Annotated in this window: 51 protein-coding genes and 1 pseudogene (2 of these 52 running past the window's edge); 25 read left to right on the forward strand and 27 right to left on the reverse strand. The window is 68.6% G+C overall.

The genetic code is table 11. The features are described from left to right. The 7 genes from ACFQ91_RS12020 to ACFQ91_RS12050 form a co-directional block, all read right to left on the reverse strand. Nucleotides 1-37, reverse strand: the 5' end (the start) of a protein-coding gene (locus tag ACFQ91_RS12020; RefSeq protein ID WP_211978519.1) for a peptidoglycan-binding protein. Its footprint begins 1100 nt before the window's first position; 37 of the gene's 1137 nt are visible here — the first part of the coding sequence; its start codon is at nt 35-37; the stop codon falls past the left edge of the window. Nucleotides 38-130: 93 nt separating this feature from the next. Next, nucleotides 131-448 carry a thioredoxin gene (gene trxA, locus ACFQ91_RS12025; protein ID WP_198500082.1) on the reverse strand — a complete coding sequence of 106 codons (318 nt, stop codon included), beginning with the start codon at nt 446-448 and terminating at the stop codon, nt 131-133. 165 nt (nt 449-613) lie between these two features. Next, nucleotides 614-1603, reverse strand: a complete 990-nt coding sequence (gene trxB / locus ACFQ91_RS12030; RefSeq protein WP_211978520.1) for a thioredoxin-disulfide reductase — start codon at nt 1601-1603, stop codon at nt 614-616. 161 nt (nt 1604-1764) lie between these two features. After that, on the reverse strand, nt 1765-4194 hold the full coding sequence (locus ACFQ91_RS12035) for a virulence factor MviN (RefSeq protein WP_249120967.1): 2430 nt from the start codon (nt 4192-4194) through the stop codon (nt 1765-1767). Nucleotides 4195-4248: 54 nt separating this feature from the next. Beyond that, nucleotides 4249-5862, reverse strand: a complete 1614-nt coding sequence (gene murJ / locus ACFQ91_RS12040; RefSeq protein WP_211978521.1) for a murein biosynthesis integral membrane protein MurJ — start codon at nt 5860-5862, stop codon at nt 4249-4251. Further along, on the reverse strand, nt 5863-8172 hold the full coding sequence (locus ACFQ91_RS12045; RefSeq protein ID WP_211978522.1) for a DUF6049 family protein: 2310 nt from the start codon (nt 8170-8172) through the stop codon (nt 5863-5865). It lies immediately after the preceding gene. 42 nt (nt 8173-8214) lie between these two features. After that, entirely contained in the window at nt 8215-8703 is a 489-nt protein-coding gene (locus ACFQ91_RS12050) for an NUDIX domain-containing protein (protein ID WP_198500078.1), read from the reverse strand. 105 nt (nt 8704-8808) lie between these two features. On the opposite strand from ACFQ91_RS12050, the gene ACFQ91_RS12055 reads away from it, so the two are divergent. The 9 genes from ACFQ91_RS12055 (at nt 8809) to ACFQ91_RS12095 (ending at nt 19028) form a co-directional block, all read left to right on the forward strand. Then, nucleotides 8809-10290: a CCA tRNA nucleotidyltransferase gene (locus ACFQ91_RS12055; protein ID WP_211978523.1), complete on the forward strand. Its 1482-nt coding sequence runs from the start codon at nt 8809-8811 to the stop codon at nt 10288-10290. A gap of 119 nt (nt 10291-10409) precedes the next feature. Beyond that, complete coding sequence (locus tag ACFQ91_RS12060; RefSeq protein ID WP_282959866.1) at nt 10410-12116, forward strand: AMP-binding protein; 1707 nt, start codon at nt 10410-10412, stop codon at nt 12114-12116. Between the two features lie 305 nt (nt 12117-12421). After that, nucleotides 12422-14863 (forward strand): transglycosylase domain-containing protein, encoded by a 2442-nt coding sequence (locus ACFQ91_RS12065; RefSeq protein WP_249120968.1) that lies wholly within the window; start codon nt 12422-12424, stop codon nt 14861-14863. Nucleotides 14864-14900: 37 nt separating this feature from the next. Then, a complete protein-coding gene (locus ACFQ91_RS12070; RefSeq protein WP_211978525.1) occupies nt 14901-16280 on the forward strand; it encodes a hypothetical protein in 1380 nt (459 codons plus the stop codon). A gap of 137 nt (nt 16281-16417) precedes the next feature. Beyond that, nucleotides 16418-16708 carry a 30S ribosomal protein S6 gene (rpsF, locus tag ACFQ91_RS12075; protein ID WP_137825555.1) on the forward strand — a complete coding sequence of 97 codons (291 nt, stop codon included), beginning with the start codon at nt 16418-16420 and terminating at the stop codon, nt 16706-16708. Nucleotides 16709-16740: 32 nt separating this feature from the next. Further along, nucleotides 16741-17361 carry a single-stranded DNA-binding protein gene (locus ACFQ91_RS12080; protein ID WP_137825554.1) on the forward strand — a complete coding sequence of 207 codons (621 nt, stop codon included), beginning with the start codon at nt 16741-16743 and terminating at the stop codon, nt 17359-17361. A gap of 35 nt (nt 17362-17396) precedes the next feature. Further along, on the forward strand, nt 17397-17636 hold the full coding sequence (rpsR, locus tag ACFQ91_RS12085) for a 30S ribosomal protein S18 (RefSeq protein ID WP_009376853.1): 240 nt from the start codon (nt 17397-17399) through the stop codon (nt 17634-17636). A gap of 16 nt (nt 17637-17652) precedes the next feature. After that, nucleotides 17653-18111 carry a 50S ribosomal protein L9 gene (gene rplI / locus ACFQ91_RS12090; protein ID WP_137825553.1) on the forward strand — a complete coding sequence of 153 codons (459 nt, stop codon included), beginning with the start codon at nt 17653-17655 and terminating at the stop codon, nt 18109-18111. A 233-nt stretch (nt 18112-18344) separates the two neighbouring features. Next, complete coding sequence (locus ACFQ91_RS12095; protein ID WP_211978526.1) at nt 18345-19028, forward strand: hydrolase; 684 nt, start codon at nt 18345-18347, stop codon at nt 19026-19028. 164 nt (nt 19029-19192) lie between these two features. On the opposite strand, the gene ACFQ91_RS12100 is transcribed toward ACFQ91_RS12095, so the two are convergent. Continuing rightward, the gene (locus tag ACFQ91_RS12100; protein ID WP_198500072.1) at nt 19193-19528 is read right to left on the reverse strand and encodes a helix-turn-helix domain-containing protein; all 336 of its coding nucleotides are present in this window, start codon (nt 19526-19528) and stop codon (nt 19193-19195) included. Nucleotides 19529-19740: 212 nt separating this feature from the next. Here ACFQ91_RS12100 and ACFQ91_RS12105 point away from each other — a divergent pair, with 212 nt between their 5' ends. Beyond that, on the forward strand, nt 19741-20376 hold the full coding sequence (locus ACFQ91_RS12105; RefSeq protein WP_211978527.1) for a DUF1345 domain-containing protein: 636 nt from the start codon (nt 19741-19743) through the stop codon (nt 20374-20376). Nucleotides 20377-20625: 249 nt separating this feature from the next. Here ACFQ91_RS12105 and ACFQ91_RS12110 read toward each other — a convergent pair whose 3' ends face one another. The 4 genes from ACFQ91_RS12110 to ACFQ91_RS12125 all read right to left on the reverse strand — a co-directional run bounded on the left by ACFQ91_RS12110 (nt 20626) and on the right by ACFQ91_RS12125 (nt 22578). After that, nucleotides 20626-21387 (reverse strand): bifunctional 2-polyprenyl-6-hydroxyphenol methylase/3-demethylubiquinol 3-O-methyltransferase UbiG, encoded by a 762-nt coding sequence (locus ACFQ91_RS12110; protein WP_211978528.1) that lies wholly within the window; start codon nt 21385-21387, stop codon nt 20626-20628. Between the two features lie 170 nt (nt 21388-21557). Further along, entirely contained in the window at nt 21558-22205 is a 648-nt protein-coding gene (locus ACFQ91_RS12115; protein WP_211978529.1) for a DUF488 family protein, read from the reverse strand. Beyond that, nucleotides 22202-22420, reverse strand: coding sequence for a DUF2945 domain-containing protein (locus ACFQ91_RS12120; RefSeq protein WP_211978530.1), 219 nt, complete (start codon nt 22418-22420; stop codon nt 22202-22204). Before ACFQ91_RS12120 ends, ACFQ91_RS12115 begins: the two co-directional genes overlap by 4 nt. Before the next feature lie 11 nt (nt 22421-22431). Then, nucleotides 22432-22578 carry a hypothetical protein gene (locus ACFQ91_RS12125; protein ID WP_211978531.1) on the reverse strand — a complete coding sequence of 49 codons (147 nt, stop codon included), beginning with the start codon at nt 22576-22578 and terminating at the stop codon, nt 22432-22434. Nucleotides 22579-22712: 134 nt separating this feature from the next. Here ACFQ91_RS12125 and ACFQ91_RS12130 point away from each other — a divergent pair, with 134 nt between their 5' ends. Then, nucleotides 22713-24011, forward strand: a complete 1299-nt coding sequence (locus ACFQ91_RS12130; protein WP_211978532.1) for a DUF445 domain-containing protein — start codon at nt 22713-22715, stop codon at nt 24009-24011. A gap of 9 nt (nt 24012-24020) precedes the next feature. Here ACFQ91_RS12130 and ACFQ91_RS12135 read toward each other — a convergent pair whose 3' ends face one another. The 3 genes from ACFQ91_RS12135 to ACFQ91_RS12145 form a co-directional block, all read right to left on the reverse strand. Further along, nucleotides 24021-25082: an FUSC family protein gene (locus tag ACFQ91_RS12135; RefSeq protein WP_211978533.1), complete on the reverse strand. Its 1062-nt coding sequence runs from the start codon at nt 25080-25082 to the stop codon at nt 24021-24023. A gap of 74 nt (nt 25083-25156) precedes the next feature. After that, nucleotides 25157-25546, reverse strand: a complete 390-nt coding sequence (locus tag ACFQ91_RS12140) for a VOC family protein (RefSeq protein ID WP_211978534.1) — start codon at nt 25544-25546, stop codon at nt 25157-25159. Between the two features lie 12 nt (nt 25547-25558). Further along, complete coding sequence (locus ACFQ91_RS12145) at nt 25559-25888, reverse strand: helix-turn-helix transcriptional regulator (protein WP_211978535.1); 330 nt, start codon at nt 25886-25888, stop codon at nt 25559-25561. 149 nt (nt 25889-26037) lie between these two features. On the opposite strand from ACFQ91_RS12145, the gene ACFQ91_RS12150 reads away from it, so the two are divergent. The 5 genes from ACFQ91_RS12150 to ACFQ91_RS12170 all read left to right on the forward strand — a co-directional run bounded on the left by ACFQ91_RS12150 (nt 26038) and on the right by ACFQ91_RS12170 (nt 31995). Beyond that, a complete protein-coding gene (locus ACFQ91_RS12150) occupies nt 26038-26766 on the forward strand; it encodes an ABC transporter ATP-binding protein (protein WP_211978536.1) in 729 nt (242 codons plus the stop codon). Nucleotides 26767-26774: 8 nt separating this feature from the next. Continuing rightward, on the forward strand, nt 26775-28130 hold the full coding sequence (locus ACFQ91_RS12155) for an FtsX-like permease family protein (RefSeq protein WP_249120969.1): 1356 nt from the start codon (nt 26775-26777) through the stop codon (nt 28128-28130). A 26-nt stretch (nt 28131-28156) separates the two neighbouring features. Next, nucleotides 28157-29539, forward strand: a complete 1383-nt coding sequence (locus ACFQ91_RS12160; RefSeq protein ID WP_211978538.1) for an FtsX-like permease family protein — start codon at nt 28157-28159, stop codon at nt 29537-29539. Nucleotides 29540-29679: 140 nt separating this feature from the next. Next, the gene (dnaB, locus tag ACFQ91_RS12165) at nt 29680-31023 is read left to right on the forward strand and encodes a replicative DNA helicase (RefSeq protein WP_376870099.1); all 1344 of its coding nucleotides are present in this window, start codon (nt 29680-29682) and stop codon (nt 31021-31023) included. A gap of 66 nt (nt 31024-31089) precedes the next feature. Continuing rightward, complete coding sequence (locus tag ACFQ91_RS12170) at nt 31090-31995, forward strand: LysR family transcriptional regulator (RefSeq protein ID WP_198500059.1); 906 nt, start codon at nt 31090-31092, stop codon at nt 31993-31995. Between the two features lie 46 nt (nt 31996-32041). On the opposite strand, the gene ACFQ91_RS12175 is transcribed toward ACFQ91_RS12170, so the two are convergent. The 4 genes from ACFQ91_RS12175 to ACFQ91_RS12190 all read right to left on the reverse strand — a co-directional run bounded on the left by ACFQ91_RS12175 (nt 32042) and on the right by ACFQ91_RS12190 (nt 36270). After that, nucleotides 32042-32962 (reverse strand): NAD-dependent epimerase/dehydratase family protein, encoded by a 921-nt coding sequence (locus ACFQ91_RS12175; RefSeq protein ID WP_198500058.1) that lies wholly within the window; start codon nt 32960-32962, stop codon nt 32042-32044. A gap of 26 nt (nt 32963-32988) precedes the next feature. Next, nucleotides 32989-34569: a succinic semialdehyde dehydrogenase gene (locus tag ACFQ91_RS12180; protein WP_198500057.1), complete on the reverse strand. Its 1581-nt coding sequence runs from the start codon at nt 34567-34569 to the stop codon at nt 32989-32991. A 77-nt stretch (nt 34570-34646) separates the two neighbouring features. Next, a complete protein-coding gene (locus ACFQ91_RS12185) occupies nt 34647-35558 on the reverse strand; it encodes an acetoacetate decarboxylase family protein (RefSeq protein ID WP_198500056.1) in 912 nt (303 codons plus the stop codon). A 136-nt stretch (nt 35559-35694) separates the two neighbouring features. Next, a complete protein-coding gene (locus tag ACFQ91_RS12190; protein ID WP_232623778.1) occupies nt 35695-36270 on the reverse strand; it encodes a TetR/AcrR family transcriptional regulator in 576 nt (191 codons plus the stop codon). A gap of 101 nt (nt 36271-36371) precedes the next feature. Here ACFQ91_RS12190 and ACFQ91_RS12195 point away from each other — a divergent pair, with 101 nt between their 5' ends. From ACFQ91_RS12195 to ACFQ91_RS12205, 3 genes are read left to right on the forward strand one after another with little or no spacing between them, the layout of a single operon-like run. After that, nucleotides 36372-37100, forward strand: coding sequence for a type 1 glutamine amidotransferase domain-containing protein (locus tag ACFQ91_RS12195; protein ID WP_198500055.1), 729 nt, complete (start codon nt 36372-36374; stop codon nt 37098-37100). Next, entirely contained in the window at nt 37097-37876 is a 780-nt protein-coding gene (locus ACFQ91_RS12200; RefSeq protein ID WP_198500054.1) for an SDR family oxidoreductase, read from the forward strand. The genes ACFQ91_RS12195 and ACFQ91_RS12200 overlap by 4 nt, the downstream gene beginning before the upstream one ends. 28 nt (nt 37877-37904) lie before the next feature. Then, a complete protein-coding gene (locus ACFQ91_RS12205; RefSeq protein ID WP_198500053.1) occupies nt 37905-38339 on the forward strand; it encodes a hypothetical protein in 435 nt (144 codons plus the stop codon). A gap of 9 nt (nt 38340-38348) precedes the next feature. On the opposite strand, the gene ACFQ91_RS12210 is transcribed toward ACFQ91_RS12205, so the two are convergent. The 6 genes from ACFQ91_RS12210 to ACFQ91_RS12235 form a co-directional block, all read right to left on the reverse strand. Further along, entirely contained in the window at nt 38349-39023 is a 675-nt protein-coding gene (locus ACFQ91_RS12210) for an HAD family phosphatase (RefSeq protein ID WP_198500052.1), read from the reverse strand. 47 nt (nt 39024-39070) lie between these two features. Then, nucleotides 39071-39757 (reverse strand): NTP transferase domain-containing protein, encoded by a 687-nt coding sequence (locus ACFQ91_RS12215; RefSeq protein WP_198500051.1) that lies wholly within the window; start codon nt 39755-39757, stop codon nt 39071-39073. After that, nucleotides 39754-42624 carry a molybdopterin cofactor-binding domain-containing protein gene (locus ACFQ91_RS12220; protein ID WP_198500050.1) on the reverse strand — a complete coding sequence of 957 codons (2871 nt, stop codon included), beginning with the start codon at nt 42622-42624 and terminating at the stop codon, nt 39754-39756. The genes ACFQ91_RS12215 and ACFQ91_RS12220 overlap by 4 nt, the downstream gene beginning before the upstream one ends. After that, nucleotides 42621-43562, reverse strand: a complete 942-nt coding sequence (locus ACFQ91_RS12225; RefSeq protein ID WP_211978539.1) for an FAD binding domain-containing protein — start codon at nt 43560-43562, stop codon at nt 42621-42623. Before ACFQ91_RS12225 ends, ACFQ91_RS12220 begins: the two co-directional genes overlap by 4 nt. Continuing rightward, complete coding sequence (locus tag ACFQ91_RS12230; protein ID WP_249120970.1) at nt 43553-44890, reverse strand: XdhC family protein; 1338 nt, start codon at nt 44888-44890, stop codon at nt 43553-43555. The genes ACFQ91_RS12225 and ACFQ91_RS12230 overlap by 10 nt, the downstream gene beginning before the upstream one ends. Before the next feature lie 272 nt (nt 44891-45162). Beyond that, a complete protein-coding gene (locus ACFQ91_RS12235) occupies nt 45163-45366 on the reverse strand; it encodes a cold-shock protein (RefSeq protein ID WP_137825906.1) in 204 nt (67 codons plus the stop codon). A gap of 347 nt (nt 45367-45713) precedes the next feature. Here ACFQ91_RS12235 and ACFQ91_RS12240 point away from each other — a divergent pair, with 347 nt between their 5' ends. The 6 genes and pseudogenes from ACFQ91_RS12240 (at nt 45714) to nrfD (ending at nt 53891) form a co-directional block, all read left to right on the forward strand. Beyond that, the gene (locus ACFQ91_RS12240; RefSeq protein WP_198500047.1) at nt 45714-46463 is read left to right on the forward strand and encodes an ABC transporter permease; all 750 of its coding nucleotides are present in this window, start codon (nt 45714-45716) and stop codon (nt 46461-46463) included. A gap of 97 nt (nt 46464-46560) precedes the next feature. Next, complete coding sequence (gene trxA, locus ACFQ91_RS12245) at nt 46561-46971, forward strand: thioredoxin (RefSeq protein ID WP_198500046.1); 411 nt, start codon at nt 46561-46563, stop codon at nt 46969-46971. Further along, nucleotides 46968-47762, forward strand: a complete 795-nt coding sequence (locus tag ACFQ91_RS12250; protein WP_232623776.1) for a bifunctional 2-polyprenyl-6-hydroxyphenol methylase/3-demethylubiquinol 3-O-methyltransferase UbiG — start codon at nt 46968-46970, stop codon at nt 47760-47762. The genes trxA (ACFQ91_RS12245) and ACFQ91_RS12250 overlap by 4 nt, the downstream gene beginning before the upstream one ends. Nucleotides 47763-47809: 47 nt before the next feature. Beyond that, nucleotides 47810-50980 (forward strand): annotated as a pseudogene (fdnG, locus tag ACFQ91_RS12255) (formate dehydrogenase-N subunit alpha); the annotation flags it as partial. Between the two features lie 440 nt (nt 50981-51420). After that, on the forward strand, nt 51421-52518 hold the full coding sequence (locus ACFQ91_RS12260) for a 4Fe-4S dicluster domain-containing protein (protein ID WP_198500044.1): 1098 nt from the start codon (nt 51421-51423) through the stop codon (nt 52516-52518). Next, the gene (gene nrfD, locus ACFQ91_RS12265) at nt 52515-53891 is read left to right on the forward strand and encodes an NrfD/PsrC family molybdoenzyme membrane anchor subunit (protein WP_211978541.1); all 1377 of its coding nucleotides are present in this window, start codon (nt 52515-52517) and stop codon (nt 53889-53891) included. Before ACFQ91_RS12260 ends, nrfD begins: the two co-directional genes overlap by 4 nt. A gap of 705 nt (nt 53892-54596) precedes the next feature. Here the strand turns inward: nrfD and ACFQ91_RS12270 are convergent. Together ACFQ91_RS12270 and ACFQ91_RS12275 are read right to left on the reverse strand one after the other, a co-directional pair. Then, nucleotides 54597-56240, reverse strand: coding sequence for an amidohydrolase (locus ACFQ91_RS12270; RefSeq protein ID WP_211978542.1), 1644 nt, complete (start codon nt 56238-56240; stop codon nt 54597-54599). After that, nucleotides 56237-57376: the 3' portion of an MFS transporter gene (locus ACFQ91_RS12275; RefSeq protein ID WP_249120972.1), read on the reverse strand. Its footprint extends 249 nt past the window's final position; only the last 1140 of its 1389 coding nucleotides appear in the window; the start codon falls outside the window, past its right edge; the stop codon is at nt 56237-56239. Before ACFQ91_RS12275 ends, ACFQ91_RS12270 begins: the two co-directional genes overlap by 4 nt.

Consider the following 57376-nt stretch of genomic DNA (forward strand, 5'->3'; position numbering starts at 1 on the left):
CTCCGCTTCTGAACTGCGGTCGTTCCTGGTGATTCAATGTCGTGCCAATCTGCTGTGCTGAGGATGTGAAACTGCGGGGATGTACGCCGAAGGCGCCTGTTGATATTACAACAGGCGCCTTGGAACTTGATCAGATGAAGTCTTTGAGCTCGTCTTCGAGGGCAGGCTTCGGGCGGGCGCCGATGATGGTCTTCGCGACCTCACCGTCCTTGAAGACGTAGAGAGCGGGAATCGAGGTGATTCCGTACTTGCTCGCGGTCTCGAGGTTCTCGTCGGTGTTGACCTTGACGACGGTGAGCTTGTCAGCGTTCTCGTCGGCGATCTGATCAACGATGGGGCTGACCATGCGGCAGGGCCCGCACCAGGGTGCCCAGAAGTCGACAAGCACGGGCTTGTCCGACTTGAGGACGGTGTCTTCGAATGTAGCGTCAGTGACGTCGGTCGACATGATCTCCCTTTCTGCTGGTGAGTGTCATAAGCGGCAACAGCGTGCACGCGGGTTTCATTCCCCGAGGCCGCGGCCCGCTGGACCGAGGATTCTCGGATCCTCAGGGAATTCGGTCCCTTAGGGATTTCCGTCCTTCAGGCAAGTCGGCTCCTCAGGGAAACCGGCTCAGGCGTTCATCACCTCGACGGCGGCCTCGTGGTCACCCTCGGCCTCGAGGACATCGGAGGCGTCGAGATCCGCGAGATAGTTCTCCGCGTCGAGGGCCGCGGCGCAGCCGGACCCGGCAGCGGTGATCGCCTGACGGTAGACGGAGTCGATGACGTCGCCGGCGGCGAAGACGCCTTCGACAGCGGTCTTCGACGAGCGGCCCTCGACCTCGAGGTAGCCATCGGGACGCAGCGGCAGCTGCTCGGCGAACAGGCTCGTGCGCGGATCCGAGCCGATCGCGACGAACAGACCGGTCACCGGCAGCTCGGAGGTCTCTCCCGTCTCCGTGTTGCGCACGGTGATCCCGGTCAGCGCGTCCTCGCCGTGGATCGCCTCGACCTCGGTGTCGAGCATGTACTCGAGCTTCTCGTCGGCCTTCGCCCGATCCTGCATCGCCTGGGACGCACGCAGCTCCTGACGGCGGTGGATGAGCGTGACCTTCGAGGCGAAGCGGGTGAGGAACGTCGCCTCTTCCAACGCCGAGTCGCCGCCGCCGACGACGGCGATGTGCTGGTCACGGAAGAAGAAGCCGTCGCAGGTCGCGCACCAGCTCACACCGTGGCCCGACAGCTTCTTCTCGTTCGGCAGCCCCAGCTCGCGGTAGGCCGATCCCGTGGCGAGGATGACGGCCTTCGCGGTGTAGCGGGACCCGAGAGCGGTCTCGATCTGATGGGCACCGGGGTGCAGCTTGAGCGTCTCGACATCGTCGTAGACGACCTGCGCCCCGAACCGCTCCGCCTGCTCGCGCATGTTCTCCATGAGCTCGGGGCCCTGGATGCCGGCCGGGAAGCCGGGGTAGTTCTCGACGTCCGTGGTGTTCATGAGCTCGCCGCCGGCCGTCACCGAGCCCGCGATGACCACAGGAGACAGGTTGGCCCTGGCGGCGTAGATCGCGGCCGTGTACCCGGCCGGTCCCGACCCGATGATCACGAGTTGAGTGTCAGTCATGTGCGTTCCCTGTCCCTGTTGTGTGTTCTGTCATGTCGCGCCGCAGCGGCGCTGATTGGGTGCTCTCTAGGTAACCGAGCATACTCGGTGACTATTCCTCGCCGAGGCGGTCGATCGGTGCTGACCGCCCGACGGGGTTCGGTTGTCCTCCGACGGAGTGGCTAGGCGATGTCGACGGTGCTGATGACGGCCCGGTATCCGCCGTCGTCGCGGGGCAGCTCGGTGACCCAGAGGATGAGGCTGTCGGTGTCGACGCCCTCATCGAGGGTGACGGTGACGCCGCCCTTCGCATCGTCGAACTCCCCTTCGCCGACCTTCTTCGCCGACTCGGGGTCTGCGCCGCTGAGGATCTCGAACGCTCCGCCCGACGTCGACGAGACGACGGTGACCTCACTGACGGGTGCCGTCTTCTCGAACTCGAAGAGCAGGCCGACGCCGTCCTTGAGGTTGCCGAACTCCGCCGAGTTGTACCGGTCGGTGCGCCACGACCCCTTCTCGCCCTTGATGACGTCCTTGGCCTGATCGTCGTTCTCCGTGTCATCGCCCTGCGGGTCGAGCGCCGTGACCTTGTCGATCACCGGGGGCTCAGCCTGAGGCTCCTCCGTGGGCTGCTCTTCGGCCGGCTGACTCGGAGCCGTCGAGGCGGGTGTGGCGGTCGGCTCGTCCCCGCCCGAGTTGAGGTTGACGACGATGATGCCGATGATGACGGCGGCGATGACGAGGAGACCGAGGACGAGCAGTGCGAAGGGCTTGCGGGTGCGCGTCTTCGCCGCCTGCGGATCCTCATCAGCGGCGACCGCCCGGGAGCTCGCCGCGGCGCCTCCGCCGTTGCCGCCCCGCCCCCCGGCCGCACGTGACTGTGCGCCCGTGCCTCCGGGTGGCTGGGCACCGGCGCCGCCGGCACCTGCAGCGGCAGCACCTGCACCGGCCACTCCGGCACCCGCAGCCGCTCCGGCGACGGCAGTGCGACTGTTCGAAGGTGAACCGCCCGCGCCGGAGGCTCCCGCACCTGCGGCCGCTGCGGCACCCGAACCGCCGCCGGACCCGGAGCCGCCGCCGCCCGAGCCGGAACCGGCCCCGAGGCCGGCTGCCGTGGGGCGCTCGTCGACGGTCTCCGGCGAGAGCCGGCGCATCTGCTTCGGCGGAGTCGCGGCATTGGCCTCCTCCTGGCGGGCCGCCGAGGACGCCTCGAGCGCTGCCAGACGCCGGCGAGCCTCTTCCTCCTTGGCCTTCGAGATCCGGCGCTCACGCTCGTATTCGCGCAGCTGATGCTCGCGCTGCTGCTCCGAGGTCTCGAACATCCCCCCGAGGAACCACGAGCCGTCGTCCTCGTCGTCGATGATGACGCGGGTGTCGTTCTCGTCCTCCTCCTCGTCGATCGCGACGATGTCGAGGGCCTGAGTGTCCGGTTCGGGCTCGTCGCGGTTGAGGATCGGCGAGGTGAGGTTCTCGTCGTACTCGTGGGCCGAGTAGCCCGAGTACTCCGAGTAGGTCTGCTCCGGCTGCCACTCGTCCCAGTCCTTCGCGGCATTGTCGATCTGCTCGGCCCCGATCGGGAAGCTCGATGCCTTCCGCATCTGCATCCGATCGGCGTATCGTCCGGTGGTGCGACCGGAGACTCCGGCAGCGAGTCCCCTCGTCCCCGGCCGGGTGATGCCGATGCGCACGAGCGCGGCCTTGACCTGGTCCTCGCTCGCCGGTGTCGTCGCTCCGCCGATCGTCGGGGTCCCCGCCGTCGGCAGGCTCGTGGCCTCCTCGAAGCTCGCCGGTGAGGCGTCGAAGAGCTTGTCGTTCTCGGCCGCCGGGGTGCGGTTGACGTAGCGGAGCAGCTCGGCGTCCCACTCGTCGATGAAGCCGAGCACCTCGGCGACGGATCCCGGACCGGGGTCCTGCCCGGTGAGCACGCCGCTGATGAAGTCGTCGAGCTCTGCGGGCACCTCGGGGTTGAGCGCTTTCGCACGGGCGATCCGCGAGTTCTCCCGCGGTGCCGCGGGCACTCCGCTCATGCCCTCCTCGGCGGGCCAGTAGCCGGTCACCGCCGCATAGAAGAGCCGGATGAGGTCGAGGGCGTCCTGCCGGGAGGCCTTCGTCGGCGTGTAGTCGTCCGGGTCGATGACCCCGGTGCCCAGCGCCAGGGCCGCGTCGATGCCGATGCCGGAGACGAGGATGCCGCCCGACGAGGTGATCCCGACGACGCTCGGCCGGAGGAACATGTGGAAGAGTCCCCGCCGCGCCGAGGTGACGAGAACCGTGCCGATCTCCCCGATGAGCGCCTTCGCCGCGTCGACGGGCAACGGGGTCTTCGGCAGGATCTGTCCGAGCGCGGTGACGGCGATGCGCTGGGAGACGACGTAGTCGAGGCCGTTCGAATGCCCGACGTCGAGGGTCGGGGCGATGCGGGGGTCGCCGAGGATCGAGACGCGCTGGGCGGCTTCGAGGACGTCGGAGGAGGCCTCGGCGTCGGCGACGTGGATGAGGACGGGTTCATCGAGGATCGCATCGAGAGCCGTGCACACCGTGCCGACAGCGGGCTTGTCCTCGAGCCAGGGGCGGTCGACCGTTGATACGACATAGCGACCGGCTACGACCATGCCGGGTTCGATATCGATCAGGGGGATCACCTCCGGGGGCGGGGATTGGGCAGGCTATCTCTTCAGTTTTCCAGCTGCGAGCCCAATAATCGAATGCAACTCTCTGACACGGAGCAGAAAACAGGCGCCGATGTAGACAAGGAGCATGACCGATCCGACGACAGCCGTGGTGACGAAGGCCTGCCATCGGCCGGCCAGGGCGAAGTCGGGGAAGAGCAGGAGCATTCCGAATCCGGCGAGGCCGGCCGCGAGCGCCGCGATGAGGAACTTCACATGCGCCTTCGCGATCGCTCTGATGTCGATGTCGCCGAGGCGGCGGCGCAGGATCGCGAACGAGAGGATCATCGCGAACAGGTACCCGAGGCTCATGACGAGGCCGATGATCGCCACCGTCACGGACTTCGGGAAGATCGACGCCGAGAGCACCGCAAGGGACTGGAAGATGATCTGGGGCAGCTGGATGAAGAACGGGGTGCGCGCGTCCTCGTAGGCGTAGAAGACGCGCTGGGCGAGATAGTTCGCACTGAACGGGATGAGTCCGAAGACCATCGTGATGATGACGAGTCCGACCGCCGTCGCCTGTTCCCGGCCGGAGCCGGCGATGATCATCGCCACGGGCGAGGCGAGGACGACGAGGGCGGCGACGGCGAAGGAGTTGATGAGCCCGACGGTGCGCACGCCCATTGAGAAGTCCGACTTCACCGCTGCCGTGTCGTGGTCGGCGGCGTTCCTGCTCAGCGACGTGAAGAGGGCGGTGGCCAGGGAGACCGCGATGAGCGAGTGCGGAAGCATGAAGACGAGGTAGGCATTGGTGTACGCCGCGTTCGACGCGTTCCCTTCCCCCGGCACCGAGGCGCCGGCGGCGACCCGGGAGATGATGAGGAATCCGAGCTGTCCGACGAGCATCGCCGCGAACGTCCAGAACGCGACCTTGCCGGCGGTGCCGAGGCCGACTCCGCGGAATCCGAAGGTCGGCCGGTATGAGAACCCGATGCGCTTGAGCGGCCAGATGAGGATGAGCGCCTGCGCCGCGACGCCGAGCGTTGCCGACCCGCCGAGGAGGGCGATCTTGTCCGGCGTCCACGTGTCGAGGGTGTGCGGGGAGGCGGTGTTCGTGCCGAAGACGACGATGAAGATGAGCAGGCCGATGATCGCGACGACGTTGTTGAGCACCGGGGCCCACATGTAGGGACCGAACGACGACTTCGAGTTGAGCACCTGGCCGAGCAGCGTGTAGAGCCCGTAGAAGAAGACCTGCGGCAGACACCAGTAGGCGAAGGCCGTGGCCAGTGCCAGCTGTTCGGGGCTCCATCCCGAGGAGTAGAGCCACACGAGGATCGGCGCGGCGAGCGTCGCGATGACGGTGACGATCGTCAGCAGGAGGAACGAGAGGGTGAGGAGGCGGTTCGTGTAGTCCTGGCCGCCGTCGTCGCGCTTGGCCGCACGGACGAGCTGCGGGACGAGGACGGCGTTGACGACACCGCCGGCGAGCAGCATGTAGAGCGTGTTCGGGACCTTGTTCGCGACGTCGAAGGCGTCGGCCTGCACTGCGGTGATGCCGATCGCGGTCGCGAGCAGGGAGGCCTTGACGAGGCCGAGGATCCGCGAGGTCAGGGTGCCTGCCGTCATGATCGCCGACGAGCGGGCGAGCGAGGAGAATGACGCCACTTACTGTCCCTTCCTCTCGGGGTTGTCGTTCTTCGCCCGGGCGACCGCTGCGGCCAGCTGCTGCTCCGGGATCTTCCTGCGTCCGCGGCGCACGGACTTGACCAAGCCGATCACGAACACCGCCGCGAGCGCCAATCCGACGACCGCGGTGCCGATGTTCTCCCAGTCCGCGCGCACCCGCACGAGCAGGGAGGTGCTCTGCGGGAGGACGACCCCGGATTCGGAGATCATCTCGATGCGCGTGGGCACGTCGGCATTGGCGAGCCCCTCGACGGGCACGTCGACGCGCATCGTCTCCGCCGGGGGCACGACGACGGTCTCCGTCGTCTGCGCCCGCAGCTGCGGAGTCTGCGGTTTCATCGAGAGCTTGAGCGTCGCCTCGGCGCCGGAGTCGTTGACGATCGTCACGGGGATCGTCGTCTTCTCCCCGGTGACGAGGAGCACCGACGATCCCTTCTCGAGGTAGAGGCTGTCGAGCTGGGCCTGGCTCGTCTGCTGCGCCTGGTCGAGGCACGTCGCGGAGTCCCCGCCGAGCGTCCACGCCACCGAGGTGCAGCCGAGCAGCGCACGATCGGTGCGGCGATTCGCGGCGTCAGGATCGGTGAAGACGCTGTTGAACTGCGTCTGCCGGGCACGGATGTCGGCGAGCCCTTCGAGCGTGCTCGTGGCGATCCGCTCGGGATCCTGCGCCTTCTGGAGCAGTCCGCGCGGCTCGATGTCGCTGCTGAGCAGGCTGTCGAGGTTGGCGGCGTCGACCCACGGGGAGCCGGCGACCGTGGAGACGACCTGCTCCCACTGCGCCGAGGCGGTCGTCCGCGGCAACGGGACGAGGAGGTGGCGGGACCGGTTGGGGGCCTCGGACTGGATCGCCGCGGTCGTCGCGACGAGCTCGCTCATCGCCGCGGCCGGCCGGTCGGCGGCGATGACGTCGGCACTGGCGGCAGTGAGAGCGGAGTCGCTGATGAGCGTTTCGACCATCGCGCTGCCGTCGGAGTTCGTCCGCGTCTGCGAGTGCGCGCTCTCCCGGATGCCCGACAGCGGCGGCTGCTGGACGTCGTCGAGGATGATCGTCTTGTTGCCGGCCGCCGAGAGCGCGGCGAGATCGGCGCGGGTCGCCGTCCCGGCGATCGGCCATCCGATGTCGGTCCGCGCCTTCGGCAGGACGTCCTTGACGAGCCGCTTCTCCTCCTGCGCGAACCGGCCGAGGTCGTCGAGCTCCCTGCCGGCCAGCGAGGCCTGATCGGGATCGCCGAAGGGCAGCGCGATGACGGTGTGGGAGCCGGCGGTTGCGAGGAAGTCCCGGTACCACGTGTCGAGCCGCTGTCGACGCTCTTCTGCCGCCCTCTCCTCTTCCGGGCTCTGCGCGCCCGGATCGTCCTCGGGCGGCGCGGTGCCGGCGTCCGTCGCCGGAGCCGAGGGCTCCTCGGTGGCAGCGGGGTCTCCGTCGTCGCCGGGCGGCGGCGGTTCGGCGACGGCAGCCTCGAACGAGGCGATGATCCGCGGGTCGAGGGCGATCGCGACGCCGGGGGTCTGGAGGACTCCGTTGACCGCGGTGAGCGGGCCGTCGGCGGCGATGGCCCGATCGAGCTCCTCGGCGCTGATGAGTCCGTCGCCGGTGTAGCCGGGCAGCGTCACCGGGGCGAGGAAGCTGATCCGGGTCTGATCGAACTTCGGATCCGGGTACCACGTCGTGAATGCGACGCCGGTCGCCAGCGCCCCCGAGGTGTCGCTGAGCTGGACGCTGAGACCGCGCGGGCCCCACGAGGTGTTCGGCGAGGACCGGGGCAGGCCGAGCTGGTCGGCGGGCACGGTCATCGTGAATTCGCCGGTGGCGCCCGGGCTGAGCCGGTCGGCGAACGTCGCATCGACGGCGGTGACCGGGTCGCTGTCGGCGGAGCTGCGGTTCCGCGCATCGGGTCCGTTGTCGTCGAGATCGGCGATGACCCGGTGCATCGACGGGTCGGTCTTCCACGCCTCGATGCGGTATTCGGCGTCGAGGTTGCGCGTCGACATGCCCAACCGCAGAGTGGGGTCGGAGATCGCGGCATCCGTCGAGTTCGTCACCGTCCCGCGGACCGTGAGCGTGCCGCTGCCGTTGAGCCAGGGGGTCACCTCGGTGAGGGCGATCGAGACGCCGGTTCCCGATTCCCCGCCGTCGGTGTCACCGCCGTCGGCGGCCCCGCTGCCGCTCGAGCGCGTCGGTGAGGCGGTGCCCGACTGGCTCGCCGAGGCGGTCAGCGGGTAGGCGAAGACCGACCCTGCCAGCAGCAGGGTCGCACTCAGCAGCGCGAAGAGAAAGCGCGTGATCACAGGTCCTCTGACTTCATCCGGCGGTCCACCGGGACACCGCTCTCACAGCTCCCACCTGCGCACCATGGGACGAGCAGCGGCGACGATGCGGCGCTCGTTGGCGAACGACAGCTTCGATCGCAGGTCGTCGAACGGCACCCAGGCGGCGTCGACGGCCTCCTGATCGGGATCGTTGTCGACGGTGAGCGTGCCCGACCTTGCGCGCAGGAGGAAATGGTGGACGAGCTTGTGGATCCGGATGCCGGTGACGGTGAACCAGTAGTCGACGGTGCCGAGCGGGCAGATGACCTGGCCGGAGATCCCGGTCTCCTCCTCGACCTCACGGCGGGCCGCCTCGGCGGCGGTCTCCGCTCCCTCGAGATGGCCCTTGGGCAGGCACCATTCGAGTCTGCCCGCCCGATTGAGCCGGGCGATGACGGCCACACTGAGATCATCGCTGGCGAAGTCGACGACGATGCCCCCGGCGGAAGTCTCCTCGACCGTCGTGCGGCGGGATGCCCGGGGTCCAGGTTTGGGCATCGGTGTGGTCATTCTCCTACCTTAATGGTCGATTCTTGGAAGTTTCGTCCGACGCGCTCCCGGTAGGCTGGAGGTTGCCTCCGGCAGGGAACCTGACGATCGAGAAGAAGGAGTTCGGTGGATCCGCAGAGCGCGCACGTCCGGCTGTACGACAGGCTCGACGACCTCGATGACATCCTCGAGCCCCTCGGCCGCCGCTTCGCTGACGCCGGCTTCGAACTCGCCCTCGTCGGCGGGTCCGTGCGTGACGCACTTCTCGGTCGGCCGATGCCCGATCTCGACTTCACCACCGACGCCCGGCCCGACGACATCCTCGCCCTCATCTCCGACTGGGCCGACGCCCACTGGGACATCGGTCGCGACTTCGGCACGATCGGAGCGATGAAGTCCGGCGTCCAGATCGAGATCACCACCTACCGAGCCGAGGCGTACGAGCCCGAATCGCGCAAACCCGTCGTCCGGTTCGGCGACAGCCTCGACGACGACCTCGTCCGCCGCGACTTCACGATCGGGGCGATGGCCGTCCGCCTGCCCGAGAAGACCTTCGTCGACCCCCACCAGGGCTTCGACGACCTCCTCGCCGGGCGCATCCGCACCCCCGGGGCGGCCGAGGACTCGTTCTCCGACGACCCGCTGCGGATGATGCGGGCGGCCCGGTTCACCTCCCAGCTCGGCCTCGACCCGGACCCCGAGGTCGAAGCGGCGATGGAGGCGATGGCGGGACGGATCGCGATCATCTCCGCCGAGCGCATCCAGGTCGAACTCGTCAAGCTCATCACCGGCACGGACCCGGCCGCCGGCATCGATCTCCTCGTGCGCACCGGGCTCGCCGACCATGTGCTCCCCGAGGTCTCCGGCCTGCGGCTCGAGACCGACGAGCACCACCGGCACAAGGACGTCTACCAGCACAGCCTCACCGTGCTCCGGCAGGCCGTCGACCTCGAAGCAGAGTACGCGGCGCGGCAGCGACGCGCGGACATGAGCGCCGACGACCCGCAGCACCTGCCCGAACCCGACTTCGTCGTCCGGTTCGCCGCGCTCATGCACGATGTCGGCAAACCCGCGACGCGCAACTTCGTCAACGGCGGGGCCGTGACCTTCTACCATCACGATGTCGTCGGCGCGAAGCTCACCGCGAAGCGGATGAAGGCCCTGCGCTTCGACAAGGACACGACGAAGGCCGTGGCCCGCCTCGTCGAACTCCACCTGCGCTTCTACGGCTACGGCGACGCCGGCTGGACCGATGCCGCGGTGCGCCGCTACGTCACCGATGCCGGGTCCCTGCTCACCCGCCTCCACATCCTCACCCGCGCCGACGTCACGACGCGGAACCGGAAGAAGGCCGACCGGCTCGCCTTCGCCTACGACGATCTCGAGCACCGGATCTCCGCGCTCGCCGCACAGGAGGAGCTCGCTGCGATCCGCCCCGACCTCGACGGGCGGCAGATCATGGAGATCCTCGGCATCGAACCCTCCCCGCTCGTCGGGAAGGCGTACAAGCACCTCCTCGAGCTGCGTCTCGAGCACGGGCCGTTGGGGACTGAGCGCGCCGAGGCGGAGCTGCGGGCCTGGTGGGCGGAGAACGCTCCCGCGGAATGAGAGCGCAGGTCACCCCACCCCTGCCGGTGTCGCAGCGGGAGGGCACCTGGTAACTTCGGTCTCGAGACCATGTGTCCGTCGTCACAGGCGACGGTGAGCGAGCACGCGAGGAGACCGTGATGACCGTGACCGACGAGTTCCGCAGCGCCAGGGACCGGCTGATCGACCTGCGCACCGACTACGAGGCCGCGCGGGCCGACTTCGCGTGGCCGCAGTTCACGCACTTCAACTTCGGCATCGACTGGTTCGACCAGATCGCCGTCGACAACGACAACCCCGCGCTGTGGATCGTCGAACAGGACGGCACGGAGGGCAAGTGGAGCTTCGCCGAGCTCGCGGCCCGCTCGAACCAGGTGGCGAACTTCCTCCGGCGGGCAGGCGTCAAGCGCGGCGACCACGTCATGGTCATGCTCGGCAATCAGGTCGAGCTCTGGGAGACGATGCTCGCCGGCATCAAGCTCGGCGCCGTGCTCATGCCGACGACCACGCAGCTCGGACCGATCGACCTCGACGACCGGGTCGAGCGCGGGCAGGCGGAGTTCGTCGTCGCCGGCCCCGAGGACGCGGCGAAGTTCGACGACGTCGACGCCGAGGTCATCCGCATCGTCGTCGGCGGCGAGCCGACCAGGCAGCAGGACTACGACTACGCCGACGCCGATGAGGAGAGCACCGAGTTCGACCCGCACGGCCGCTCCCGGGCCGACGACCTGCTCCTCCTCTACTTCACCTCGGGGACGACGTCGAAGGCGAAGATGGTCGCCCACACCCACGTCTCCTACCCCGTCGGCCACCTCTCGACGATGTACTGGATGGGCCTGACCCCCGGCGACGTCCATCTCAACGTCGCCTCGCCCGGCTGGGCCAAGCACGCGTGGTCGAACATCTTCACCCCGTGGATCGCCGAATCGTGCGTGTTCCTCTACAACTACTCCCGCTTCGACGCCAACGCCCTCATGGAGACCATGGACCGGGTGGGCGTGACGAGCTTCTGCGCCCCGCCGACCGTGTGGCGGATGCTCATCCAGGCCGACCTCACCCAGCTGAAGACCCCGCCGACGAAGGCGCTCGGGGCCGGCGAACCCCTCAATCCCGAGGTCATCGACCGGGTGAAGAGCGACTGGGGCGTGCTCATCCGCGACGGCTACGGACAGACCGAGACGACCCTGCAGATCGGCAACTCGCCGGACCAGCCGCTCAAGTCCGGGTCGATGGGCAAGGTCCTGCCCGGGTACGACGTCGTCCTCATCGATCCCGCGACCGGCGAGGAGGGCAGCGAGGGCGAGATCTGCCTGCTCCTCGATCCTCCGCCCCTGGGGCTGACGGCCGGATACTGGAACAATCCGGAGAAGACCGCCGAGGCGTTCGCCGGCGGCGTCTACCACACCGGTGACGTCGCGGAGCGGGACGAGGACGGCTACATCACCTACGTCGGGCGCGCCGACGACGTGTTCAAGGCCAGCGACTACCGGCTCTCCCCGTTCGAACTCGAGAGCGTGCTCATCGAGCACGACGCCGTCGCCGAGGCGGCCGTCGTCCCCTCCCCGGATCCGGTGCGGCTCAACGTGCCGAAGGCCTACGTGGTGCTCACCGGCGGATACGAGGCGAACGCGGAGACCGCGCGGGACATCCTCGCGTACTGCCGCGCCAACCTCGCCCCGTACAAGCGGATCCGCCGCCTCGAGTTCGCCGAGCTGCCCAAGACGATCTCCGGCAAGATCCGCCGCGTCGAGCTGCGGGCACGGGAGGATCAGCTCCACCCCTTCAGCGGCGAACCGGTCGTCGAGGGGACCGAATACGCCGACACGGACTTCGACCTCAAGGGGTGAGCGGATCGCGGATTCGGCGGCACCGGGGACGACCCCATAGGATGGGCACCGAGGTGCCGCTCTGCCTGAATGTGAGGAATCACGCAGTCTGAGTGTTTGCTTTACGCAAACGCAGGTATAACCCCAGGTGAACAGGGGTGCGGTACGCTGTCTGCTCTACCGCAGAGTAGTTGAATGCGCGCGTAATCCCGCATTTTTCACGGTGTTCCAATGAACGCGTGCGAAACTGAAACCCATTTGTGACCCTTTTTCCACCCCCGTCGCGACTCCGCTGCGGCGCACGGAGAAGACCTGGAGGACTGTGGATGGCCAAGGCTGAGAATCCCACGAACACCAAAGGCAGGACGGCGAAGAATCTGCTCAACTACCCGCGTGCGGGCGTGAGCGGCTGGACGCGCTTCCTGCCGAGTCTTCGCATCCTCGTCGTCGGCGGCCTCAGCGCCGTCATCCTCGGATGCATCGCGTTCGCCATCGGCTATGCGACGACCGACATCCCCGAGCCGAACCTCGAGGCCACCGGGCAGACGTCGACGATCTACTACGCCGACGGCGAGACGCCGATCGGCCACTACAAGATCGAGGACCGCAAGTCGGTGCCGATCGACGAGATCTCCGAGCCGATGCAGAAGGCGGCGATCGCCGCGGAGGACACCTCCTTCTATGAGAACCGCGGCATCTCGGTCAAGGGTCTCTCCCGCGCCGTCGTCGGCGTCGCGACGAACCAGTACGCGGGCGGCGGGTCGACGATCACCCAGCAGTACGTGAAGAACTTCTACCTCACGAACGAGCACTCCCTCGACCGCAAGGTCAAGGAGATGTTCATCGCGCTCAAGATCGACCAGCAGCAGAGCAAGGACGAGATCCTCGCGAACTACCTCAACACGATCTACCTCGGCCGCCGCTCGTACGGCATCGAGGTCGCCAGCCAGAACTACTTCGGCAAGTCGGCGAAGGACCTCGACGTCAGCGAGTCAGCGCTGCTCGCCGCGATGATCCAGCGCCCCGGCGCCGCGGACCCCGCAGAGGATCCGGGTGCCTACGAGGACCGCTTCAACTACGTCATCAAGTCGATGGTCGACGAGGGCTTCATCACCCAGGAGCAGGCCGACCAGGTCGAGATGCCCGAGGTCCAGCCTCCGAGCAAGGAGGACTCCCTGAGCGGCCAGAAGGGCTACATGTGGGAGTACGTCCGCAAGGAGGCGATGGCCAAGCTCAACATCGATGAGTCGCAGCTCGACCGCGGCGGCTACAACATCGTCACGACCTTCGACGAAGACCGGATGAAGGAAGCCGAGAAGGCCATCGAGTCGCTGCCGAGCAACCAGCCGAAGGGACTCCAGGCCGGACTCGTCTCGATCGACCCGAAGACCGGTGGCATCGAGGCGTTCTACGGCGGCAAGAACTACCTCGACCAGGCGTTCAACACCTCGACCCAGGGTCACGCGCAGGCGGGCTCGACGTTCAAGCCGTTCGCTCTCGTGGCCGGCTTCGAGAACGGCGTGCGCCTGTCCGACCGCTATCCCGGCAGCCCGACGACGCTGAACAACGACGGCACGCCGTGGGAGGTCAGCAACTTCGGCAACTCGAGCTACGGTCCGGTGACGCTGCTCAAGGCCACACAGTCCTCGATCAACACCGCGTACGCCGCGCTCAACGTCCAGGTCGGTCCCGACAAGACCGTCGACGTCGCGCAGCGGGCGGGTCTGAGCCCCAACTGCACGAAGGAGCAGATGGCTTCAGGCGATACAGCCAGCTGCACGATCGACCTCACGCCGAACGCCGCGAACGTGCTCGGCACCCCGAGCGTCAAGGTCGTCGACATGGCGACGGCATACGCGACGTTCGCGTCGAACGGCGTCCGCCACGAGACCCACTCGATCGAGTCGATCTCGAAGGACGGCGAAGAGGTCTACAAGGCCGACACCGAGGGCGAGCGGGTCTTCGACAAGGCCGTCGCCGCGGAGACCACCTACGCGCTCAGCCAGGTCGTCAACGGCGGTTCGGGCAGCTACGCGCAGAACCTCGGCCGTCCCGCCGCCGGCAAGACCGGTACGTCGACGTCGAACAAGTCCGCCTGGTTCTCCGGCTACACCCCGCAGCTGGCGACCTCGGTCGTCCTCTACCGTGAGGTCGACGGCAAGTCGGTTCCGATCGGACCCTACGGCGGTCGCGGCGAGGTCACGGGCGGATCGTTCCCGATCCAGGTGTGGACCGACTACATGAAGGCCGCCCTCGAGGGCACCGAGGTCGAGAAGTTCCCGAAGCGCGGAACCCTGCCCGAGGTGAAGAAGCCCGTCAACACGAACGCTCCTCCGGCCCCGCGTCCGCAGCCGAAGGACGACGGTGAGGACACGAAGAAGAAGGCGCCGGTCGACGAACCGACGAAGAAGCCTGCCGACGACGAGAACAAGGACTCGGAGAAGGACAAGGAGAAGGACGCCGATTCGTCGTCCGACTCCAACGAGTCCGCCGACGGGTCGAAGGACAGCGAAGGCTCGAAGGACACCGGAGACACCGGAAACGACACCGGGTCGTCGACCGGCGGCGGTAACCAGGGCAACGAAGACGGCGGTGGCACGAGCACCGGCGGAGGCGGCTCCCGCGACGGCGGAGGCTCCGGTGGCGGTGGAGGCTCCGGTGACGGCGGAGGCGGCGGTTCCGGTGGCGACACCGGCGGCGGCAACGGCTCCAGCGGCGGGAGCGGAAACGGCGGCTCCACTCGCGCGCCGGTCGCACCGGGCGGATGATTCCGCTCGGGGAAGCCGTGACCGGTAACCTCTGAATATGCCTTCGAACCACGCCACCCGGATCGCCGAGCCCCTGCTCGGCGGTCCGGACGGCATTCACCGCGGTGTCGCCTCGGCGGTGTACCGGCGCACTCAGGCCTATGTCCTCGCCGGCGTCCTCGGGGTGACGACGTTCCTCGCGCTCGCCCTCCAGGCGCCGTGCCTGAGCTCGGGCTACCAGCAGCCGAGCGCCGCGGCGAGGATGTGCGCCGGTCCCCTCTCCGCATCGTTCCTCGGTCAGCTCAACCCGCAGGCGGTGGGCCGGGCCGACGGCGGACTCGCCGACCTCTCCGTCATCGACGCCCGCCTCGTCGGTCTCTTCCGGCTCGTCACCGACGACGTCTCCGTGTTCATGACGTTCGTCCTCCTCATCAACGTGTTCGCCGTCGCAGCGAGCGGTGTCGCCCTCCTCATCCTCGCCCGGCAGCGGGCCTGGCTCGTCGCGGTCTTCGCCTCACCGGCGATCCTCTTCACCCTCGGCTCGACGCTCGACCCGCTCGCCCTGGCGCTCAGCCTCTGGGCGGTCGTCCTCGTCGTCGCCCCCGCACCGGTGACACCGCAGCCGTGGCTGGCGGGGATCCTGCTCGGCATCGCCACGTTCATCAACCCGCTCGCCCTCCTCGTCCTCGCCGCCCTCACCCTCTCCGGGCTCCACCCGGCCGGGCGGCTCGCCCCGCGCAGCCCGCTGATGATGATCGCAACCGCGACGATCACCTCGGCGCTCCTCCTCATCGCCGACGGCACCGCGCTCAGCCGGATCGTCCACTGGACGACCGACGCGATCGACGGCGGCTCGTTCGCCTCGATCCTGCTCATGGCCCGCATCGGGAACGCGGAGACGTGGGCGATGGTGTGGATCGTCGTCAGCGGACTCGCGGTCCTCGCCGTCGGCGCGGCGATGGTCGTCGTCGCCCGGCGCGGCATCGATCCCGCGGTGGCCGCGTGCCTGCTCATCGGTTCGGCGCTCGTGTTCGCCCCCGGGCTCATGCCGTGGGATTCGCTGTGGATCCTGCCGTTCCTCGCCCTCGCCGTCTCCCGCTGGTGGGTGCTCATCGCCTGGGCGCTCGTCGAGGCGGTCTTCGCCGTCGCGATCCAGCTCGGCGACATCGCCGCGAGCGAGCCGGACAAAGCCCTCGAACCCTCGTTCATCGCGCTCTTCGCCCTGCTCCGGCTCTTCGTCCTCATCATGGTCATCGTCTTCGCCGGGGAGAACCTCCACCGGCGGCGCATCCGCGGGCGGCTGCGCGACCCTCAGCCGCCTCGGCGCAGCGACGCGAACGATCCCCGGCCGGAGCCCGCGGTCGCCGGGAACGGGGAGCCGCCTCGGCGCGGAGATCAACCGGCAGAGCGTAAGCCAGGGCACGGACCATCGACATGACAGCCTGCGGGGACGTCCCGTAGAATAGTGAGGTCTGTTCTCATTTCGCACACCGGTGCGAAGGCGGAACGGCAACGCATTTACCCTCCTGCCATGGACCGACCATGGCCGCTGAGACCAGAGGAGGTGGGTGACACATGCGTCATTACGAGCTCATGCTCATTCTCGACAACGACCTCGAAGAGCGGACGTTGGCTGACACCGTGAACAACCTGATCAAGGTTGTCCCGGCCGAGAAGGGAACCGTCGACAACGTGGACATCTGGGGACGTCGGCGCTTCGCCTACGAGATCCAGAAGAAGTCCGAGGGCTACTACGTCGTGGTTGATTTCCACGCGGAGCCGGCCACGACCAAGGAACTCGATCGCCAGCTCGGACTCAACGAGTCCGTTCTGCGCACCAAGATCCTCCGCCCGGACGCCAAGTAAGCGTCACGCGACCTCGCTGACAGGAGCATTCAATGGCAGGCGAAACAGTCATCACGGTCGTCGGGAACCTGACAAGCGATCCCGAACTGCGCTTCACACCCAACGGTGCTGCAGTCGCGAACTTCACCGTGGCCTCGACGCCGCGCATCTTCGATCGTCAGTCCAACGAGTTCAAGGACGGGGAGACCCTGTTCCTGCGCTGCTCGGTCTGGCGTGAAATGGGAGAGAACGTCGCCGAATCGCTGCAGCGGGGCACACGGGTCATCGTGCAGGGCCGACTGAAGTCGCGCTCGTTCGAGACCAAGGAAGGCGAGAAGCGCACGGTCATGGAGCTGGACGTCGACGAAGTCGGCCCCAGCCTGCGCCGTGCCACCGCCCAGGTCTCGAAGAACGAACGCGGCGGAGGCGGATTCTCCGGTGGTGGCGGCTACGGCGGCAACCAGCAGGGTGGCGGCCAGCAGGGCGGCTACCAGCAGCAGTCGTCGGGCTGGGGCAACAACCCGCAGCAGGGCAACCAGCAGCAGGGTGGCCAGCGCCAGGGCGGCTACAACCAGGGGAACAACGGTCCGGGCAACGACCCGTGGGCATCATCGAGTCCGCAGAACGACAACGGCGGCTGGGGCAACCCCGGCGCCGACGAACCGCCGTTCTGATCCACGCACAGACATTTCTCACACAGGAGATACTCATGGCAAAGCCAGAGATCCGGAAGCCTATCAAGAAGAAGGCGAATCCGCTCAAAAAGGGCGAAGCGGCGAACATCAACTACAAGGACACCGCAACGCTCCGCAAGTTCATTTCTGACCGTGGCAAGATCCGTGCACGTCGCGTCACCGGCGTGACCGTGCAGGAACAGCGCGTCATCGCGAAGGCCGTGAAGAACGCCCGCGAGATGGCACTCCTGCCCTACTCGAGCTCTGCTCGCTGATCGGAGGAGAACAGACATGCCTAACCGCAAAGTGATTCTCACCCAGGAAGTCGACGGCCTCGGTGCCGCCGGCGACATCGTCGACGTGCGCGCCGGTTACGCGCGCAACCTGCTCGTTCCCCGCGGCTGGGCCACCCCGTGGACCCAGGGTGCGGAGAAGCAGATCGTCGCCCTCCGCAAGGCCCGCCAGGCCAAGCAGATCGCCGATCACGACGAAGCTGTCCGCGTCAAGGAGCAGCTCGAGACGACGAGCGCCCGCATCGAGCTCAAGGCCGGAAAGAACGGTCGCCTCTTCGGCGCCGTCACCCCCGCCCTGGTCGCCGAGGCGCTCCAGACCGCAACCGGACACGACTTCGATCGTCGTCAGGTCGCGCTCACCGGTCATGTCAAGACGCCCGGCAGCTACACCGCTGTCGTGCGCGTCAACGACGACATCACCGCGAACGCCAAGTTCGACGTCATCGGCAAGGCCTGACCGACCGCGGCTGAGTCCGCTGCCGGCGGTCCGCGCTCGCTGTGTGCGGGTCGGACCGCTGGTGTCGGGTGATTCTGCTCCGGGTCAGCTGAGTCCTGACACGACGAGCGCCGGGTGCTCCCGTAAGGGGGCACCCGGCGTTCGCGCATTCACGGGCAGGGAATATTCTCGGGCGATCATGGTTTCAATCTATAACGGGGTGACAAAAAGTAACCCCAGGAGAAAGGAACACCATGACCGACATCGGTCCCGCGAACTTCAACGGCGCTCGTCCCGTCATCGATCCCGAGAATGCCGTCCTGCTCATGATCGACCATCAGAGCGGACTCTTCCAGACGGTCAAGGACATGCCCATGACTACCTTGCGCCGTCATGCGGCCGCGCTGGCGAAGATCGCCTCGCTCGCTGACATCCCGGTCATCACGACCGCCTCGGTGCCGCAGGGCCCCAACGGTCCGCTGATCCCGGAGATCCACGAGAACGCACCCCATGCGCAGTACGTCGGGCGCAAGGGCGAGATCAACGCGTGGGAGAACCCGGACTTCGTCGCGGCCGTCAAGGCCACGGGCAGGAAGCAGCTCATCATCGCCGGCACCATCACCAGTGTGTGCATGGCCTTCCCGGCGATCAGCGCCGTCGCCGACGGCTTCCAGGTCTTCGCGGTCGTCGACACCTCGGGCACCTACTCGAAGATGGCGGAGGAGATCACCCTGGCGCGCATCGTCCAGGCCGGCGTCGTGCCGATCGATGTCGCGGCCGTGGCGTCCGAGCTGCAGCACACGTGGAATCGTGAGGACAGCGGCGAATGGGCACAGGCCTACACGCAGATCTTCCCCGAGTACCAGCTGCTCATCGAAAGCTACGCGAAGGCCCAGGAGGTCGAGCGCACGCAGGAGACTGCTGACTCCATGAAGTGAGGAAGGTGCGATCTGTCGCCCTGAAGCAAGGGTTGGCTCGCTGACGTGAGGGAGCGGCCGGTCGGATGACCAGCCGCTCCGTCATCTTCGGGGTGCTCCGTCGTCGTGAGGTCTGGACCGTCGTGAGGTCTCGACCGTGGACTGGCGCTGAGGGCGCTGAGCCCTCAGGGCTCGTCGGGATCGGCGTCCATCTCCTGCGCCCAGGTGCGGAGGGCATCGAAGGCCGGGCGCAAACGGAGTCCGCGCGGCGTGAGCGCGTAGGTCACGGTGATCGGGGGGCCGGTGTCGACTTGGCGTTCGACGAGTCCGAGGGCTTCGAGCTCGCGCAGCCGTTCGCCGAGGACCTTGTTCGACAGGCCCTCGACGCCGCGCTCCAACTCGCTGAAGCGGGCGGGACCCTGGAGGAGCAGGTCGATGATGAGCCCGCTCCAGCGCTTTCCCAGCACCCTCCACGCACGGTCGGTCGAGGTGCAGAGGTCGGTACCCAGCACATCAGCCATGCGACCAGAATACCAAGGCGGCCGATCGTCGATTCCGGGCCGGTGCGCGGCTGAGTCCGGGGCCGTCACTGCCGTCGGCCCGACGAATTGGCTGGCTGTGAGACGGGTGAGATCCGGCTGTGTTGTGGCAGAGTGTTCTCGTAAGCCGCATTGCCTCAACCGGCATTATCGGACCGTCCCTCTGCGACCTCACTCGAACGGAGCACCCACCGATGAAGCAGTTCCTCATCAGCGCGACGGGTCGTCTCATCGCGTCCATCGTCATCGGCGTCGTCGTGGGCTGGATCGTCGGCGCCTTCACCACCACGGGCGACGGCTTCCTCGTCGGCATCTCCACGGCGACGACGTTCTTCGTGCTCGTCGGGACCGCCGCCCTGTGGCCGATGTCGTCGGAGGAGACGAAGTCGAACGCGAGCCGCGAGGACTTCAACCCCGTCCTCGACGAGGTGGTCATCACGATCGCCCAGCTCTGCGGCCTCGGCGGCATCGTCCTTCTCCAGGTCGTCGGCGGATCGCAGGCCGGCAACTGGGAAGCCGCGATCGCCCTCCTCGGCGTCTTCATGTCGTGGGCCGGCCTGCAGATCCTCTACAGCGCCCGCTACGCCTACATGTACTTCGGGGACGGCACTCCCGGCGGCATCGACTTCAACTCCGACCGCGTGCCCAACTACAAGGACTTCCTCTACTTCGGCTACGCGGTGGGCATGACCTTCGGCGTCACCGACACCTCGGTCTCCGATACGCAGATCCGCGCCGTCGTCCTGCGCCACAGCCTCCTGTCCTACGTCTTCAACGCCGTCATCCTCGCCACGGCGATCAACCTCGTCGTCGGGGTCTTCTCGAACTGAGAGCGCGACCGCGGTCGGCAGGGCTGCGGTGCGGACGCATGGCCGGGGTGCGCACGGCCGGAGCCACGGGGTCGTCGGTTCAGACTGCGCGCGCTGACTGTGGCTGGGCTTCCGGAGGTGGATCCCGCTCGATTTCCGGCTCGATCTCGAGCGGGATCCACCTGGCAAGCAGGGCCAAGGGTTGTGTGTGCCGCCCAGGGGTGTCTCATCGCTCCGGGTAGGTGATGCGGTTGTCAGTGGAAGTCGCGGTCACCGAGGGCTAGGGGAAGCCAGCAAAAGCAGCGCGCGATTGCGCGTCTGCAGATCGGCGGTTCCGACGGCCTCGGCCAGCGCGCGCCGCATTTCACATCGACTTTCCTGCGACATGGTCAGCTGGTCAGAGTGTGTGGAGACCATCGAGAGCCACTCGTGAGCCGCATACCACCGCGGTTCGTCGCAAGTGATCTCGCGGACCTCGAAGTCGTGAGCCTCGAGCCGGGCGACATCTGGATGAGAGGCATCGTCTGGTTCTGGTTCCGGAACGGCACGGGGAAGGAATTGTTCGTAGACGCCGGCAATCTCCGCTGCGCGGCCGTCAACGGGCTCGATTCGATTCCACATCAGGGCGAGTCGACCTTCCGGACGGAGAATCTGTCGGATTTTCGGCAACGCGGTTGCCGGATCCACCCAATGGAACGATTGCCCGAACGTGACAAGATCGAACGTCCTGTCGCCAGCGTCCCAGGACTCGAATGTGGAGACTTCGACCTGGCACCCTTTGCTTCGGGCGACCTCCGCCATCTCGGGGTCGGGTTCGACCGCAGTCACCTCACAACCCGAAGCTGTGAGCTGTGCTGAGAATATTCCAGTGCCTGCTCCGACATCGAGCACACGCGTCGGCCGGACGTCAGCAGGGAATTCGCCGAGCACCTCAGTGAGGAGAGCGCCCGGATACCGCGGACGGACGCGATCATAGGTCTCGGCGACCGAACCGAAGGATTCGGCCCGTGCACGGTTCTCGAAAGGCTCCATCTGCGCATCTTAGCCGCGCGATCAACCCGCAATGCCGGTTCGGACAGCCGCCGCGTTTTGAGTGCGGACGGATTTCCGGAGGTGGATCCCGCTCGATTTCCGGCACGATCTCGAGCGGGATCCACCTCGCAAGCGGGGTCAAGGGTTGTGTGCGGAGGTGCGGGGGTGTCTCACTGCTCCGGGTAGGTGATGCGGACGTCGGCGGAGTCCCCGCGATCATCCGCGGGCATGGATCCGGCGCTGCCACCGGGCTCGCCCTCGATGACGGCACCGGAACTGAGCTCCGCCTCGGCGGTCTGACCGGGACCGAGGACATGGAGAACCTCACGGTCATGCGCGAGCAGATAGTCGGCGATGATGCGCCGATGACAGCGCCACCACACGGCTTCCGAGCACATCACCGCGCACCGCCGCTCATCGCCCCAGTCCAGCAGCACGGCGATGTCGGCGGCGAACTCCGCGCCGAGGGCGTGATCGGCATAGTTGTGGAAGCTGCGGTTCTCCCACCACGCGTTGACCTCAAACGGCACGTCCCGGCTGACGGGTCGCCGCCCGGTGAGACCGTCGAGCCGGCGCAGCTCGATGCCGACCGCGGCCAGCGCATCGCCGAGCACATCCTCGTTGAACTGCGGATTCGCGTTCGACCCGGGCAGCTTGCGGACGTCGACGACCACCTCGGCGCCGGAGTCGCGGAGCAGGTCGATGAACTCCTTCAGGGAGCGGTTCGAATGGCCGATCGTGAGGAAGTCCGGCACCGAGGCGGGCCCGCCGCGGGCGGGCTGGTGGGCGATCTCCCGGTCCGGCTCGTCGGCGGTCATTCGTCGTCGATGAGGCGGAGCGCGCTGCCCTTGTGCGCGGCGATGTGATCGGTCCTGTCGCTCCTGATCTCGTACTGCGGGTCGGCCTCCGAGGCGCGGTGGGTGTGGCCCTTGTAGTCGAAGTCCGAGGTGTGGACCCTGATGATGTGGCCGGAGACCTCGCCGGCCTCGGAGTTCCACCCGACGTGATCGCCGACGGAGAATTCGTGTGCCATGTCGATCTCCTTCAGAAGCCGATGCGCTCAGCCGGGGGGAACCGGGTGCAGACGACGCTTTCGTTGAGCGGGGCCGGCTCGAGGCAACTCGGAACGCCCTCGTCGAAGACGAGGAGGAGCGCTGTGTCCCTCTCGAGGTCGGTCAGTGCTCGGATCATGCCTCCACGGTACTCCGGCCGGCCGCAGCACTCACAGGGGCTGCACGCGGCAGGGCGCGTTCCCAGGCGCAGTCCAGCCGGTCGGCATCGAACCTGCGCCGAGGTTCGCTAAAGTCAGTGCCCAGGGGGTAACAATGACGATCGAGAGAACCGAGCCGGTGCCGCGCTTCGACGGCCCGAACGAACTCACACCCGAGGACCGGGAACGGGCCAGGGGCCTGCGGAAGATGCGCACGCTGGCGCTCTCACTGCTCATCCTCGCGACCCTCATCTTCCTCGCCACGAACCTCTTCACCGATCTGTCCGGCGTCTGGGGATTCGTCGCCCGCGGCGCCGAGGCCGCGATGATCGGCGCGATCGCCGACTGGTTCGCCGTCACCGCCCTCTTCCGGCATCCCCTGGGCCTGCCGATCCCGCACACCGCGATCATCCCCCGGAAGAAGGACGCTCTGGGAGCGAGCCTCTCCGCCTTCGTCGCAGCGAACTTCCTCCACGCCGAGGCGGTGTCGACGAAGATCCGCTCCGCCCACGTCGCACAGCGCGCCGGCGAGTGGCTGAGCAAGGCCGCCAACCGCGACCTCGTCGTCGACCGGGCCGCCGCCGGTCTCGAATACGTCCTCTCCCGCATCGACGACAAGTCGATCGTCGCCCTGACGAAGAACGTCATCCTCCCGCGCCTCATCGCCACCCGGAAGTCTCCGGTGCTCGGCAAGCTGCTGCGCCAGATCGTCCTCGACGGCGCCCACCACAAGCTCGTCGACCTCGTCGTCGCCGAGGCGTACACATGGCTGAGCGACAACCCGCAGGTCATCGACGAGATCGTCCACAACCGCGCCCCGTCGTGGGTGCCCGACTTCGTCAACGAACAGCTCGCGAACCGCCTGCAGCGCGAGATCCTCGGCTGGCTCGTCGACGTCCGCGACAACCCTTACCACAAGGCCCGCCAGGCCCTCGACGCGTGGCTCGTCGACCTCTCCACCGACCTGTCGACCGACACCCCGCTGGCCGACAAGGCCGAGGACATCATCAACGACCTCCTCACCCAGGACGGCGTCGTCGACTCCGTCCTCGAGATCTGGACCTCGCTCAAGCAGCTCCTGCGCGAGGCGATCATCGAACCCGACGGTGAAGTGCGCGGCCGCATCGCCGACCTCATCGGAGAATTCGCCCAGCGCCTCCAGACGGACACGGAGTTCGCTGAGACGATCGACGACCGCGTGGCCACGACCGCCGGCGACCTCGCCGAGAGCTTCGGACCCGAGATCGCCAGCGTCATCTCCGACACCATCGAACGCTGGGACGCGAAGGAGGCCGCCGACCGCATCGAGCTCTACGTCGGCCGCGACCTCCAGTACATCCGCATCAACGGCACCGTCATCGGCGCCCTCGTCGGCATCCTCCTCCACACGGTCATCGTCCTCATACCCGGGTGAGGGGTCACCTCACGCCTCGGCGCGGCCGCCCGTGTCACCGCGCGTCCGCGCCCGGCGCCTGCCGACGTACCCGACGACGAGGACGACGGCGATGCCGACGACGGCCCCGAGCAGCGTCTCGACCCCGCGGTCGATGATGAGCGTCGACCGCGGGATCGGATGCGCGAGCTGCGTCATGAGTAGGATCATCGGTGTGAAGAACGTCAGCGCGAACCCGTAGTTGCGCATCATCAGGTACTCGGTGGGGAACTGCAGGAGGATGACCGGGATCGCCAGCCACAGCGGTGACGGGTCCGGCCAGAGGATGAGCGCGGTGACGATGAGCCCGGAGAACGTCCCGAGCACCCGGTGCACGCCGCGGGCGATGCGGCCCGGCAGCTCCGCGGCGGCCAGGGGCACCGCTGCCGACGCCATCGCCCAGTACGCATGGTCGAGACCGATGAGCACCCCGATGAGACCCGCCGAGGCGACCGCCACCGCATACGTGGCCGCATGCCTGAGCATGGCGAGAGCGTGGGGACCGCGGAACGGGGTGATCATCCGTCGGGACCCCGCCCGCCACGTCCGCGTGCGGAACCATCCGAGGAAGCCCAGGGTGATCGCGAAGGCCGCCGCGAGGACGCTGATCCCGATGGGGATCCACGGCGGTGCGAGCGGTTCGACCGAGGCGCACGCCCCGAGGGCGAAGATGCCGAAGAACGGTCCCCCCGGACGCATCCGCGCGCGGTCGGCGATGATCGACCCGACGGCGGCGAAGAACGCCTCGATCGCGATGAGGGCGAAGACCGGGGTGTCGAGCATCGCGAGCATGACGCCGATGACGACACCCGAGAGCAGCAGCACTGCGGCCTGCAGCTGGTGGATGAGGCGCAGCTGGTGCGCCTCACCGCGACCGTACATCCCGCAGAACGCCCCGAAGACCGCGTAGATGATGAACTGCTCGTACCCGAGGAGAAGGAGGACGAGGGAGGGAATCGCCACGCCGAGACCGACCCTGAGCGGTGCCCGCCGATCGTCGTCGGTGGGTTCGAGACGCAGGGTCCCGCGGATGTACTCGGCGATCCTCTTCATGGCCGTGCAGCGGTCGGCGCGACCACCGCGCCTGCCCGGGTCGTCGGGCCGGCGCCGGGCACGCGGAACCGCGGTCAGTCCTCCTGGTGAATGAGCTGAACGAGATTGCCCACCGTGTCGTTGAGAACCGCGGTGGTGATCGGTCCCATCGACAAGGGCTTCTGTGTGAACTCTACTCCGAGGGCGCTGAGGCGCTGGTATTCGGCCTCGACGTCGTCGACGGCGAACTGGTTGATCGGGATCCCGTCGGCCATGAGCGCTGCCGTGTAGTCCCCGGCCGCCGGATGACCCTTCGGTTCGAGGACGATCTCCACTCCCTCCGGATCCTCGGGCGAGACGACGGTGAGCCACCGCGCGTCTCCGACGGGAACGTCGAACTTCAGCCGGAATCCGAGCTTGTCGGTGTAGAAGTCGAGCGCGCGCGCCTGGTCGTCAACGGGAATGCTGATCCACTGGGCCTTCATGACGGTGTCTCCTTACTCAGGCGGTGCCTGGGGTGATGCGGGTGGGTCGGTGTCCGGTGGTCGGGCGTCTCGCGTCCCGCCGGTCCAGCGATCGAACGCTGTGCGCAGCGGCGCGGGATCGAGTGTGTGGTACTTGTAGCGCCCCTCGCGGCGGGTGACGACGAGACCGGCGGATTCGAGCACCTCGAGGTGTTGGGACACCGCTTGGCGTGAGAGCCCGAGACCATGCCGATTGGCCAGACGCGAGCAGATCTCGAAGAGAGTCTGATCATCGCGTTCGGCGAGTTCGTCGAGGATCGTCCGCCTGGTCGGGTCGGCGATCGCCTTGAAGAGGTCGGCCACACCGACACCATAGGCAAGTACTGACTTGCATGTCAATGGACGCAGGTCACATTCGGTCGCGATTTCCCTCCGCGACTCTCGGGTTTTCCTCGCGCCAGTCGTGGGAGGACTGCATGGCCGCTGGCAGCGGCCTGCGAAAGCATTGAGTCATGACCACAACACACATGCCTGCGATCATCACGGCCTCCTCTGTCACCAAGCACTACAACCAGACCTACGCCCTTGCCGGCGTCGACCTCACGATCGGCCTCGGCGAGTCCCTGGCGATCATGGGACCCTCCGGTTCCGGCAAGACGACCCTGCTCCACTGCCTCGCCGGCATCCTCCGTCCCGACGAGGGCCACATCCGTCTCCTGCCCACCGACCGCAGCGCCGCCGCGGACATCACCTCGCTCAAGGAGGCCGGCCGCACCGCGCTGCGCCGGGAGGTCTTCGGGTTCGTCTTCCAACAGGGTCTGCTCCTGCCCGAGCTCTCCGCCGAGGACAACGTCGCGCTCGCCGCGATGCTCGCCGGAATGAACCGCGCCGAGGCGACGAGGCACGCTCGTGCGTGGCTCCAGCGCCTCGGCCTCGCCGAGCACCTCACCAAGCGCATCGGCCAGCTCTCCGGCGGACAGGCCCAGCGCGTGGCCATCGCCCGCTCGCAGGTCACCCAGCCCGTCGTCACCTTCGCCGACGAGCCGACCGGCGCGCTCGACTCCCGCACCTCGACCGAGGTCCTCTCCGAACTGCTCGCCTCGACGACCGGGCGCGGTTCGACGCTCGTCGTCGTCACCCACGACGAGAACGTCGCCGCCCGCTGCTCCCGCGTCGTCCGCCTCGCCGACGGCCGCATCGTCTCCGACTCCGCCGCGCAGTATGCGGCGAACAACGGGTGAGGCCGATCATGAAGGTCCTCCCACTCGTCCTGTCGAAGCAGACGTTCACGTCCCCGACCGCGCGCCTCGTCGCGATCGCGTTCTTCGCCTGCTCCACCCTCTTCCTCACCGTCGCCGCCGGTGCGTGGGCGTTCAACGACCGCCCCGATGTGCCCCGCTACGCCGAGGTGGTCGACCTCTACCGGATGCTCGCGATCCTCGCCACGGTCTTCCTCGTCGTGCCGGCGATCAGCCTCGGCGTCGCCTCGGCGAAGCTCAGCGCCCGACGCCAGGATGAGCGCCTCTCCACGCTCTCCCTCCTCGGCGCCTCGAAGGGCACCGTCCGGCTCGTCGCGGTCGCCGAACCCTTCATCCCCGCTGCCGCCGGGATCCTCGCCGGCATCGTCGGATACCTCGCTCTCGCCTACCCGCTGAGCCTCATCGTCTTCACCGGCGTGCCGCTGGGCTACTCCGCCCTCCTCATGCCCCTCTGGCTGCTCGCCGGGGTCGTCGCCGCTCTCCTCCTCATCTGCCTCCTCGCCGCACTGGTCGGTCTGCGGAAGGTCATCGTCTCGCCCCTCGGCGTGCGGACGCGGTCGCTCGGGCGGAAGTTCCCCCTCCTGCGCATCATCGCCGTCGTCGTCCTCGCCATCGGCATGGTCGCCGCCCTCGTCTTCTCCCTCCAGGACGGACAGTCGCAGCGCACCGCGATCATCGCGAGCATCCTCACGATCGGCGTCGCCCTCCTCCTCATCAACGTCCTCGGCGTCCTCGTCATGCGGGTCCACGCCTGGATGAGCGGCAAGACGGCGCGGCGCCCGGCCGGCATGCTCTCCGCGGCGATGATCGCCGACGCCCCCGCACAGTACTGGCGGAGGGTCGCCGGGCTCGCCCTCATCACGTTCATCGCCGTCGTCGGCGGCACCGGGGCGGCGATGATGCGCGGCAGCGGCGACGAGATGAGCGCGGCCGAACGCGAGCTCATGGGACCGCTGCAGTACACCGGCGACGACGTCTTCACCGGCCTCATCCTCACCCTGGCGATCGCCTTCGTCCTCATCGTCGTGTCCGCGACGATCAATCAGGCCGCGGACATCCTCGACCGCGCCTCGACCTACCGGGAGCTCCACGCCGCCGGCATGTCACCGGCGATGATGCACGGGGTCACCGTGCGCGCCGTGATGTCCCCGATCGTGCTTGTCACCCTCGTCTCGCTCGTCCTCGGCGGACTTCTCGCGATCGCCATGGCCTCGGCGAACGACCTCGGTGATCCGATGACCATCGCCGTCGTCGCCTCCGTCCTCCTCGGCGGCATCGCGATGGTGTGGCTGGGACTGCAGTTCACCCGTCCGCTCGTCCGGCGCGTCACCGCGGTGACCGCCTGAGGCCCCGCCTCGATCAGGAGTCAGTGATGTCCGCACCCGCCAGCATCGTCCCCCTCGTCCTCGGTCGCAAGACCGTGACGGCACCGAGCTCGCTGCTCGTCATGAGCTCGTTCTTCGCCTGCGCGACGCTGTTCCTCACCGTCGCCGCCGGGGCTTGGATGTTCTTCCAGATCCCGCCGAGCACCGATCCGAACACCCAAGGACTCGATGTCGCCTACAAGTTCTTCGCGGGACTTGCCACGATCCTCCTCGTCATCCCCGCGAGCACCCTGGCCTCCGCCTCGGCGACGCTGTCGGCCAGGCGGCAGGACGAGCGGCTCTCGACGATGTCCCTGCTCGGCGCCCAGCGCTCGTCGATCATCGCGATCGCCGTGGCCGAACCGCTCGTGCCCGCCGTCATCGGCATCGTCGCAGGCGTCCTCGGCTACCTGGGGCTCGCGTGGCCGGTGAGTCACATCCACTTCCTCGGGCAGCCGATCGGGTACGCGAACATGCTCATGCCCCCGCTCCTGCTCGCCGCGGTCGTCGTCTTCCTCATCCTCGTCTGCGTCGTCTCGGCGCTGCTGGGGCTGCGGAAGGTCGCGATCTCCCCGCTGGGAGTCCGGACGAAGTCGCTCGAGCGGAAGTTCCCCGTCGCCCGGGTCATCGCGGTCATCGTCGCGATCCTCGTCCTCCCGGTCGTCGTCAGCCTGTCGAAGTCGGCGAGCCTGGGGATGGGGGTGATGATCTCGGCGATGCTCGCGGTCTTCGTCATCGGCCTCATCGTCGTCGACCTCCTCGGCGGGCTCTTCGTCCGCTGGTTCGCCCACCTGGCGGGCAAGCGCGCGCTGACGCCGGCCCGGCTCATCGCCGCCCGGCTCGTCTCCGATGAGCCGAAGCGGTTCTGGCGCCGCGTCTCCGGGGTCGCGATGACGGCGTTCGTCGCGGCCGTCGGCGGCACGGGCATCGCGCTCATGCAGTTCGCCACGGACATCTCCGACGACCCGAGCGTCGACATGCCGCAGGAGCACCTCACCCTCTACCAGGACCTGTTCACCGGCGTGCTGCTCGTCATGGGGATCTCGATCGTCCTCATCGCGGTCTCCGCGCTCATCAACCAGGTCGCCGACGTCTACGACCGGGCCGACACCTTCTCCGACCTCTATGCCGCAGGCATGGACGTCGACACGATGCACGCGGGGATGGTGCGCGCGGTCCTCGGTCCCGTCATCTGGGTGTCGCTGCTCGCCGGCGGTCTGGGACTCGTCCTCGTGCTCCCGCTGGCCGGGGCGGCCCTGGTGATGAAGCCCGTCACGTTCCTCACGATCCTCGTGTCAGTGGTCGTCGGTATCGTCGTCATCAGGCAGGGACTCCAGGTGGCGAAGCCGATTCTCGCCGCGGTCGCCACCGCCGGCCGGGCACGGCTGTGACGCTGGGCCGCTGCGCCGCCTCGGCGAGATCGGGGCGGCACCGGCGGTGACGTGAATCGCTGTCGGGTCCGCGCGCGGCACGGGTAAAGTGGGATGGCACTGCACCCGGGCCGGGCAGGCGTAGGCACAGAGGAGGAGACGTGGGAGTGAGCAGCGATCTGGGGTACGACGGACTCAGAACTCCTCCGCAGGATATCGAAGCCGAGGAGAGCGTCCTGGGTGCCATGCTCCTGTCGAAGGACGCCATCGCCGACTGCGTCGAATCGATGTCGCGTGATGACTTCTACAAGCCCGCGCACGAGACGATCTACGAGGCGATCCTAGACCTCTACTCCCGCGGCGAACCCGCCGACTCGGTCACGGTCGCGAACTACCTGACGAAGTCCGGCGATCTCTCCCGGATCGGCGGACCTGCCTACCTCCACACGCTCATCTCCTCGGTCCCCACCGCCGCGAACGCCGGATACTATGCGACGATCGTCCGCGAGCGCGCGGTGCTGCGCCGCCTCGTCGAGGCCGGCACCCGGATCGTGCAGATGGGCTACGACGCCGAGGGCGACACCGACGCCGTCGTCAACAACGCGCAGGCCGAGATCTATCAGGTCACGGAGAAGCACACGACGGAGGATTACGTCATCCTCGCCGACATCCTCGGCGAGGTGGCAGCCGAGATCGAGCGCAACGGCGACACCGACGGGCAGACCGCCGGGGTGCCGACCGGGTTCACGGAGTTCGATCAGCTGACCAACGGCCTCCACCCGGGGCAGATGATCGTCATCGCCGCCCGACCCGGTGTCGGCAAGTCGACGCTCGCCCTCGACTTCATCCGCTCGGCAGCGATCCATCACAAGCAGGCCGCGGTCTTCTTCTCCCTCGAGATGGGCAAGAACGAGCTCGTCATGAGGCTCCTCTCCGCAGAGTCGGAGATCCCGCTGCAGAACCTGCGCCGCGGTGAGCTCAGCCCCCACGACTGGACGAACCTCGCCGCCACCGAGGCGCGCATCAACGACTCGCCGCTCTTCGTCGACGATTCGCCGAACATGGCGCTCACGGAGATCCGCGCGAAGTGCCGCCGGCTCAAACAGCAGCACGACCTCAAGATGGTCTGCGTCGACTACCTCCAGCTCATGAGCTCGGGCAAGCGCGTCGAATCCCGCCAGCAGGAGGTCTCGGAGTTCTCCCGCTCGCTCAAGCTGCTGGCCAAAGAGCTCGAGGTGCCCGTCATCGCGCTCTCCCAGCTCAACCGCGGCAGCGAGCAGCGCACCGACAAGCGACCGATGATCTCCGATCTCCGCGAATCCGGATCGATCGAGCAGGACGCCGACATGGTCCTCCTCATCCACCGTGAGGACATGTACGACAAGGAGCACGAACGCGCCGGCGAGGCCGACATCATCGTCGCCAAGCACCGAGCCGGACCGACCGGTGACATCGCCGTGGCCTTCCAGGGCGCGAAGTCCCGGTTCGTCAACATGCCGCAGTAGGTTTCCCGCCACAGGAGCGAGCCTGCCCGGATCGGTGCCCTCACGTCGCTTTGTACGATGGCAGGCATGGACACGACCCCGAACGATCTGCTCGTGCTGCTCGCGGTCTCCCGCTCGGCGAAGTTCGCGACGGCGGCCCATGCGCTCGGGGTCAACCACACGACGATCTCACGACGGATCGCGGCCTTGGAGAAGGCACTCGGCGGCCGGGTGCTCGCCCGGTCCGGCAGCGGATGGGAGCTCACGGAGCTCGGCGCCGAGGCGGTGCGCGTCGCCGAGCAGGTCGAGCTCGCGGTCGGCAGCCTCGGTGAGTCGGGCGAGACTCCCGATCCCGTCAGCGGTGTCGTGCGGATGTCGGCGACGGACGGATTCAGCGCCTATGTGGCCTCACCGGCCGTCGCGGCGCTGCGGCGGACCCATCCAGGTCTGAGCGTCGAGATCATCACGGTGACACGGCAGGCCCTGCAGCAGCGGTCCGGCCTCGACATCGAAGTCGTCGTCGGCAAACCGCAGGTCCATCGCGCCGAGGCGGTCCACCTCGGCGACTATGCGCTGGGAATGTACGCCGCGCGGGACTACCTCGCCGACCACGGCACCCCGACGACGGTTGACGCGCTCATGGAGCACCAGCTCGTGTACTTCGTCGACTCGATGCTCCAGGTCGACGACCTTGACGCACCCCGGCGCCTCGTCCCGTCGATGAAAGACGGTGTGACCTCGACGAATGTCTTCGTCCATGTCGAAGCCACGCGTGCCGGCGCCGGCATCGGGTTCCTGCCCTGTTTCATGGCCGACCGGCATGCCGACCTCGTCAGACTTCTCCCGGACGACCTCACCGAACACCTCCCGTACTGGATGGTGCTGCGGCCCGACTCCATGCGCCGTCCCGCCGTCGCCGCGGTCGCCAGAGCGCTCAAGCACCAGACGGCGGCGTGCTACGACGCCCTCATGGGGAAGGAAGAGAGGGTCTGATCGACGTACGGCGCCCGCACCGCGTACGGTGCGGGCGCCGCGGGACTCACTGGCCGAGGATGTCGGCGATGCCCTGCCGGTAGGTCGTCACAGCGAAGTCAGGGAAGCGGGAGGCGAACTTCGACGTGTCGAAGATGTTGTCCCCGCGGTACCGGGGAAGGAGTTCGGCCGCCTCGGCGAGCATCGGATTGAACCGGCTGCCCAACTTGAACACCCACAGCGGGAGCACGGTGTAGCCGATCTTCCGCCCGGTGATCTCGGAGGCGATCGCGATGAGCTCACGGTACGTGCGGCGATGCTCGTCGATCGGCAGATGCCAGGTCTGCCCGTACGCGTCGGGGGTGTTGCCGAGCAGCGCCAGCGCCCGACTGGCATCCGGCGTCCAGATCAGCGATCGCTTCGTCGTCGCACTCACCGGCACGAGCGGACGCTTGCCCGCCCTGATCCGGTCGAATACGAGCATGTTCGACCAGCTCTTCGTCTTCCCCGGCCCGTAGAACTCCGGGGCCCGACCGATGAGCGCGTCGATCTGACCGGCGGCCATCGCATCGAGGAGCATCGTGACGATCTCCGCCCGCACCCGCCCCTTGCGGCCACCGGGGGCGAATCCCGTCGACTCGATCTGCGGGGTCGGGGTGCCCGGATACATGTACGTGTTGTCGAAGAAGACGAGCTTCGTCCCATGGGCCATGCACGCATCGATGACATTGCGCATCATCGTCGGGAACTTCTCCTCCCACAGGGCCGAATCCATCGGCAGACCCACCGTGAGATAGGCGATCGCGCTGCCCGCGACAGCACGCTCGGTCGACGCCGGGTCCATGAGGTCGGCGGCGACCAGCTCATCCGTGCCGTTGACCTGCTTCGGGTGCCGGCTGACGAGCCGGATGTCCTGAGTGAAGTCGCGATGGAGGGCGCGGGCGAGTTCGTCGGCGATCGGCCCACCTGCACCGAGAATGGTCTGCATTCCGTCTCTGCGTTCGCTGGTCGGGTTCACTTCACACCCGGTATCCGCTTGAGCACGCGCAGCGCGCCGGTGACGATGCGCGCGTAACGCGCAGGATCGACGTTGTCCGGCACACCGACGGGCAACAGCCGCGAGGCGGCGATCGTCTGCGACTCGGTGTACTTGAGGATGCCGTGCTCCCCGTGCCGCCGGCCGAGGCCGGAGGCCTTCATGCCGCCCATCGGGGCATCCATCGACCCCCACGCCGCGGCGTACGCGTCGTTGACGTTGACGGTGCCGGCCTCGAGCCGGGAGGCGACGCGGACTCCGCGGTCCTCGTCGGAGGTCCACACGCTGAAGTTGAGGCCGTAGTCGCTGTCATTGGCTCTCGCGATCGCCTCCTCCTCGTCGGCGACCCGGTAGAGGCTGACGACCGGACCGAAGGTCTCGTGCGCGTAGACCTCCATCGACTCGTCGACATCGGTGAGGATCGTCGGCTCGTAGAAGTAGGGGCCGAGCTCGGGACGGCGCCGACCGCCGGCGAGCACCGTGGCGCCCTTGTCCCGCGCATCATCGACATGGCGCATCACCGTCTCGAGCTGCTTCTGCGAGACGAGCGAGCCCATGTCCGCGGAGTAGTCGATCCCGGCGGTCAGCGTCATCGCCCGGGCAGCGGCGGCGAACTTCGCAGTGAAGTCGTCCCAGAGGACGTCGGGGACATAGATGCGCTCCATCGAGATGCACAGCTGCCCGGTGTTGGAGAAGCTCGCCCGGATCGCCCCGGACACGGCCTTGTCGACGTCGGCATCGTCGAGGACGAGCAGGGCGTTCTTCCCGCCGAGCTCCATCGACGCATCGATGAGGTTCTCCCCGGCCTGGGCGGCCACCGTCCGTCCCACAGCGGTCGACCCGGTGAACATGAGGAAGTCGGAGTTCTCGATGATCGGCAGACCGAGTTCGGCGCCAGACCCGGTGACGACCTCGACGAGACCGGGCTGCATGCCCGCCCGCTCGAGCATCTCCACGGCCCACAGTGCAGCGAACGGCGTCTGCGCATCCGGCTTCGTGACCACCGCATTGCCGGCGATGATCGCCGGCAGGGCATCGCTGATGCCGAGCGTCAGCGGATAGTTCCACGGCGAGATGATGCCGACGACGCCCTTCGGATGATGGAGCTCCCACACCTTCGTCAGCGCCAGCTGCGCACCCTGACGGCGCTTGGGTCGCAGGTACCTCTCCGCCGTGTGCGCGTAGTAGCGGGCGTTCAACGCGACATCCATGATCTCCTCGAACGCATGCCGGCGGGCCTTGCCGTTCTCCAGCTGGATGAGGTCGAGGACTTCGTCCTGGTGGCGCAGCACGAGGTCGTGGAAGCGCATGAGCACCTCCGCCCGTTCCCGAATCGGACGGGCGGCCCACTCCTTCTGGACGCTGCGGGCCCGTGCGGCCGCGGCGACGACATCGGCCGGGGTGGCGTGCGGAACAGTGCCGAGCACCTCACCGGTCATCGCATTGGTGACGTCCTGCGTGGCGTCGGGGTCGGCGACCCGCACGCGGCGGCTCAGCGCCGCGAGTCGGTCGGCGGTGATCCTCGGAGTGATCCGCGCATCCGCGGTCAATGTGGACACGATGGTCTGCCCTTCTGTGGTCGTGTGTCGGGAATGGAGCGATTGGCTGGGAGTGTAGGTCAGTGACATGAACGTCGTCAGTCGAGCGAGATGACGCGCGGCATGTGGAGAGCCGCCTGACCGTGGGTCATGACATCGAACATCAGGGTCCGCGTCGGACGCAGCGAGCGGATGTCATCGGAGATCCGTCCCTCGCCGAGGCGGGTCTCGACATGGCGCGGGAACAGCGCGGTTCCCGAGACGAGGGCGTTCGTCTGGTTGAACGTCGCATGCCATCCTCCGTCGAAATGCGTATACGACGTCAGGGAGGACACCGCGGTGCCCGACCGGTGCCGCTTCTGCCGGGGAGTCAGGGCCCGGAGTTCGAAATCGGTGCCGCCGGAGTCGTTGAGCACCCGTCCGGTCACGGACTGCGCGGTGATGTCGACATCGATGTCGGTCACCCACTTGGGGAAACCGTAGCCGTCGTGCCCGCGGACCTGGGCGATCTCGGTGTTGACGGGCAGGGAGAGCACATAGGAGTCGAGGTGGTTGTTCTTCAGCGCCGCGAGCAGGTCGATCGCCCCCAGCGGACCGTGGTGGGGCGGTTTGACCGCGATGCCGACGGCCGCCTCGGTGTAGAAGTCGATGTCGGCGACGTCGTAGCGGAACAGCAGCACCGAGGCGAGACCGAAGCCGGGAACGGCTTCGAGCGGATCGAGCGGTGCGGGCAGCCGGTCGCGCAGCGCGCTCATCGGCGCGAGCATCGTCAGGCGCGCGCTCGACATCGCGTAGTAGAAGTTCGGGGTGAACGTGCGCCCGATGCGCGACTCCACCTCGACCTTGGGCTGATTGCGGAAGAAGTCGACGCTGGTCACGCGGGGGTCGCGGGCGACCTCGTCGAGGTCGGGCTGCATGCGATAGCGGTCGAAGAGACCGCCCGCGGGCACCTGGAGGGTGCGCGAGCCCAAGGTGACTTCGGTGGTCGGGGCGGTGTTCGTCTCGGTCATGTTTCTCACTCCACATCTGATTCCGGACTCTCGAACTGAGAGTAGGCTGACGAAGTTAACAGTGTCAACATGGCGATGCGGGGATTCATTCCCGACCTCCGGGTGTGTTCCCGGTCTCAGCGGCGCTGCGTGGGTCTCAGTCGGTGAGCAGGGCGGCGAAGGCGGCGCGGACGCGGGTGTCGAAGTCGACGTCGTCGTTGGCCCCGAGGGTGCCGTCGATGTGGAGGGTCGCCAGTCCGTGGGCGAGTGCCCAGCCGGCGGTGGCGAGTCCGTGCGGGTCCCGCTGCGGGTGGGTGGCGATCGCGACCTCCTGGATGCGGGCGAAGACGGCCGCGCAGGCGACCCTGACCTCGTCGACGGTGCTGAGCTCCTGGCCGAACATCAGTGCGTAGAGGGCGGGATGCGCCTCGGCGAAGTGGATGTAGGTGAGCGCGAGCTCGACGAGCGGGGTGTCGCCCTCCCCGTGCTCGCCGACGACGGCTTCGAGTGAGGTCTGGAGCTCGGCGAAGCCGTCGGCGGCCATCGCGGCTTCGAGGTCCTGCTTGCTTTCGAAGTGGCGATACGGCGCGGCCTGGGAGACGCCGACCCGGCGGGCCACGGCGCGCAGGGAGAAGGCCTCGCCCGTCTCGAGCATCTCGACGCCGGCGGTGATGAGCGCGTGGCGCAGGTTGCCATGATGATGCCGCGGCTTCTCCGCGGACGCTGTTGACACAGTCGATCCTCCCCCGTAATTTTTCAGTGTGGACACTGTTAACTTTAGCAATCGAAGCGTCCTCCCCACAGCGTCCTCGTCGTTCTAGGAAAGGTCCCCTCATGACATCGGTTCTCTTCGTCATCACCGCCGCCACCGGATGGACGCTTGAGGACGGTACCGTCCATCCCACCGGCTACTGGGCCGAGGAGGTCGCCGAACCCTACCGTCTCTTCTCCGAGGCCGGGTGGGACATCACCGTGGCCACGCCCGGGGGAGTGCCTCCGACGCTCGACGAGCTCAGCCTCGGCATCGCCGGGGGTCGACCGAAGAAGCGCCGGGAGATCCGCGCCTACCTCGACTCGATCAAGGACGCCCTCGACCATCCCGTCGCCCTCGACACCGTCGACGAGGCCGACTACGACGTCGTCTTCTACCCCGGAGGGCACGGCCCGATGGAGGACCTCGCGGTCGATCCGGTCTCCGGCGCACTCCTTAAGCGGCGCCTCGACTCCGGCAGGCCGCTCGCCCTCCTCTGCCATGCGCCGGTCGCCGTGCTCGCGGCGAAGAACGAGGACGGGTCGAACGCCTTCGCCGGACGGACGATGACGGGACTGTCCAACGTCGAGGAACGTCTCAACGCCTTCGCGTGGAAGGCCAAGTGGCTCCTCGAGGACGCCGTCAAGGACGCCGGGATCCACTACGAGAAGGGCGTGGTTCCGCTGCGTCCCCACATCGTCGTCGACGGCAGCCTCTACTCGGGGCAGAATCCCGCGTCCGCCGAGGCGCTCGCCTCCCGGATCATCGCCGACGTCGACGGCCGACGCGCGGCACCGGGGCCGACGGCGTGAGTCGGCACGCACTCGACGTCCGCGGCACCACCGTCCTCATCACCGGCGCGAGCTCGGGCCTCGGGGCGGAGTTCGCCCGACAGTTCGCCGCCCGCGGTGCCGATCTCGTCCTCGTCGCCCGCCGCCGTGACCGGCTCGAGGAGCTCGCCCGAGAGCTCGAGACCGCCCACCGCATCACCGCCCATGTTCTCGTCCATGATCTCGCCGAGGCGGCAGGGGTCGACGGGCTCCTCTCGGATCTCACCACCGGGGGCATCGCGGTCGACTCGCTCGTCAACAACGCCGGGTTCGGCATCGCCGAACCCTTCGCCGACACCGCCCCCGAGCGGATCGATGAGATGCTCGCCGTCAACGTCGTGGCACTGACCCGGCTGACCCGCGCGCTGCTGCCGCAGCTGACCGGGGTGCTCGTCAACATCGCGAGCACCGCGGCCTACCAGCCCACGCCCGGGATGGCCGCGTACGGTGCGACGAAGGCCTACGTCCTCTCCCTCACCGAGGCGATCGCCGAGGAGACGCGGTCGGTTCCGCTGAGGGTGCTGGCGCTCAGCCCCGGTCCGACGAACACGGAGTTCTTCGCCGTGGCCGGCAGCGACTTCGCCGGCACGGGACGCTTCGACACCCCCGAACAGGTCGTCGCGGTCGCCTTCGCCGCACTCGAGCACCGTCAGCCGCGCAGCGTCATCTCGGGGTTCGGCAACAAGGTGCTCGCCGCCGGTGCCGGTCTGCTGCCCCGGAGGATCGCGCTCAAGGCCGCCCGGAAGGCACTGGAGTGAACCTGTTCACCGCAGGTACGGTGGGGACATGACGATCGAGACGACCGAGATCACCGCCTACCTCGATGAGTACGCGCGCTCGCTGAGCGAATTCGACGCCGAGGCGGCGAGCCGTCTGTGGTCGATGCCGGGAATGATCGTCGACGATGCGTTCTCCGGGGTGCTCGAATCGCGGGAGGCGATGGCCGCGGGGCTCGAGCAGTCCTACCCGCTCTACCGGCAGCTCGGGCTCGCCTCGGTCGGGTACGACCTCCTCGGCGAGGATCATCTCACCCCTGACCTCGTCATGGTCCAGGTGCGCTGGGACTTCGTCGACGACGCGGGGGAGCCGCTCACCGACAGTGTCGCGCACTACCTGCTGCGACGCGAGAGCGAAGGGCTGCGGGCGACGGTGTGCGTGCAGACCGACGACCGCGAGAAGCTCCAGGCGCTCGCGACGGCGAAGGGCGTCGACCTTGGATAGCCGGTCGACTCACGTGCTGCTGCGGGCGCCGAGGAGGCCGAGCCGCTCGAGGTCGGCCCGCAGGTCCTGAGCACCGGTGAAGACGATGCCGATGAGCCCGAGGCCGCGCGCCGCCTCGACATTGGCCGCGAGGTCGTCGACGAACACCGTGCGCGCAGGATCGAGGTCGAAGCGGTCGAGGAGGAGGCGGAAGATCGCGGGGTCGGGTTTGATGAGCTTCTCCCGCCCGGAGACGACGATGTCCTCGAGCTCGCTGATCGCCGGTGCCGCGACGGGCGCGAAGTGGACGGTCTCGGCCGACCAGTTCGACAGGCCGAGGAGCCGCACGCCTTCGGCTCCCAGGTCGGCGACGATCTCGGCCATGCCGGGGATCGGACCGGTCAGCGACCGGTCGAACCGCTCGTAGTACGTCGCGACGATCTCCCCGTGGCGGGGATCGGTCGCGCTCGCCCGCTCCACCACCTCGGCGATCGTCGCCCCGTTGTCGGCGGAGACGTTGAGGGCGGCGAAGTCGGCTTCGGCGGCGAAGGCGTCCCATTCGGCCCGGCTCATCCGGTCGGCCAGCGGCCCGGACTGGTCCCATCCGACGAGGACCTGACCGAGGTCGAAGACGACGGTCGTGGGAACGGCGACCCCGGTCCCGCTGTCACCGGCGGGGATCGGGTCGTGGGAAGCTTCGGTCATCGGCGCACCGCCTCGGCGTTGGTGGGTGGATGGTCTGGTCTCCCACGCTACCGGTTCGTCGGCTCCCGTTCCCGCCATGCCCGCAGATCGTCGGGGGTGTCGATGTCGGAGGCGTCCCCGAGGTCCGAGCACTCGACGAGGTCGACGAGGTGGGCGTGCCCCCGCAGCCACGCCCGTCCCGCTTCGTCGCCGCACGCTCGCCGGACGGCGGCCCGCGCATGGTCGAGCGGCAGGAGCACGGGGTGGCCGGGGAACCCCAACCAGGCCGCGCGGGCGATGCGCCCGGGATCGAACGCGCCGATCAGTCGGTCGAGGACCGCCCGACCGATCCCGGGCTGGTCGACGAGCATGACGAGGACCGGGGTCGCCGAGGTGGTCCCCGGCTCCCGACCGATCGCCGCGATCCCGGCCCGCCACGATGCGGACATCCCCACCTCGGCGTCGGGCACGTCGATGACGGCGACGTCCCCGAGCCCCGCCTCGGCGAGGTGGGCTTCGATCTCTCCGCGACCGGGACCGGCGGTGACGACGGGCCTCAGCCCGGCGGCGACGGCCACCTTCACGGCCCGGACGACGAGGACCGAGTCCTCCCACGGCAGCAGCGCCTTCGGGCCGAGCCCGAGCCGGTGCCCGGACCCGGCGGCGAGGATGAGGGCCACACCCCGGCCCGTCATCGCCGACCTCCCGGAACCCGACGTCGTGGGCCTGCGCGCGTGCGGCACGGTCGCGCTCATCGCTGCAGCACCCCCGCCTCGGCGAGTCCCGCATAGATGGCATCCCTCGTCAGAGGGGTCGTCGTGAAGTGGACGCCGGTGGCATGGCGGATCGCGTTGGCGAGTGCGGGAGCGACCGGATTGAACGGGGACTCGCTCATCGACTTCGCCCCCTGCGGTCCGACGGCGTCATGGGTGTCGGCGAAGTGGACCTCGGTGCGGGGGATGTCGGCGAAGTTCGGGGCCTTGTACTGGCGGAGGATGTCGGTGACGGGCCTGCCGGTCTCCTCGTCGACGATGATGCGCTCGTAGAGGGCGGCCCCGATCGCCTGGGCGACCCCGCCCTCGACCTGTCCGCGGCACTGGTGGGGGTTCATCACGACGCCCGCGTCGGCGGCGTGGACGGACTGGAGGATCCGGACCTCACCGGTGCTCATGTTCACCGCGACCCGGAACCCGTGGACGTTGAACGCCACCGACCGCGGCTCCCCGCCCCAGTAGCCCGACCCCGTCGGGGCCTCCCCGGTGGTCGCAAGCGACTCGCGCAGGAGCTCATCGAGGTGGACCGCGCGCCTGCCGCCGGCGGGTCCGACGACCTGGGCGAAGCGGGCATTGAGGTCGGCCGGGACGCGCACGCACGCAAAGTCACCGGCGATCTCGACCTCCTCGGGCCGGGCGCCGAGGTGGGGCGCCGCCAGTGCCTGCAGGCGCGCGATGAGGTCCTTCGTCGCGAGATCGTTGGCCTTCCCGGCGATCGTCGTGCCCGTCGACCCGAAGGCCCCCGTGTCGTGTTCGACGACATCGGAGTCGGACTGCCGGAGCGTGATCCGGTCCGTCGTCGTGCCGAGCAGGGTCGAGGCGAGCTGCGCGTGGACGGTCGAGGTGCCGTTGCCGAACTCCGCGGTGCCCACCCGCAGCTCGTACGTTCCGCCCTCACCGAGGGTGATGTGAGCGTGGGCGATGTGGCCGCGCGGTGGGGCGGTGGCGATCATCGCGATCGCGTGCCCTTCGCCGATGTTCCACTCCTCGCCGAGGTCCTCCCCGTGCCCGGCGGCGACGTGCTCGGCCCAGCGGGTGCGGCCCCGGTCGAGGGCGGAGCTGACGAGGTCGATGCACTGGTCGAGACCGTAGCTGCCGATGAGGAGGTCCTCCTCGGGTTCGTCGTGGGCGCTGAGCATGGGGTCGGCGGGTCCGATGATGTTCTTCCGGCGCATCTCGAGTTCGTCGATGCCGAGCTTGTCGGCCAAGGCGGTGATCGTCGACTCGACGGCGAAGATCATCTGGCTCAGCCCGTAGCCGCGGAACGCTCCCGAGGGCATCGTGTTCGTGTAGAGGACCATCGCGTCGACCTTCTTGTGCGGTGCGTTGTAGACGGCCACCGACTCCCCGACCCCGTGGAAGAGGACGCCGGGACCGTGATTGCCGTAGGCGCCGGTGTTCGACCGGACGTCGACGGCGAGTGCTGTCAGCGTCCCGGTCTCGTCGGCGCCGGCGCGCATCCGCATCCGGAAGGGATGGCGGACGGTGGTGGCGGTGAAGACCTCCTTGCGGGAGAGCTCGAGGCGCACGGGCCGACCGGTGGCCATCGATGCGAGCAGGGCGACGTCCTCGCAGAGCACCTCCTGCTTCCCGCCGAATCCGCCGCCCACGCGCTCGCAGTAGACCCGCACCCGATCCGGGTCGAGGTCGAAGATCTCGCTCAGCGCCCGGCGGACGAGGAACGGCACCTGCGTGCTGCTGCGGACGACGAATCGGCCTTCGTCGTCGGTCCACGCGATCGCCCCGTGGGTCTCGAGCGCCATGTGCGAGAGGCGCTGGGTGCGGTACGTCGCCTCGTGGGTGACCGCCGAGGCGGCGAGTGCGGCCTCGACGTCGCCGATCTCGTGGTGGACCTCGGCGAGGACGTTGTCACCGGGGCGGGCGATGCCCGCGTCCGGTCCGGCGTCGGGGTGGATCGCCGGGGCGTCGGGGGCGTCGGCGAGTTCGACGTCGAAGACCGCCGGCAGGTCCTCGTATTCGATGTCGACGAGGCGGACCCCGCGTTCGGCCGCCCGTTGGGTCTCGGCGACGACGACGGCGACGCGCTGTCCGTAGTACCGGACGACGTCGTCGAAGACGCGGGTGTCCTTGGGGTCGTCCTCGACGATCTCGTGCTGTGCGGTCGAGAACCGTTTGGCCGGGGCATCCTCGTGGGTGAGGACGGCGATGACGCCCGGTTCGGCGAGCGCCCGCGCCGTGTCGATGGCGAGGATCCGCGCGTGCGCCCGGGTCGCGTGGACGAGCGCGCCGTGGAGCAGGGGTGCGGGCAGCTCGTCGGGCTGCATGTCCATCGTGTACCGGACGGTGCCGGTGACGACGCCGGGGCCGGCGAGCGCCCCGGTGTTCGCCCCGATGCCGCGGAATCCGGGGTCGACGTTGCGGTGGCCGGCCACGGCATCCTCGATCGTCCGGTAGCCGGTGCACCGGCACACGTTGCCCTTGAGACTGCGCGGCAGGTCCTTCTTGTCGGCCTCGGTCATCGCGGCGACGGTGCAGATCATTCCCGCGGTGCAGAACCCGCACTGGAAGCCGCCGGCGGCGAGGAAGTTCTCCTGCACCGGGTGCAGGTCCTCCGGGGTGCCGAGTCCCTGGATCGTCGTCACCGACTTCCCGGCGATCCGGTGGGCGGGATAGAGGCACGAGTGGATCGCCTCGTCGTCGACGATGACGGTGCACGCTCCGCAGTCGCCGCCGTCGCAGCCCTTCTTCACCCCGGTCGACCCCTGCTCCCGCAGCCATGTGCGCAGGCACTGGCCGGGTTCGGGTGAGACGGCGACGGTGCGTCCGTCGACGGTGGCCGACGGCCTCTTTGGCGCGGTGGCGGGTGGGGTGTGTGCGGTCGTCGTCATCGCGTGCTCCTCGTCATCGTGATGTCTCCGGTCGTGCGCGCGGCGAAGCGCGGGTGCGGTTCGGCAGGGTCGAGCAGTTCGGTGAGGATCTCCGCGCCGAGGCGGTGCGTCATCGCCTCCCGCCACTGCGGGGTGCCGTGGATGTCGTCGTGCCAGACCCCGGCGACCGCCTCGTCGATCGCCGCTTGCAGTCCCTCATGCGTCGCCGCATGCGCGGCGTCCGGGCCGAGGTCGATGATGTGCGGGCGACGGGTCGACCCGGTGATCGCCAAGCGCAGGGCTCCCGCGCCGAGGCGGCGGCCGATGATCAGTGCCGCGGTGCGTCCGCGTTCGGTCAGGGAGATGCGGCGGAACGCGCACGGCTGCGTGAGCGCCGCGATCGGGATGTGGAAGCTGCGGATGAGCTCCCCGGGCTCGAGCGTCGTCTGCGCCTCCCCGACGACGAGTTCGGCCACGGGCAGGGCCCGCAGCGACCCGCGCGGACCCCACAGGAGGGCGACGGCGTCGAGGCCGGAGAGGAGGGAGATCATCGGGCCGGCGGGCAGTCCCGTGGCGACGTTGCCGCCGATCGTCGAGGCGTTCCAGATCTTCCACGATGCGACGAAGGAGTCGCACGCCGGGGCGAAGAGATCGAGGCCGGGCAGCGCCCGATCGCCGTGGCCGGGCACGCGCGGACCGCTCGTGCGGAACTCGAAGATGTCCTTGATCAGGCAGGTCGCGGCGATCTCGAGCTCGACGGGCTCACCGGCGGCGTCGCAGCGCCACAGCGTCGGCGTCCAGCCGGACTCGGTGATGTCGAGCAGGCGCCGCGGCGGGCCCTGGGTGATGTCGGTGCCGTAGGAGAAGAGCACGGTGCCCCCGGCCAGCCAGCTGTCACCGGGCTGCCACCGTTCGGGATCGGCGCAGGTGAGCACCTCGTCGACGCAGCTCATATCCATGAGATCATCGCCTCCCCTCGGGTGAGCGCAGTGCCGAGGCGGTGCAGGGGATGCGGGGGTGCCGCGGGTTCCTCCCGTGGGGGTGTCGTGGGGTCGGGGCCGGGTGCTGGTGGGCCGGCGCTGGGTGCCCCGTGGTCGGAGTTGGGTGCAGCACTGTCGCTGCCGCGGGACCCGTGGATCGGTCCGCTCGTGTGGCGCAGTTCGGGGATGCCCGCCGAGGTGGCCCGGCCCGTCGTCACGGCGATGAGTTCGGCGAGGACGGCGACGGCGACCTCCTGCGGGGTGCGGGCGCCGATGTCGAGGCCGATCGGGGAGTGGAGCGCGTCGAACGCGGTCTGCGGCAGGCCCCCGTGGACGAGTTCCTGCGCTCGCCTCTCGTGGGTCGTCCGCGACCCCATCGCCCCGACGTAGGCGAGATCCATCCGCAGGGCGCGGTCGAGGACCGGCAGGTCGAAGCGCGGGTCGTGGGTGAGCACGATGACCGCGGTGCGCGAGTCGACGCGGCCGGCCGCGCACTCGCGGGCGAAGTGCTCGCCGGGACGGTCGACGACGACCTCGTGCGCGCCGGGGTGGCGGGCCCGGGTCGCGAAGACGGGACGGGCGTCGCAGACCGTGACGTGGAGGCCGAGGAAGGAGGCGGCCTGGGCGATCGCGGTCGAGAAGTCGTTGGCGCCGTAGATGAGGACGCGGGCGCGGGGGCGGCGGGATTCGACGAAGAGCCGGCGCACGGTCGGGCAGTCGGGTCGGGTCTCGTCGCGGACCGCGACGATCCCGCAGCCGCCGCGGCGCACGATCTCCGCGACGGGGGCAGCGGCGGTGCCGACCGCCTCGGCGAAGGCCTGGGGCAGGGGATCGCCGGGGCCGAGCGTCACGGGTGGCAGCGGCGCGCGGACCGCCCGCGGCTCGGGTGCGACGAGTTCGCCGCCGCGCATCGCGACGTCGAGGGGGATCTCGCGGATGAGGGCACCGGCGTCGTCGCGGTCGGAGTCGATGAGACTGGTGACCGCCTCGGCGAGGGAGGTGAGCGGTTCGATGAGGACGCTGATGTCGCCGCCGCACATGAGGCCGACGGAGAGTCCGGACTCGTCGCTGAAGCCGAACTCGCAGACCAGCGACCGCTGGCCGGTGATCGCGGTGAGGGCGGCGTCGACGATCGCCGATTCGACGCAGCCGCCGGAGATCGATCCGATGGTCAGGGTGTCGTCGCGGACGGCCATCGACGTGCCGATGGGGCGGGGGACGGACCCGGAGACGGCGATGACGGTGGCAACGGCCCACCGGTCGGGAGATTCCACGGTCGACGAATAGGCGTTGAGGCGATCCAACACGGGGCTACCAGTCCTTTCTGCAGCGCCCGGTAGATAGCCCAAGTTCGACCTTGAACTCGCCATAGGCAAGTACGAAGAATCTTAGATCACAGTTTTTCCGCCTGGCAATAGGATGTTTCCACTTTGTGAGAAGCGCGGCGGCTCACGTACCCGGATGAATGCGAAGCGGCCGGTGACAGTGGTCATCACTGTCACCGGCCGCTGCCGATCAGTTCACCGCCGTCGACGCCAGTGCGGCGTCAGTCGCGGTGAGAAGTCTCTGGGCTCTGAGCTCAGAGGGGGCGAACGCTCGTGGCCTGGAGGCCCTTCTGTCCCATCTCGGACTCGAATTCGACGTTCTGGCCCTCGGTGAGCTCGCGGTAACCGGTCGATTCGATGGCGGAGAAGTGCGTGAACACATCGGCCGAACCGTCGTCAGGCTGGATGAATCCGTAGCCCTTTTCCGCGTTGAACCATTTCACGGTACCTGTGGTCATATTCCTTGTTTCCTTATTCAGCTGCGACCGCCGGAGCGGTCTTGATGGTCGGATCCGACGTGGATCCGGCTTGTCACACACAGTCGGCCGCTCTGCGAACGGCGGGGGCCGATCGCTCGGTGGCCCAAAGGTGTGATCTTCCCGTCGGAGCACAGGCGAGTGCGCTGCGGAACCGACGAAAACCTGGGGGACGCGTCGACACAGGACGCGAACGAAATGAAGAGGGAGGGAGTTGAAGCGATGGTGCCAGTCTATCAGAGATTCGTCCCGGTCCGGCGTCGAATCGGATGCAATGATCCCTGCCCGAATTCGGCCGTGGGGTCTCGCCTCAGCCCTACACTGAGACGGTGACGCTCCCCGAGGTTCTCCCCTTCCTGGCCGGCATCGCCGTTCTCGTCGTCCTCACGGTCACGATCCTCCGCATCGCCGAGGTGGGGCTCGGCTGGCTGCCCGTCGTCGCGATCGTGCGCGCCGTCGTCCAGCTCGCCCTCGTCGCCCTCCTCCTCTCCGGTGCGCTCACCGCGTGGTGGGCGGTCGCGGCGTTCATCGGCCTCATGCTCACGACCGCCTCGCTGACCTCGCTGCGCCGGGCCCGCGAAGTTCCGCGCGGGCCGCTCGGAGCCGTCGTCGGCGTCGTCGTCGGCACCCTCGTCACGCTCGGACTCGTCCTCGCCCTCGGTCTCGTCGATCTCCAGTTCGAGCGGGTCATCGCGATCGCCGGCATCGTCTCCGGCAATGCGATGACGGCGGCCACGCTCGCGATGCGCCGCTACGACGGCGAACTGCGCGGCGGCTGGGGTGAGGTCGAAGCGTGGCTGGCCGTGGGAGCGCATCCGCGCCGGGCGACGAAGCGCCTGCGGCAGATCGCGGTCCGCGAGGCCCTCCTGCCCAACCTCGACCAGACGAAGAACACCGGCCTCGTCACCCTGCCCGGCGCCTTCGTCGGCGCGCTCTTCGGCGGCGCCTCCCCGCTCGAGGCCGCCCAGTTCCAGATCGTCGTCCTCGCCTCCCTCATGCTCGCCGGCGCGCTCACCGCCGTCCTCGCCACGCAGATCGCCTCGGGCACGGCCCTCAGACCCGTCGACCCCGCCGGATAGGCGGCAGCGCTGCGCCGCGGAGGACCCTGGGTCCCGCTGCGCGGGACGACAGGGAAACATGCAGGCAAAGTGGAGGAATCGTCGTTAGACTGCCCGAATGTCTACGATCGAGATCACCCAGGACAACTTCGAGCAGACCATCACCGACAACTCCGTCGTCCTGCTGGACTTCTGGGCAGAATGGTGCGGCCCGTGCCGCCAGTTCGCCCCGGTCTTCGAGCAGGCCTCGACCCAGTATCCCGACATCGCCTTCGGCAAGATCGACACCGAGGACCAGCAGCAGCTCGCCGGCCTCTTCAACGTCACCTCGATTCCCACCCTCGTCGCGTTCCGCGACGGCATCGTCGTCTTCGCTCAGCCCGGTGCGCTCGCCGCCCCGCAGCTCGAGCAGGTCATCACCGCCGTCAACGACCTCGACATGGACGAGGTCCGCGCCGAGATCGCCAAGCGCGAAGCCGGCGACGGTGCCGACTCCACCGCCGAGGGCGCGCCCGGTCAGGGACAGTGACCGAGCACCACAGCCGCACCGACCGGCCCGGGCCAGATGCCCGGGCCGCGTCCGTGTCCGCCCCCGACACGGCACCCGAGTCCGGGCATGCACCTGAGACCGGGCAGGCATCCGAGTCCGGTCAGGTGCCCGGTTCCGTCGAGGAGTGGGAGAACCGCTACTCCGGCGCCGAGGCGGTCTGGTCGGGCCGTCCCAACGTCGCCCTCGTCGACGTCGTCACCGACCTCGACCTCACCCCAGGTCGCAGTCTCGACGTCGGCTCCGGTGAGGGCGCCGACGCCATCTGGCTCGCCGGTCGAGGCTGGCAGGCCGCCGGCATCGACCTCTCCCCGACCGCGATCACCCGCTCCCGGGTCGCCGCGGAGACGGCAGGAGCGGACGCGGACTTCGCCGTCGCCAACCTCGTCGACTGGGCCGCCGCAGACGACCACCGCGGCGCCTACGACCTCGTCACCGGGTGCTTCCTCCACACCCGCCTGCCCGACACCCGTGCGGACCTCATGCGCCACCTCGGCGAGCTGGTCAGTCCCGGCGAGACGCTCATCCTCATCTCCCACGCCACGGTTCCGCCCTGGGCAGCCCGCGAGGATTCAGAGCATGGGGAAGCAGGGCACGAGCACGGGCTCGACGGCGACTTCAGCACTCCCGAGGAGGACTTCACACTGCTGACCGCCGGCGGAAGTCGACCATGGGAGTGTGTTCTCGCCGAGACGCGGAATCGGCCTGTGACCGGGCCTGATGGCACGGAAACCGAGCTCGACGACGGCATTCTCGTGGCAAGGAAAGTTTAGGCATTCTTCACTACACGCCGTAGAGAGTGCGGGGGTATGATGACGCCATGGCACGGTTCAGCTTTCTCGAGTGGCCGGTGCTGCGGCAGTTCCGTTCGTCCGATCCGACCGGACGCGGCGAGTCCGTGGTGTCAGAGCACACGCGCAACATGGTCCCGCGGACGACGACGTCCGACAAGGTCGTCCAGTCCGTCTGCCCGTACTGCGCCGTCGGCTGCGGACAGCGGATCTTCGTCAAGGACGACAAGGTCGTCGGCATCGAGGGAGACCCCGACTCGCCGATCTCACGCGGGCGCCTCTGCCCGAAGGGCGCGGCGAGCGAACAGCTCGTCAACAACCCCTCCCGGCAGACCGAGGTCCTCTACCGCGCCCCGAAGGCCAAGGACTGGCAGAAGCTCGACCTGAACACGGCGATCGACATGGTCGCCGACCGGTTCCTCGAAGCCCGCCGCAACCACTGGGAGGACTTCGACGACCAAGGCCACCCCCTGCGGCGCACGATGGGCATCGCCAGCCTCGGCGGGGCGACCATCGACAACGAGGAGAACTACTTCGCGAAGAAGCTCTTCACCGCCGCCGGCGCGATACAGATCGAGAACCAGGCCCGCATATGACACTCCGCCACGGTTCCCAGTCTGGGAACCTCGTTCGGGCGCGGCGGCGCCACACAACCCGTCCAGGACATGGCGAATGCCGACTGCATCGTCATCCAGGGGTCGAACATGGCCGAATGCCACCCGGTGGGCTTCCAATGGGTGACTGAGGCCAAGGCCCGCGGTGCCCGGATCATCCACGTCGATCCGCGGTTCACCCGGACCACGGCGGTGGCCGACAAGCACGTCCCGATCCGGGCGGGCTCGGACATCGTCCTCCTCGGCGCGCTCATCAACCGGGTGCTGACCGACGGCCTCTACTTCGAGGAGTACGTCCGGTCGTACACGAACGCGACGAACCTCATCAGCGACAACTACCTCGACCCCGAGGACCTCGACGGACTGTTCTCCGGCTACGATCCGGCGACGAACTCGTATGACAACTCGACGTGGTCGTACCAGACCGATGAGGCCGGCGTCGCCCTGCGCGACCCCAACCTCACCGACCCGCGCAGCGTCTTCCAGATACTCAAGCGCCACTACTCGCGCTACACCGCGGAGATGGTCGCCGAATCGTGCGGGATCTCGGAGTCGGACTTCGAATACCTCCTCGAATCGATCACGACGAACTCCGGTCGCGAACGGACCACGTGCTTCGCCTACGCGGTCGGGTGGACGCAGCACAGCCTCGGCGCGCAATTCATCCGCACCGCCTCGATCCTCCAGCTCCTGCTCGGCAACATGGGTCGCCCCGGCGGCGGCATCATGGCGCTGCGCGGACACGCGACGATCCAGGGATCGACGGACATCCCGACGCTGTTCAACCTCCTGCCCGGGTACCTGCCGATGCCGAGCGCCGGCGTCCACGACACGTTCGACGACTACGTCGCCGCCGTCGGCACGCCCGAGACCCACAAGGGCTACTGGGCCAACGGCCGCAGCTACGCGACGAACCTGCTCAAGGCCTGGTGGGGTGACGCGGCGACGCGGGAGAACGACTTCGCGTTCGACTACCTGCCGCGGATCAACGGCGCCCACGGCACCTACCAGACGCAGGTGCGGATGCTCAACGACGGCGTCGACGGGTACTTCCTCCTCGGCCAGAACCCGGCCGTGGGGTCGGCGAACGGGCGCATGCAGCGGATGGCGATGAGCCACCTCAAATGGCTCGTCGTCCGCGACTTCAGCCTCATCGAATCCGCCACCTGGTGGAAGGACGGCCCGGAGATCGAGACCGGTGAGCTGCGCACCGAGGACATCGACACCGAGGTCTTCTTCATGCCCGCGGCCAACCACACGGAGAAGGCGGGCACGTTCACCCAGACGCAGCGCCTCGTCCAGTGGCGGCACAAGGCGGTCAACCCGCCGGGTGAGGCGCAGAGCGAACTCGAGTTCTTCTACGAGCTCGGCAAGCGCATCCGCGCGAAGCTCGCCGACTCCGACGATCCGCGCGATCGCCCGCTCCTCGACCTGACGTGGGACTACCCGCTCGACGAGGACGGCGAGGTCGATCCCGAAGCGGTCCTCGCCGAAGTCAACGGCTACTACGTCGGCGGGGAGAAGGACGGGCAGCCGCTCGACGTCTACACCCAGATGCGCGATGACGGCACGACCGCCGGCGGCTGCTGGATCTACACCGGCATCTACTCCGGCGGCGTCAACATGGCCGCCCGGCGCAAACCGCGCACCGAGCAGGACGAGATCGCCTCCGAATGGGCATGGGCGTGGCCGGCGAACCGCCGGATCCTCTACAACCGCGCCTCGGCCGACCCCGAGGGCAAGCCGTGGTCGGAGCGGAAGAAGCTCGTGTGGTGGGACACGGACAAGGCCCGCTGGGTCGGCGCCGACGAACCCGACTTCCCCGTCGAGCTCAACCCCGAAGCACACTCCGATGTGCCCTTCGGCGGTCCGAGCCAACTCGACGGCGACGACCCGTTCATCATGCAGGCCGACGGCAAGGGCTGGCTCTTCGCCCCCGGCGGCATGGTCGACGGACCCCTGCCCACGCACTACGAACCGCAGGAATCGACGATCGGCAACCCGCTCTACACGCAGCAGAACAATCCGCTGCGCAAGATCATGCGCCGGGAGGACAACCTGTCGGCCCCGGGTGCCGGGTTCCCCGGTTCCGAGGTCTACCCGTACGTGTTCACGACCTACCGGCTCACCGAGCACCACACGGCCGGCGGCATGTCCCGCTGGCTGTCCTACCTCTCGGAGCTCCAACCCGAGATGTTCTGCGAGGTCTCACCGGAGCTCGCCGAAGAGGTCGGACTCGAACCCTACGGCTGGGCGACCCTCGTCTCCCCCCGGGCGGCGATCGAGGCCCGCGTCCTCATCACCGAGCGGATGACGCCTTTGAAGATCGGCGGCAAGTGGGTCCACCAGATCGGCCTGCCCTACCACTGGGGCGTCGGCGGCAAGGGCGCGTGGGTCGACGGCGATTCGGCCAACGACCTCCTCGGCGTGACGATGGACCCCAACGTCTTCATCCAGAACGGCAAGTACGTCGCCGGCACCGCCCTGCCGGGCAGGCGGCCGCGCGGGCCCGAGCTCGTCGACTTCGTCGAGAAGTACCAGCGCGAGGCCGGTCTCACCCCCGAGTCGGGCAACGAACTCGTCACGGTCCCGCCCGAGGTCGTCGACCGCGCCGCCGAGGCGAGCTCCCCGGCGCACACGGGCGGGCACAACGAGCGCGGAGGCGACTCCGCGGTCGGTGTCACCCCCGGTCGCACGTACGGAGCCGACGAATCCCAGGACTCCGGAACCGCCTCGGCGAAGGGCTACAGCGCACCCACGGATTCCGGGGACTCCGCAGGCAGCGGAGCCGGCGACAGCGGCGCGCCCGAGGATGCCGGCGATCGCGAGTCCGGCGGCGAGCAGCCGGACAAGCGGGTCGACGCGAACTACGCCGTCGACGGGGACCCGACCGACGGCGACCCGCACTTCGGCTACGACGCCGACGGCAAGCCGTACCAGCCGGTCGATCCCGAACAGCCCGCGAACGCGTGGGAGTACGAGAAGAACGCGCGCAGGAGAGCAGAAGAGGAAGAGGAGGAGAACTGATGTCGGCACCGACGCTGGATTCCGGCACCGTCGCGGACGGCCATTGGCATGACACGACGCAGAATCGCAAGGGATTCTTCACCGATACCTCGATCTGCATCGGCTGCAAGGCCTGCGAGGTCGCGTGCAAGGAGTGGAACCACAACCCGCAGGACGGGAACTTCGAGATCCTCGGGATGTCGTATGACAACACCGGTGAGCTCGGCGCGAACACGTGGCGCCACGTCGCGTTCGTCGAACAGGGCAAGGAGCAGATCGAAGCGGCCAGGGAGTCCGGGCGCAAGCTCGTCAACCTCGGCATGCCCTCGATCCGGCCGCGCACCGACGAGACCGCGGGTCCGCAGCCGGTGGGCGGCGGACTGCCGTCGTCACCGCAGCTCGACGTCGACCTCCTCGCCCCCGGCGCGCTCGACCCCGTCGACTTCGACGGTGTCGACACGACCCCGCCGGACACCGCGGACTTCCGCTGGCTGATGTCCTCCGACGTGTGCAAGCACTGCACGCACGCCGGCTGCCTCGACGTGTGCCCGACCGGTGCGCTCTTCCGCACCGAGTTCGACACCGTCGTCGTCCAGGCCGATGTCTGCAACGGCTGCGGCACGTGCGTGGCCGGCTGCCCGTTCGGCGTCATCGAACGCCGTGACGACGGCACGATCCGACCGCCCACGGATCGCGGCGGAGAGGAGTACCCGCTCGACACCGCGGACATCCCGAACATGCACACGGCGAACAAGTGCACGCTCTGCTACGACCGCCTCGTCGAGGGCCAGACCCCGGCCTGCGCGCAGACGTGCCCGACGACGTCGATCAAGTTCGGCGACCGCGAGGACATGGTCGCCCAGGCCCATGAGCGGGTCGCCGATCTCCACGCGAAGGGACTCACCGAGGCGCGCCTCTACGGGGCGAACCCGAACGACGGGGTCGGCGGCACCGGCTCGGTCTTCCTCCTCCTCGACGAACCCGAGGTCTACGGCCTGCCGCCGGATCCCCGGGTCGCGACGAAGGACCTGCCCGCGATGTTCGCCACCGCCGGCATCGCCGCCCTCGGCATGATCGCCGCGGCCGGCCTGTCCTTCCTCGGGAGCAAGCGTTCATGAGCTCATCCGTTTACGATTCGTACCGTCCCCCCGAGCCAGAAGGCGGGCGGAAGAAGCGTCGCCGAGGCGGTCGCGGGGGATCCGGGTCCGGCTCCGGTGGCTCCGGAGGTCGGGGCTCCGGTGGCTCCGGCGGGGGCTGGCAGAACCGCGGTGCCGACGGCGGACGCGAGATGCCGATGGTCGAGGACGTCGAGTTCACCTCGTACTACGGTCGCCCGATCGTCAAGCCGCCGCCATGGGGTCATGAGATCTCGCTCTACCTCTTCCTCGGCGGGCTCGCCGGCGGGTCGACGCTGCTCGGCCTCGGCGCTCAGCTGAGCGACCGGCCCGGCATGCGCACGGCCACCCGTCTCACCGCGATCGGCGCGACGGCCCTCGGCGGCGCGGCGCTCGTCAAGGACCTCGGTCGCCCCGAGCGCTTCATCAACATGATGCGCGTGGTCAAGGTGTCCTCCCCGATGAGCCTCGGCACGTGGATCCTCTCGGGCTTCGGCGTCGGTGCCGGCGTCACCTCGGTCATCGAGGTCGACCGGCTGACGAAGGAGATCCTGCCGCTGGGACCGCTGCGCAAGGTCCTCCACGCACTCGAGCTGCCCGCGGCCCTCGAGTCCGCTCTCTTCGCGACTCCGCTGGCCGCGTACACGGCGGTCCTCCTCGGCGACACGGCGGTGCCGACGTGGAATGCCGCGGGCCGCAACGGGCTGCCGTTCGTCTTCGTGTCCTCGGCGTCGCTGGCCGCCGGCGGTGCCGCGATGGCGCTCTCACCCGTGCGCGAAGCCGAACCGGCGCGTCTGCTCGCGCTCATGGGCTCGGCCGGCGACCTCTATGCGATGTCGCGGATGAAGAAGGGCATGCACCCCGTCGAGGTCGAGCCGATGGAGGAGGGCGAACCCGGCCACAAGCTCCACCGTGCCGAGAAGCTCCTCATCGCCGGAGCGATCGGCGCGGCCGTCGTCGAGGTGGGGGCGCGGATCTTCGCGAAGAAGCTCGGCTCCCGCACCGGCGACAAGGCGCTGCGCGGGGTCAAGGGCGTCGCGAAGACGGCGGCCACCGGCGTCGCCGGTCTCACGGCATCGGGTGCCGCGCAGGCCGTGGCCAAGGGCGTCGCCGGACGTGCGGTCGCCTCCGGCGCTGCCACCGTCGCGGCGAACAAGGCGGGACGCAGCTGGAAGACCCGCGCGCTGCTGCGGACATTGTCCGTGGTCAGCGGCACGGCACTGGCGGCAGCCTCGGCGTACACCCGCTTCGGGATGCTCGAAGCCGGCATCGATTCGACGAAGGACCCGCGCTACGTCATCGAACCGCAGCGCGCCCGCCTCGAGGAGCGCCGCGCCCAGGGCATCACCGACGACTCGATCACCACCGGCTGGTAGCCGGCCGCGGGGCGGTGCGCCGCCCCGCAGGGTGTCGGTGCGTGCAGCCGACTTGAAGGTCTCCAGGCCGCGTGCCCGGTGTCTGCGTCAACTTTCTGTCCTGCTCAGGTGCGCCGCATCCGAGACCGCTGGGCGCGCCGTCCCTTGCCGCGAACACTACCCGCAGCCGCAGCTGCTACGCGGAGGGCGACACCCACCTCGGCGCGCGATTTCCTCCACGCGGCTGCGTACGCACAACCCTCGGCTCCACACACCACCCGTGCACGCGGTGTGTGTGAAGCTCCGCGTGCGGGGTTGCCGTCGGGCGCGCAGTCTCTGGGCGCGAACACTACCCGCAGCCGTAGCTACAACGCGGAGGGCGACACCCACCTCGGCGCGCGATTTCCTCCGCGCAGCTGCGCACGCACAACCCTCGGCTTCACACACCACTCGTGCACGCGGTGTGCGTGAAGCTCCGCGTGCGGGGTTGCCCGTCGGGCGCGCAGTCTCTGGGCGCGAACACTACCCGCAGCCGCTGTTCCTACGTGGAAGGCGACTCCCACCTCGGGGCGTGAGTTCCTCCGCGGAGCTGCGTACGCACAACCCTCGGCTCCACACACCACCCATGCACGCGGTGTGTGTGCAGCTCCGGGTGCGGGGTTGCCGCCGGGTGCCTCTGTGCCTGCGACGCCGGGCGTGCTGCGGAGGCTGCGCGCCCTTCGAGAGCTACTCGCGCGTCGACGCCGCGCTGCCGGCGACGAGTTCTCCGTCGACGTAGGTCCGCAGGACCGTCGCCCCGAGGAGGTCGTCCGGGTCGCCGGTGAACGGGTTGACGTCGAGGACGACGAGATTCGCGCGCCCACCGGACACGATCCGCCCGATCCCGTCACCGAACTCGCCCGCCAGCGCTCCCGCGAAGGTCAGCCCCTCAAGGGCCTGACCTGGGGTGAACGCCCGCTCAGGGTGATAGGCGGCAGGTCCCGGGCTGAGCGCCGACCGTGTCGTCAGCGCGATGAAGAGATTGTGCGCCGCCTCGAGGGGAGCGGTGGGCGCATCGGTGCCGAGCGCGATCCGCACCCCCGCGTCGCGGAACTTCTGCCAGGGGAAGCCCGACTCCGCGCGGTCGTCGCCGAGCATCGTCATCCAGTTGTCCATGATCGCCGGGTCGCAATGGACCGGCTGGAGCGACGCGACGACGCCGAGCGCGGCCATGCGGCGGATCGTGTCATCCGTGACGGACTCGAGATGCTCGATGCGCGGACTGCGCAGTCGCGGACCGTTCGCCCGCACGCATTCCTCGACGAGGTCGAGCGCGATCTCGCTCGCATGGTCGCCGATCGCGTGCATCGCCAGCTGCAGGCCGGCGGCATCGGCGGCCACGGCCACCGGTGCGGCGGTCTGAAACGACCAGATCGCCTCGGCGTTCGTCCCGTTCGCATACGGTGCCCGCATCGCCGCGGTGCACGCATCGATGACGCCGTCGAGGATGAACTTCACCCCGGCCAGGCGGAACCACTCGGAGCCGTCCAGCGACGCCACCTGGTCGCGCACCTCGACCGCTCGCGCGACCTGGGCGAGATCCCGCTCGGGATCGCCAGTGGGGCGGAGGAGCCAATGGGCAGTGACGGGGAACGGCAGGCGGCCGTCGCGCTCGAGCAGGCGGACGACGGCGGCGAGCTCAGGCTCGCCGAGCGCCATGTCGGTCGCCGCGGTCACCCCGTTGGCCAGGTACGCCGCGAACGCCGTGTCGAGGAACCGATCACGATCCGCGGCCGTCGTGATCTCATCGAGGTAGGACCACACGTACTCGATCGCCGCGGTCTCGAGCATGAACCCCGTCGCCTGCCCGTCGGCGTCGCGGACGATCTCCCCACCGGGCGGATTCGGCGTCTCCGCCGTGATGCCCATCGCCTCGAGCGCCGCAGTGTTGACCCAGGAGGAATGGACGTCGTTCGAGTCGAGGATGACGGGAATGTCGGCGATGACCTCGTCGATCATCGCCGCCGTCGGCTGACCACCGGGAACGGCGTCGAACATCCAACTCGCGCCGAGGAGGTACGCCGCCTCCGGCTGCGCGCTGCGGGCCGCACGCAGCCGCTCCTGGATCTCACTCAGACTCCCGGCGTCGCGCAGCTGCACCTTGTCCAGGGTCTGCCCGAGCATCGCCAGATGCGTATGCGCCTCGACGAACCCCGGGGACACGAGCGCACCGTCGAGGTCGACCACCTCGGCGCCCTCACCGGCGATCGCACGGACGGTGTCCGCGTCACCGACGGCGAGGATCCGTCCCGCCTCAAAGGCGACGGCCTCGTGGAGCGGGGCGTCCGCGATGCCGGTGAAGACTGTGGCGTTGGTGAGGACGGTGGTCATGATGTCCTTTCGGTGGAGTCGGTAGGGGAGTCGTCGGTGACGGAGTCCCGTCCGCCAGTGGAACCGGCAAGGGAGTCCGTCGCGGTGTCGGAGGCGTCAGCGGCGGTAGAGGAGTCGGTCGTGGTGGCGGTCGCCTCGGTGGGGGTGCCCGAGGTCGACGGATCCGCGGGCGGTGTCGGTGAATCCTCGCCGAGGTGGGTCAGGGTGCGTTCGACGCTCGTCGAGACGCGGGCGATGAGCACCGTGGGGATGACGACGACGAAGCTGACGATGCCCATGATGAGCCCGAAGGCGGGGATGCCGACAGTGTCGATGACCCATGCGCCCAGGAGGGGAGCGAAGCTCGACCCGACGATGTAGGCCCCGACGAGGGGACCCGACCAGTAGCCGCGGGCGTCGAGACCGGCGGCGGTGGCGATGAAGAGGACGAACGCGAACGCGTAGATCGTGTTGACGACGACGATGAGCACGGCCAGGGTCTGCGGATCGGTCGTCATGCCGATCCAGATCTTCGCCACCCCGCCGAGGATGAGCGCGACGGCCAGCGGCACCGCCCGTCCGATCCGGGTGCCGAGGAGCATGACGATGAGCATCGCCGCGGCCCCGCACCCGGCGGCGGCGCTGAGGGCGAAGCCGAGAGACTGCTCGCTCAGCCCGACGGAGTCGCCGAGGACCGGAGCGAGCGTCCACACGGAGTCCTCGCTCGTGCCCCAGAGGGGGAAGACGATGAGGATGCCGATGCCGGCGAGCACGACCTTGCGGGGCGCACGGGTGCCGGCGGGGGACTCGGCGGCGATGACCGCCGAGGAGTAGTCGGGGGTGGCCGGCAGCCAGATCGTCACGGCGAGGCTGAGGGCCGACAGCAGCGCGAGCGCCCCGAACACCGTGATCTGGGCGAGGCCGATCGCGGGGATGACCCCGAGGACGACCATGACGAGGAGGCGATTGACGACGCCGCTCGTCGCGCTCACCCGGTTGGGGTTCTCGATCGCCGCGATCGCAGCCCCCGAGGTCGAGATCGCCGCGCCCACTCCGGCGCCACCGGCGATGAGTCCGGCGACGATGATCGTGGGACTGCCGATGAACGCCGCGGCGAGGAACCCGATGATGGCGATGACGAGTCCGACCACGGCGAT

Origin of the sequence: Brevibacterium sp. NPDC056726, assembly GCF_042790515.1 — a bacterium.
Taxonomy (GTDB): Bacteria; Actinomycetota; Actinomycetes; order Actinomycetales; family Brevibacteriaceae; genus Brevibacterium; species Brevibacterium sanguinis.

Excerpts from the sequence above, each read along its gene's own strand:
- trxA (WP_198500082.1), bottom strand. The coding sequence starts at position 448 with ATGTCGACCGACGTCACTGACGCTACATTCGAAGACACCGTCCTCAAG.
- trxB (WP_211978520.1), bottom strand. The coding sequence starts at position 1,603 with ATGACTGACACTCAACTCGTGATCATCGGGTCGGGACCGGCCGGGTAC.
- ACFQ91_RS12035 (WP_249120967.1), bottom strand. The coding sequence starts at position 4,194 with ATGGTCGTAGCCGGTCGCTATGTCGTATCAACGGTCGACCGCCCCTGG.
- ACFQ91_RS12050 (WP_198500078.1), bottom strand. The coding sequence starts at position 8,703 with ATGACCACACCGATGCCCAAACCTGGACCCCGGGCATCCCGCCGCACG.
- ACFQ91_RS12060 (WP_282959866.1), top strand. The coding sequence starts at position 10,410 with ATGACCGTGACCGACGAGTTCCGCAGCGCCAGGGACCGGCTGATCGAC.
- ACFQ91_RS12065 (WP_249120968.1), top strand. The coding sequence starts at position 12,422 with ATGGCCAAGGCTGAGAATCCCACGAACACCAAAGGCAGGACGGCGAAG.
- ACFQ91_RS12070 (WP_211978525.1), top strand. The coding sequence starts at position 14,901 with ATGCCTTCGAACCACGCCACCCGGATCGCCGAGCCCCTGCTCGGCGGT.
- rpsF (WP_137825555.1), top strand. The coding sequence starts at position 16,418 with ATGCGTCATTACGAGCTCATGCTCATTCTCGACAACGACCTCGAAGAG.
- ACFQ91_RS12080 (WP_137825554.1), top strand. The coding sequence starts at position 16,741 with ATGGCAGGCGAAACAGTCATCACGGTCGTCGGGAACCTGACAAGCGAT.
- rpsR (WP_009376853.1), top strand. The coding sequence starts at position 17,397 with ATGGCAAAGCCAGAGATCCGGAAGCCTATCAAGAAGAAGGCGAATCCG.
- rplI (WP_137825553.1), top strand. The coding sequence starts at position 17,653 with ATGCCTAACCGCAAAGTGATTCTCACCCAGGAAGTCGACGGCCTCGGT.
- ACFQ91_RS12095 (WP_211978526.1), top strand. The coding sequence starts at position 18,345 with ATGACCGACATCGGTCCCGCGAACTTCAACGGCGCTCGTCCCGTCATC.
- ACFQ91_RS12100 (WP_198500072.1), bottom strand. The coding sequence starts at position 19,528 with ATGGCTGATGTGCTGGGTACCGACCTCTGCACCTCGACCGACCGTGCG.
- ACFQ91_RS12105 (WP_211978527.1), top strand. The coding sequence starts at position 19,741 with ATGAAGCAGTTCCTCATCAGCGCGACGGGTCGTCTCATCGCGTCCATC.
- ACFQ91_RS12110 (WP_211978528.1), bottom strand. The coding sequence starts at position 21,387 with ATGGAGCCTTTCGAGAACCGTGCACGGGCCGAATCCTTCGGTTCGGTC.
- ACFQ91_RS12115 (WP_211978529.1), bottom strand. The coding sequence starts at position 22,205 with ATGACCGCCGACGAGCCGGACCGGGAGATCGCCCACCAGCCCGCCCGC.
- ACFQ91_RS12120 (WP_211978530.1), bottom strand. The coding sequence starts at position 22,420 with ATGGCACACGAATTCTCCGTCGGCGATCACGTCGGGTGGAACTCCGAG.
- ACFQ91_RS12125 (WP_211978531.1), bottom strand. The coding sequence starts at position 22,578 with ATGATCCGAGCACTGACCGACCTCGAGAGGGACACAGCGCTCCTCCTC.
- ACFQ91_RS12130 (WP_211978532.1), top strand. The coding sequence starts at position 22,713 with ATGACGATCGAGAGAACCGAGCCGGTGCCGCGCTTCGACGGCCCGAAC.
- ACFQ91_RS12135 (WP_211978533.1), bottom strand. The coding sequence starts at position 25,082 with ATGAAGAGGATCGCCGAGTACATCCGCGGGACCCTGCGTCTCGAACCC.
- ACFQ91_RS12140 (WP_211978534.1), bottom strand. The coding sequence starts at position 25,546 with ATGAAGGCCCAGTGGATCAGCATTCCCGTTGACGACCAGGCGCGCGCG.
- ACFQ91_RS12150 (WP_211978536.1), top strand. The coding sequence starts at position 26,038 with ATGACCACAACACACATGCCTGCGATCATCACGGCCTCCTCTGTCACC.
- ACFQ91_RS12155 (WP_249120969.1), top strand. The coding sequence starts at position 26,775 with ATGAAGGTCCTCCCACTCGTCCTGTCGAAGCAGACGTTCACGTCCCCG.
- ACFQ91_RS12160 (WP_211978538.1), top strand. The coding sequence starts at position 28,157 with ATGTCCGCACCCGCCAGCATCGTCCCCCTCGTCCTCGGTCGCAAGACC.
- ACFQ91_RS12170 (WP_198500059.1), top strand. The coding sequence starts at position 31,090 with ATGGACACGACCCCGAACGATCTGCTCGTGCTGCTCGCGGTCTCCCGC.
- ACFQ91_RS12175 (WP_198500058.1), bottom strand. The coding sequence starts at position 32,962 with ATGCAGACCATTCTCGGTGCAGGTGGGCCGATCGCCGACGAACTCGCC.
- ACFQ91_RS12185 (WP_198500056.1), bottom strand. The coding sequence starts at position 35,558 with ATGACCGAGACGAACACCGCCCCGACCACCGAAGTCACCTTGGGCTCG.
- ACFQ91_RS12195 (WP_198500055.1), top strand. The coding sequence starts at position 36,372 with ATGACATCGGTTCTCTTCGTCATCACCGCCGCCACCGGATGGACGCTT.
- ACFQ91_RS12205 (WP_198500053.1), top strand. The coding sequence starts at position 37,905 with ATGACGATCGAGACGACCGAGATCACCGCCTACCTCGATGAGTACGCG.
- ACFQ91_RS12210 (WP_198500052.1), bottom strand. The coding sequence starts at position 39,023 with ATGACCGAAGCTTCCCACGACCCGATCCCCGCCGGTGACAGCGGGACC.
- ACFQ91_RS12215 (WP_198500051.1), bottom strand. The coding sequence starts at position 39,757 with ATGAGCGCGACCGTGCCGCACGCGCGCAGGCCCACGACGTCGGGTTCC.
- ACFQ91_RS12220 (WP_198500050.1), bottom strand. The coding sequence starts at position 42,624 with ATGACGACGACCGCACACACCCCACCCGCCACCGCGCCAAAGAGGCCG.
- ACFQ91_RS12225 (WP_211978539.1), bottom strand. The coding sequence starts at position 43,562 with ATGGATATGAGCTGCGTCGACGAGGTGCTCACCTGCGCCGATCCCGAA.
- ACFQ91_RS12235 (WP_137825906.1), bottom strand. The coding sequence starts at position 45,366 with ATGACCACAGGTACCGTGAAATGGTTCAACGCGGAAAAGGGCTACGGA.
- trxA (WP_198500046.1), top strand. The coding sequence starts at position 46,561 with ATGTCTACGATCGAGATCACCCAGGACAACTTCGAGCAGACCATCACC.
- ACFQ91_RS12260 (WP_198500044.1), top strand. The coding sequence starts at position 51,421 with ATGTCGGCACCGACGCTGGATTCCGGCACCGTCGCGGACGGCCATTGG.
- nrfD (WP_211978541.1), top strand. The coding sequence starts at position 52,515 with ATGAGCTCATCCGTTTACGATTCGTACCGTCCCCCCGAGCCAGAAGGC.
- ACFQ91_RS12270 (WP_211978542.1), bottom strand. The coding sequence starts at position 56,240 with ATGACCACCGTCCTCACCAACGCCACAGTCTTCACCGGCATCGCGGAC.